Annotated in this window: 53 protein-coding genes, 1 tRNA gene and 1 pseudogene (2 of these 55 cut by a window edge); 32 read left to right on the top strand and 23 right to left on the bottom strand. The window is 34.2% G+C overall.

The genetic code is table 11. From position 1 onward, the window contains the following. The 7 genes and pseudogenes from IWX80_RS13505 to IWX80_RS13475 form a co-directional block, all read right to left on the bottom strand. Positions 1 to 118 carry the 5' portion of a site-specific integrase gene (locus IWX80_RS13505; protein ID WP_196853889.1) on the bottom strand. Its footprint begins 1,193 nt before the window's first position, so only the first 118 of its 1,311 coding nucleotides appear in the window; it begins with the start codon at positions 116 to 118; its stop codon lies beyond the left edge, outside the window. Positions 119 to 407: 289 nt separating this feature from the next. Then, positions 408 to 491 (bottom strand) — tRNA-Tyr (locus IWX80_RS13500). A 174-nt stretch (positions 492 to 665) separates the two neighbouring features. Next, positions 666 to 1,052, bottom strand: a pseudogene (locus tag IWX80_RS13495) (TlpA family protein disulfide reductase); the annotation flags it as partial. 18 nt (positions 1,053 to 1,070) lie between these two features. Beyond that, positions 1,071 to 1,832, bottom strand: a complete 762-nt coding sequence (locus tag IWX80_RS13490; protein ID WP_196853888.1) for a DUF4369 domain-containing protein — start codon at positions 1,830 to 1,832, stop codon at positions 1,071 to 1,073. A gap of 380 nt (positions 1,833 to 2,212) precedes the next feature. Beyond that, positions 2,213 to 2,428: a hypothetical protein gene (locus tag IWX80_RS13485; protein WP_196853887.1), complete on the bottom strand. Its 216-nt coding sequence runs from the start codon at positions 2,426 to 2,428 to the stop codon at positions 2,213 to 2,215. Positions 2,429 to 2,601: 173 nt separating this feature from the next. Further along, entirely contained in the window at positions 2,602 to 3,042 is a 441-nt protein-coding gene (locus IWX80_RS13480; RefSeq protein ID WP_113665865.1) for a KTSC domain-containing protein, read from the bottom strand. Between the two features lie 172 nt (positions 3,043 to 3,214). Next, complete coding sequence (locus tag IWX80_RS13475) at positions 3,215 to 3,460, bottom strand: hypothetical protein (protein ID WP_196853886.1); 246 nt, start codon at positions 3,458 to 3,460, stop codon at positions 3,215 to 3,217. A 90-nt stretch (positions 3,461 to 3,550) separates the two neighbouring features. Here IWX80_RS13475 and IWX80_RS13470 point away from each other — a divergent pair, with 90 nt between their 5' ends. Further along, positions 3,551 to 4,096: a hypothetical protein gene (locus IWX80_RS13470; protein ID WP_196853885.1), complete on the top strand. Its 546-nt coding sequence runs from the start codon at positions 3,551 to 3,553 to the stop codon at positions 4,094 to 4,096. A 47-nt stretch (positions 4,097 to 4,143) separates the two neighbouring features. Here IWX80_RS13470 and IWX80_RS13465 read toward each other — a convergent pair whose 3' ends face one another. After that, entirely contained in the window at positions 4,144 to 4,539 is a 396-nt protein-coding gene (locus IWX80_RS13465) for a response regulator (RefSeq protein WP_196853884.1), read from the bottom strand. Further along, a complete protein-coding gene (locus IWX80_RS13460; RefSeq protein WP_196853883.1) occupies positions 4,536 to 7,379 on the bottom strand; it encodes a PAS domain S-box protein in 2,844 nt (947 codons plus the stop codon). The genes IWX80_RS13465 and IWX80_RS13460 overlap by 4 nt, the downstream gene beginning before the upstream one ends. A gap of 355 nt (positions 7,380 to 7,734) precedes the next feature. Here IWX80_RS13460 and IWX80_RS13455 point away from each other — a divergent pair, with 355 nt between their 5' ends. The 7 genes from IWX80_RS13455 to IWX80_RS13425 all read left to right on the top strand — a co-directional run bounded on the left by IWX80_RS13455 (position 7,735) and on the right by IWX80_RS13425 (position 12,759). Then, on the top strand, positions 7,735 to 7,884 hold the full coding sequence (locus IWX80_RS13455; RefSeq protein ID WP_165151136.1) for a hypothetical protein: 150 nt from the start codon (positions 7,735 to 7,737) through the stop codon (positions 7,882 to 7,884). A gap of 16 nt (positions 7,885 to 7,900) precedes the next feature. After that, the gene (locus tag IWX80_RS13450) at positions 7,901 to 8,143 is read left to right on the top strand and encodes a hypothetical protein (protein ID WP_196853882.1); all 243 of its coding nucleotides are present in this window, start codon (positions 7,901 to 7,903) and stop codon (positions 8,141 to 8,143) included. A gap of 20 nt (positions 8,144 to 8,163) precedes the next feature. Then, complete coding sequence (locus tag IWX80_RS13445) at positions 8,164 to 8,544, top strand: YchJ family protein (protein WP_196853881.1); 381 nt, start codon at positions 8,164 to 8,166, stop codon at positions 8,542 to 8,544. A gap of 92 nt (positions 8,545 to 8,636) precedes the next feature. Next, entirely contained in the window at positions 8,637 to 9,755 is a 1,119-nt protein-coding gene (locus tag IWX80_RS13440; RefSeq protein WP_196853880.1) for a vWA domain-containing protein, read from the top strand. Between the two features lie 60 nt (positions 9,756 to 9,815). Continuing rightward, positions 9,816 to 11,279 carry an AAA family ATPase gene (locus IWX80_RS13435; protein WP_196853879.1) on the top strand — a complete coding sequence of 488 codons (1,464 nt, stop codon included), beginning with the start codon at positions 9,816 to 9,818 and terminating at the stop codon, positions 11,277 to 11,279. Between the two features lie 221 nt (positions 11,280 to 11,500). Beyond that, positions 11,501 to 12,094 carry a 2OG-Fe(II) oxygenase gene (locus tag IWX80_RS13430; RefSeq protein WP_196853878.1) on the top strand — a complete coding sequence of 198 codons (594 nt, stop codon included), beginning with the start codon at positions 11,501 to 11,503 and terminating at the stop codon, positions 12,092 to 12,094. 86 nt (positions 12,095 to 12,180) lie between these two features. Beyond that, the gene (locus tag IWX80_RS13425; protein ID WP_196853877.1) at positions 12,181 to 12,759 is read left to right on the top strand and encodes a DUF6642 family protein; all 579 of its coding nucleotides are present in this window, start codon (positions 12,181 to 12,183) and stop codon (positions 12,757 to 12,759) included. Positions 12,760 to 12,778: 19 nt separating this feature from the next. On the opposite strand, the gene IWX80_RS13420 is transcribed toward IWX80_RS13425, so the two are convergent. Continuing rightward, entirely contained in the window at positions 12,779 to 13,774 is a 996-nt protein-coding gene (locus IWX80_RS13420; RefSeq protein ID WP_196853876.1) for a metal-dependent hydrolase, read from the bottom strand. A 179-nt stretch (positions 13,775 to 13,953) separates the two neighbouring features. On the opposite strand from IWX80_RS13420, the gene IWX80_RS13415 reads away from it, so the two are divergent. After that, positions 13,954 to 14,808, top strand: a complete 855-nt coding sequence (locus tag IWX80_RS13415; RefSeq protein WP_196853875.1) for an EamA family transporter — start codon at positions 13,954 to 13,956, stop codon at positions 14,806 to 14,808. Between the two features lie 34 nt (positions 14,809 to 14,842). Here IWX80_RS13415 and IWX80_RS13410 read toward each other — a convergent pair whose 3' ends face one another. Beyond that, a complete protein-coding gene (locus tag IWX80_RS13410) occupies positions 14,843 to 15,403 on the bottom strand; it encodes a 2'-5' RNA ligase family protein (RefSeq protein WP_196853874.1) in 561 nt (186 codons plus the stop codon). A 94-nt stretch (positions 15,404 to 15,497) separates the two neighbouring features. Next, positions 15,498 to 16,649 carry a saccharopine dehydrogenase family protein gene (locus IWX80_RS13405; protein WP_196853873.1) on the bottom strand — a complete coding sequence of 384 codons (1,152 nt, stop codon included), beginning with the start codon at positions 16,647 to 16,649 and terminating at the stop codon, positions 15,498 to 15,500. Between the two features lie 520 nt (positions 16,650 to 17,169). Here IWX80_RS13405 and IWX80_RS13400 point away from each other — a divergent pair. Beyond that, positions 17,170 to 18,657: an aminotransferase class V-fold PLP-dependent enzyme gene (locus tag IWX80_RS13400; protein ID WP_196853872.1), complete on the top strand. Its 1,488-nt coding sequence runs from the start codon at positions 17,170 to 17,172 to the stop codon at positions 18,655 to 18,657. Between the two features lie 96 nt (positions 18,658 to 18,753). Here IWX80_RS13400 and IWX80_RS13395 read toward each other — a convergent pair whose 3' ends face one another. Further along, the gene (locus tag IWX80_RS13395) at positions 18,754 to 19,623 is read right to left on the bottom strand and encodes a lysophospholipid acyltransferase family protein (protein WP_196853871.1); all 870 of its coding nucleotides are present in this window, start codon (positions 19,621 to 19,623) and stop codon (positions 18,754 to 18,756) included. Positions 19,624 to 19,737: 114 nt separating this feature from the next. On the opposite strand from IWX80_RS13395, the gene IWX80_RS13390 reads away from it, so the two are divergent. The 10 genes from IWX80_RS13390 (at position 19,738) to IWX80_RS13345 (ending at position 28,161) form a co-directional block, all read left to right on the top strand. Next, positions 19,738 to 20,376, top strand: a complete 639-nt coding sequence (locus IWX80_RS13390; protein ID WP_196853870.1) for a rhomboid family intramembrane serine protease — start codon at positions 19,738 to 19,740, stop codon at positions 20,374 to 20,376. A 50-nt stretch (positions 20,377 to 20,426) separates the two neighbouring features. After that, positions 20,427 to 21,116 carry an SIMPL domain-containing protein gene (locus IWX80_RS13385; protein ID WP_196853869.1) on the top strand — a complete coding sequence of 230 codons (690 nt, stop codon included), beginning with the start codon at positions 20,427 to 20,429 and terminating at the stop codon, positions 21,114 to 21,116. Between the two features lie 509 nt (positions 21,117 to 21,625). Next, positions 21,626 to 22,744: an XdhC family protein gene (locus tag IWX80_RS13380; RefSeq protein WP_196853868.1), complete on the top strand. Its 1,119-nt coding sequence runs from the start codon at positions 21,626 to 21,628 to the stop codon at positions 22,742 to 22,744. A 10-nt stretch (positions 22,745 to 22,754) separates the two neighbouring features. After that, a complete protein-coding gene (gene moaA, locus IWX80_RS13375) occupies positions 22,755 to 23,735 on the top strand; it encodes a GTP 3',8-cyclase MoaA (RefSeq protein WP_196853867.1) in 981 nt (326 codons plus the stop codon). After that, on the top strand, positions 23,732 to 24,322 hold the full coding sequence (locus tag IWX80_RS13370; RefSeq protein WP_196853866.1) for a nucleotidyltransferase family protein: 591 nt from the start codon (positions 23,732 to 23,734) through the stop codon (positions 24,320 to 24,322). The genes moaA and IWX80_RS13370 overlap by 4 nt, the downstream gene beginning before the upstream one ends. Continuing rightward, positions 24,319 to 25,497, top strand: coding sequence for a molybdopterin molybdotransferase MoeA (locus tag IWX80_RS13365; protein ID WP_196853865.1), 1,179 nt, complete (start codon positions 24,319 to 24,321; stop codon positions 25,495 to 25,497). The genes IWX80_RS13370 and IWX80_RS13365 overlap by 4 nt, the downstream gene beginning before the upstream one ends. Positions 25,498 to 25,545: 48 nt before the next feature. Then, positions 25,546 to 26,280 (top strand): sulfite exporter TauE/SafE family protein, encoded by a 735-nt coding sequence (locus IWX80_RS13360; RefSeq protein WP_196853864.1) that lies wholly within the window; start codon positions 25,546 to 25,548, stop codon positions 26,278 to 26,280. A 106-nt stretch (positions 26,281 to 26,386) separates the two neighbouring features. Next, positions 26,387 to 26,614, top strand: coding sequence for a MoaD/ThiS family protein (locus IWX80_RS13355; RefSeq protein WP_196853863.1), 228 nt, complete (start codon positions 26,387 to 26,389; stop codon positions 26,612 to 26,614). Position 26,615: 1 nt separating this feature from the next. Continuing rightward, entirely contained in the window at positions 26,616 to 27,737 is a 1,122-nt protein-coding gene (locus IWX80_RS13350; protein ID WP_196853862.1) for a ThiF family adenylyltransferase, read from the top strand. Beyond that, positions 27,721 to 28,161 carry a molybdenum cofactor biosynthesis protein MoaE gene (locus IWX80_RS13345; RefSeq protein ID WP_196853861.1) on the top strand — a complete coding sequence of 147 codons (441 nt, stop codon included), beginning with the start codon at positions 27,721 to 27,723 and terminating at the stop codon, positions 28,159 to 28,161. Before IWX80_RS13350 ends, IWX80_RS13345 begins: the two co-directional genes overlap by 17 nt. A 144-nt stretch (positions 28,162 to 28,305) precedes the next feature. Here the strand turns inward: IWX80_RS13345 and IWX80_RS13340 are convergent, their stop codons facing one another. From IWX80_RS13340 to IWX80_RS13325, 4 genes are all read right to left on the bottom strand, one after another. After that, on the bottom strand, positions 28,306 to 29,442 hold the full coding sequence (locus tag IWX80_RS13340; protein WP_196853860.1) for a cysteine desulfurase family protein: 1,137 nt from the start codon (positions 29,440 to 29,442) through the stop codon (positions 28,306 to 28,308). Positions 29,443 to 29,627: 185 nt separating this feature from the next. Then, complete coding sequence (locus tag IWX80_RS13335) at positions 29,628 to 31,793, bottom strand: molybdopterin cofactor-binding domain-containing protein (RefSeq protein ID WP_196853859.1); 2,166 nt, start codon at positions 31,791 to 31,793, stop codon at positions 29,628 to 29,630. Positions 31,794 to 31,835: 42 nt separating this feature from the next. Further along, entirely contained in the window at positions 31,836 to 32,459 is a 624-nt protein-coding gene (locus IWX80_RS13330) for a hypothetical protein (RefSeq protein ID WP_196853858.1), read from the bottom strand. A 66-nt stretch (positions 32,460 to 32,525) separates the two neighbouring features. Next, the gene (locus tag IWX80_RS13325) at positions 32,526 to 32,993 is read right to left on the bottom strand and encodes a (2Fe-2S)-binding protein (protein WP_196853857.1); all 468 of its coding nucleotides are present in this window, start codon (positions 32,991 to 32,993) and stop codon (positions 32,526 to 32,528) included. 355 nt (positions 32,994 to 33,348) lie between these two features. Here IWX80_RS13325 and moaCB point away from each other — a divergent pair, with 355 nt between their 5' ends. From moaCB to IWX80_RS13300, 5 genes are all read left to right on the top strand, one after another. Next, on the top strand, positions 33,349 to 34,263 hold the full coding sequence (gene moaCB, locus IWX80_RS13320) for a bifunctional molybdenum cofactor biosynthesis protein MoaC/MoaB (protein WP_196853856.1): 915 nt from the start codon (positions 33,349 to 33,351) through the stop codon (positions 34,261 to 34,263). 396 nt (positions 34,264 to 34,659) lie between these two features. Beyond that, complete coding sequence (locus IWX80_RS13315) at positions 34,660 to 35,865, top strand: hypothetical protein (protein ID WP_196853855.1); 1,206 nt, start codon at positions 34,660 to 34,662, stop codon at positions 35,863 to 35,865. A 162-nt stretch (positions 35,866 to 36,027) separates the two neighbouring features. Further along, positions 36,028 to 37,170 (top strand): DUF3800 domain-containing protein, encoded by a 1,143-nt coding sequence (locus IWX80_RS13310; protein WP_196853854.1) that lies wholly within the window; start codon positions 36,028 to 36,030, stop codon positions 37,168 to 37,170. Between the two features lie 39 nt (positions 37,171 to 37,209). Then, the gene (locus IWX80_RS13305; RefSeq protein ID WP_196853853.1) at positions 37,210 to 37,845 is read left to right on the top strand and encodes a hypothetical protein; all 636 of its coding nucleotides are present in this window, start codon (positions 37,210 to 37,212) and stop codon (positions 37,843 to 37,845) included. Between the two features lie 480 nt (positions 37,846 to 38,325). Next, a complete protein-coding gene (locus IWX80_RS13300) occupies positions 38,326 to 39,636 on the top strand; it encodes a M28 family metallopeptidase (RefSeq protein WP_196853852.1) in 1,311 nt (436 codons plus the stop codon). Positions 39,637 to 40,205: 569 nt separating this feature from the next. On the opposite strand, the gene IWX80_RS13295 is transcribed toward IWX80_RS13300, so the two are convergent. From IWX80_RS13295 to IWX80_RS13270, 6 genes are all read right to left on the bottom strand, one after another. Continuing rightward, the gene (locus tag IWX80_RS13295) at positions 40,206 to 41,354 is read right to left on the bottom strand and encodes a cytochrome-c peroxidase (protein ID WP_196853851.1); all 1,149 of its coding nucleotides are present in this window, start codon (positions 41,352 to 41,354) and stop codon (positions 40,206 to 40,208) included. Between the two features lie 21 nt (positions 41,355 to 41,375). Further along, on the bottom strand, positions 41,376 to 42,845 hold the full coding sequence (locus IWX80_RS13290) for a hypothetical protein (protein ID WP_196853850.1): 1,470 nt from the start codon (positions 42,843 to 42,845) through the stop codon (positions 41,376 to 41,378). Next, a complete protein-coding gene (locus tag IWX80_RS13285) occupies positions 42,832 to 44,310 on the bottom strand; it encodes a RagB/SusD family nutrient uptake outer membrane protein (protein WP_196853849.1) in 1,479 nt (492 codons plus the stop codon). The genes IWX80_RS13290 and IWX80_RS13285 overlap by 14 nt, the downstream gene beginning before the upstream one ends. 4 nt (positions 44,311 to 44,314) lie before the next feature. Further along, positions 44,315 to 47,665: a SusC/RagA family TonB-linked outer membrane protein gene (locus tag IWX80_RS13280; protein ID WP_196853848.1), complete on the bottom strand. Its 3,351-nt coding sequence runs from the start codon at positions 47,663 to 47,665 to the stop codon at positions 44,315 to 44,317. 38 nt (positions 47,666 to 47,703) lie between these two features. Next, the gene (locus tag IWX80_RS13275) at positions 47,704 to 48,816 is read right to left on the bottom strand and encodes a FecR family protein (RefSeq protein WP_196853847.1); all 1,113 of its coding nucleotides are present in this window, start codon (positions 48,814 to 48,816) and stop codon (positions 47,704 to 47,706) included. 161 nt (positions 48,817 to 48,977) lie between these two features. After that, a complete protein-coding gene (locus tag IWX80_RS13270) occupies positions 48,978 to 49,580 on the bottom strand; it encodes an RNA polymerase sigma-70 factor (protein ID WP_196853846.1) in 603 nt (200 codons plus the stop codon). Positions 49,581 to 50,669: 1,089 nt separating this feature from the next. On the opposite strand from IWX80_RS13270, the gene IWX80_RS13265 reads away from it, so the two are divergent. The 7 genes from IWX80_RS13265 to IWX80_RS13235 all read left to right on the top strand — a co-directional run. Further along, on the top strand, positions 50,670 to 52,013 hold the full coding sequence (locus IWX80_RS13265) for a sigma-54-dependent transcriptional regulator (RefSeq protein ID WP_196853944.1): 1,344 nt from the start codon (positions 50,670 to 50,672) through the stop codon (positions 52,011 to 52,013). 244 nt (positions 52,014 to 52,257) lie between these two features. Beyond that, positions 52,258 to 52,539, top strand: a complete 282-nt coding sequence (locus IWX80_RS13260) for a DUF7674 family protein (RefSeq protein ID WP_091168820.1) — start codon at positions 52,258 to 52,260, stop codon at positions 52,537 to 52,539. A 106-nt stretch (positions 52,540 to 52,645) separates the two neighbouring features. Next, complete coding sequence (gene kdpF / locus IWX80_RS17100) at positions 52,646 to 52,723, top strand: K(+)-transporting ATPase subunit F (protein WP_091169075.1); 78 nt, start codon at positions 52,646 to 52,648, stop codon at positions 52,721 to 52,723. 19 nt (positions 52,724 to 52,742) lie between these two features. After that, a complete protein-coding gene (gene kdpA, locus IWX80_RS13250; RefSeq protein ID WP_196853845.1) occupies positions 52,743 to 54,464 on the top strand; it encodes a potassium-transporting ATPase subunit KdpA in 1,722 nt (573 codons plus the stop codon). Between the two features lie 8 nt (positions 54,465 to 54,472). Next, a complete protein-coding gene (gene kdpB / locus IWX80_RS13245; protein WP_196853844.1) occupies positions 54,473 to 56,506 on the top strand; it encodes a potassium-transporting ATPase subunit KdpB in 2,034 nt (677 codons plus the stop codon). 50 nt (positions 56,507 to 56,556) lie between these two features. Beyond that, positions 56,557 to 57,111, top strand: a complete 555-nt coding sequence (locus tag IWX80_RS13240; protein ID WP_196853843.1) for a K(+)-transporting ATPase subunit C — start codon at positions 56,557 to 56,559, stop codon at positions 57,109 to 57,111. 158 nt (positions 57,112 to 57,269) lie between these two features. After that, positions 57,270 to 57,671, top strand: partial view of a porin gene (locus tag IWX80_RS13235; RefSeq protein WP_196853842.1) — the 5' portion only. Its footprint extends 681 nt past the window's final position; 402 of the gene's 1,083 nt are visible here — the first part of the coding sequence; the start codon lies at positions 57,270 to 57,272; its stop codon lies off the right edge, out of view.

Raw genomic sequence — 57,671 nt, 5'->3', positions numbered from 1 at the left:
TGGTGGATGTTTCCTTAGGGATTCCATCGACAGTTATTCTAAGATAAACTGTTCTAATTTTACTTTCATTGCGGGGGATTTTCAAAAAGAAAACCAACCCAAAGCTGCTCTCTAACATAATTCAACTTTTTAGATTAATAAATGTAGAATTATAGCATCAAAAAAACGAGTCGTTAACCTCGTTAACCTCTGTATTTACTAGTGTTTAAGTGGTATTCTGTGGCACATTTTACGAACACGGTAATGTGCCACGATTTTGCCATAGAAACTTTGAGCATTTTTATAAATATTGAAAAGTGCTTTAAAATAAAAAAACCTGCGAATCCTTGGATTTGCAGGTTTTACCACGTTTTTTGCGGGCTTTTGAAAAGATTGAAAAAGTTGCCTTTTTGCTTCTTTTACCCTTTTGGTGGGGAGAGCAGGATTCGAACCTGCGAAGTTTGCACAGCAGATTTACAGTCTGCCCTCGTTGGCCGCTTGAGTATCTCCCCAAGACTTAACAAGCATTGCTTGTTGTGCTAACCGGGTGCAAATATAAAAACTGTTTTGATGTTTCCAAACTAAATTTGCACTTAATTTCACTATTATTTTTAATGCCTTGGTATTGAATAAAATAAAAAAATCTCCACTAGGGAGATTTTTTTATTTTGTATCGAAGTAGGTCTTTATTTTGCTAAAAGCTCTAGAATTTTAGCTCTAAGCGCTTCACCTCGTAAATCTTTTGCGACTACATTTCCTGAAGCATCAAGAATAAAAGTTGCCGGAATAGATTCTACTTTATACTGTGCTGCGATTGGCTCATCCCAAAATTTTAAATTTGAAACTTGATTCCAGGTCAGTTTATCTTTTGCAATGGCGTCTTTCCAAGCTTTAGCATCTTTATCTAAAGATACTCCAATAATATTAAGACCTTTTCCGTGTAACTCTTTGTAAAGAGCAACAACATTCGGGTTTTCTTGACGACATGGTCCACACCACGAAGCCCAAAAATCAACTATTGTTACTTTACCTAAACTTTCTTTCAGAGAAATTATTTTCCCTTGAGGATTAGGACCTGAAAAATCTGCTCTTCATTTAGCTTCTCCAGCAGGAGCAGGAGCAGCGCCTACAGCAGCAGGTGCCTTCATTTCAGCAAGTTTAGTTTTAATTGCTATACCTGGCTTAGTTTTTTTCAATGACTCATCTAAACCGTTGTACAATTTTTCAGATTTTGCTAAATCAGCCGTTGGATCGTTTAACATACCTTGAATAATCAAAGCAGTAATAAATGATTTTGGGTGTGTTTCAGCATAAGCAACGTATTTTGCTTTCGAAGCTACACCAACTTCTTCTTGAATTTTAGAAAATTCTTGCATCAATCCATTGATTACAACAGTATCTTTAGCCTGTTGAGCAGCATTCATTGCTTGCATGTTTTTAGTTTGGAAATCCATAAGTTTCTTTTGAACTTTAGTAATTTCTGCATTGAAAGTTGCATACTCATCATTATTATAAGTACCTGAAACTTTTGATTTTTGAATGCTATCTTTATCAATGGCAATAGTTACCTCACCATTTTCTAATATGAAAGGTATTTTAGCTTGTGCTCCTTCTAATTGAATGGTGTAGAAAGCAGGCTCTGTAATATTTCCTTTCATTTCAAATTTACCGTTTTCAACTTTTACAGTATCTTTTGGTAACATCATTCCGGTTGCATCTTGTGTTTCTAAGATAATCGTTTTACCATTGTCAATTCCTGTTGCAGTACCTGAAATAAGGTATTCATCTTTGCCAACTTTGTTACAAGAAATTAAAACAACAGCAGCCGAAAGTAATAAAATTATTTTTTTCATTATTAATTAGTTAATTGAGTTAAGTCTGCAAAAGTATTTAAAAAATATAAAATACAAATAATTTTAGAACCTAAATTTTTGTTATAATTTGGTAATAATTATGTATTGTTTTGAGTTGATTATGAAACAAATTCCCTTCATTATTAGAAGCTTTGGCTGATAGCGAAATTTAATACTATTTAAAAAGTCAAGAGGTTTATGGATTACACCAAACAAGACTCGGAAAAAGGATTTTTGAATCGTATTCGAAATAGGATTTTTATTTAAAAAAATCGAAACTTATTATGTACAGTAGCGGAATTGTTTGTTGCTTATAAAAGTGAATTTACAGCTTAAGGATTTTAATGCCAAGAAATGATTTACAGCTAAATTACGCTGTTTTAGTTGTGTCTAATGATAACGGATTCAGCATGTTCCATTTCATTTTCTGTAATTCTAATGTCTAAGTTTATATCCCTAAGTTCTTTGTGTAGAATTGCGCAAGATGCATTTGATTGTAAATTAAAATCAATTTGGTTTCTTTTCTTTTGAAGGATATCAAGTGTTTCTTTTGCCTTTTTATATTGAGATTTGTACCGAACGCAAAAGTCTTCCATGATTTATATTAGTTTGTGAATTTTAGGTTTGCTAAAGTACACAAAACAAGTTTAGTACACAACATGACTTATCCAATTAATCACTATGGTTCTTTTAAATACAGACTTAACAAATGGAATTAAACAAAAAAAGCATCCTTATTAGGATGCTTAAGTATTTTATCTGTTGAAAATTAATCTTGATTGATAGTTTTTCTCCAAGTAAATGAATTCAAAATGTGTCTTTTTGCAAATCTTCCAGGAGAATCAGCGTTGACCATTTTTACATACGTTGCTTTAGGAACACTGATGTATTCGTAAACACTACCGTTAGAAAAATTAATTATTAATCTTCCTTCAACAAATTTATAATCTGTAATTGTTGATGTAGAAATTGTTTCAGTATATTCTGGTAAGTTTGCTTTTATAGTCTCAGGATTGATGCTCACTAAAAAGTGGTAAGCTTCAATAATTTTCTTACTATTTTCTTCTGCAGCTTTCAATCCATCCTCGTCACCTGAAAATTTATCAGGATGTGATTCTTTCATCGCATTGCGATAAATTGTTTTCAAATCTTTTAGCTCTGCAGTTTTGTCTACATTTAGCAGTTTGCGGTATTCAACTATTTTTTTCATAAATAAGGTAACTACTTGTCTTTTACTATAAAATCAATATAATTTGATTTCAAAATCGACAATTTTTTGCAAAGGTACACTTTTTTTTATTTTTTTGGTTTCAGACCAATAAATTTTCATAAAAAAGTACTTTCTAATGTTCTTATTTGAATATTTTAGAAGTCAAAAACAGCTATTGTTGCGGCTTATTATTTGCTTTGTCGAAGTTTTTTGATTTTTTTGGATATTTGTTATAGCTGATATCGCTTGGGTTTTCTATGATTGATTTAATAGTGATCCAATCTCCAACTGCGTGTTTTTGAGCCATTTTATAGTCTAAAAGATATGCACCACAAAAAAAGTTGTTATTTTCATCTTTTTCCATAATTCCGGTGAAAACACCTTTTTGTAACATTCTTTCTTCAGAAGCTTTAGTCATAATCCGTTTATTTTAATAATTCCATTTGGCAAAGTTAATCAAATATTGTTTGTCTTGCTACGAATTGGGCTTTCTGATTACCTTTGTAACATGGAAAAAATTTTTCGACCAAACCCTAATTCGTTCAAGAATACGTTCTGTGTTTTTAATGAAGTGGCTATTGAGTCTATAAATGGATTGAAAATCCAGTACGACAGTAAATCTGGAAGTAAATATTACTACACTAAAACAGGTATGTATCGCTTGTCAAATCATTGGGGTCGCTTGGCAAATAGTAAATGGCGTTTAGAACCTTTGGAACCTGAAACTATTTCTAAAATTAAACTGGGTTTTGCCTCGTGGGAAAATTTTTATCCAGATAATGCTGTTGAAGAACTTTATTATTTAGAAGCAAATTTCCAAAACAAAACGGTCAATTACCAACACAAGAATAATCCTAATTACGATAAAAAGGCAATTTTAAGAACCAGTTTTGAAACCACTAAACGTATTAAACAAATTCGGAATCTATTCAGTCTTACTTCTTGGGCCAAGTATTTTGAATATGATGACATAGATGATTTGAGGAAAAAAATCATCCATGAACTAATTTTCACCAATAAAACTTTGGAGGAAATAAAAAAAGAATTCATCTGAGATTTCTAATTTCTGTCTCTTTGCGATTCAAAATTCAGCTTAAACTTTTAATCATTAGAAGCAATTAATACCAAATCGTTTACTGTAACTGGTTTAGATAAATAACCTAAAATATTTTCGTACGATTTTGATTTGTTTTTATCTTCTATCGCAATGGAAGAGCTTACAATATATACGACTATTTCTTTAGGAAATTTAGGTTTGATCATTCCCATTTCTTCCATGAATTCCCAACCGTCCATTATTGGCATATTGATATCCAATAAAATTATATCCGGAAGGTGTTCGTTATTTTCTAAAGCATTATGCAAGTCATCAATAGCGTCTTTTCCATTTTTGAAAGAGGAAATCGCTGAAAACATTTCGGATCTTTGAATTATTTTATTAACGATGATTTGGTAAATTGCATCATCGTCTACTATCCAGATTGCTTTTTTTGTCATTGAATATAGATTTTAAATGTAGTGCCAATATTGGGTTCACTTTCTACAGTAATATTTCCTCCCATTGCATCAATTTGATTTTTGGTAATAAATAATCCAATTCCTTTTGAATCGGAATTGTTTGTAAATGTTTTATACATACCAAAAATTTTATCCGCATTTCTGACAAGGTCAATTCCTATGCCGTTATCCGAAATTTGTAGAACTTTCATATCGTTTTCTACAAGTAGTTTAATTTTTATAATTGGTTTGCGTGACGGATGTCTGTATCTTATAGAATTTGAAATGATATTATAAAGAATGCTTTCCAGGTAAGCAGGATTGTAATTAACCATTGCTTCATTGGGTATTTCTGTTAAAATGGTTACTTCATTGGTTGTGATTTGTTCCGAAAGTACATTTCTTACCGTAGTAATATAATCCTCTAAATTTAAAGGTTCGGATACTAAACCAATGTTTGTTCTAATGTTGATGACCTCGTTTAAATGAAGCATGGTTTCGTTTAGTGAACAAGAAACTGTTTTCAATAATTCCATCATTTGTTCTCTTTCTTCTTCGGTTTCCGATGATTCAATCAAAGCTACAATAGAGGCAATGTTACTGGTGTGTGATCTTAAATTATGAGAAACAATATAGGAGAAGTTTAACAATCTTTTGTTTTGTTCAGTAACCAGGTTGAAAGATTTGTGTAGTTCCTTTTCAGCTTCTTTTGTTTTACTGATATCAATCATTATACCTCGTAAACTTTTTGCTTTACCATTTTCAATTACAATATTTACAATATCTCTAAGCCAAACAATCGAACCATTTTTTGCAACCATTCGGTATTCAAAATCATGATCTAAAACATCATTTGTCTTTATTTTGCAATAATCCTGAACCCATTTGCTATCTTCTGAATAGATGTGATCACGCCAAAATGTTGGATTTCCAAGCCATTCTTCTGGAGTGTATCCCAAAATATTCTCTACTTTTTGACTGATAAAATTAAAATTAAAAGTAGCTGCGTCGCATTCCCAAACAATCCCGTCAATAGTATTTATAAGCGATTCGACTCTTTGTTGCGAATTGAAAATTATTTTTTCTGAGTATTTACGTTCAGTAATATCTTCCGTGGAAATGATGATTCGTTCTAATGATTTTTCGTAACCACGAATCACATTCCATCGTAAATTCACATCTCGATATTCTCCTTCACTATTTTTTATTCTGGTGTCAACAATCAATTTTTTTTCACCTTGGGTCACGGCAATCAGTTGTTTTGTGAAATCGGGAATAGAATCTTTATCAATTATTTGCGCAAGACCTAAAATTAATTCATTTTTTGTTTTGACTTTATGAAGGTCCAAGCACATCGTATTGACATCAATGATTTTTACCAAGGAAATGCATTTTTCAACAACATCAGGATGCATTTTGAAATAAAGAGCAACATTTTCAATACTTTCACCGATAAGTTTTAAGTCTTGTAAATAATTTTTTACTTCTGAGAAATCTTCTTCCCATAAAGGAATAGGAGAGTCCTCAAATAAACTTTTGAATCTAATTTCACTTTTTTTGATTAATTTTTCACTTTCTTTTTTTGCTGAAATATCTTCAACAATGGAAATGTGAGTGGTTACTTTTTTATCGTTTTTAAAAAGCGGTGATACGGTAAGATTTACCCAAACAATACCGCCTGATTTTGTGTAATACCGTTTCTCCATAGAATACTCATTGATTTTTCCATCCCTAAGTTTTTCTAAGTTCATTAAATCCTCCTCTAAATCTTCTGGGTGCGTCACGGATTGAAAATTCCTCTCTTTCATTTCTTGTTGAGAGTATCCTAGTAATTGACAATATTGATTATTGATTTCAATAAAATTACCTGTAAACGAGTCTATGTGTGCAATTCCAACTGCTGCCTGATCAAATATGGCTTGGAATTTTATTTCAGAATTCAATAATTTAGTGGCTTGAGTATTTACTAAAGATTGTAACTCTTCAGGTATTTTTAAAAGTGTAAATATTAAAACTCCAAAGAGTGCCGCAAGAATAATTCCTATAATTCCAGGAATTACAATTTGATAATACAAATAATTTTTGTTTTTTGATATTAAATATAACTTCCAATTACCATCTGGTATAGGAGTACTAATGCTATATTTTTTTGAAAAATCAGTTTTATTAGGTAGATAGAAAATCTCTTTTTGTTTCTCAATATCATATTTTGAAAACTGGAAATAGTACTTTGAATCATCTACATTATTGATGCCTGAAGCTTTTAAAAAAGTTTCTAATTTTATAATTACAGCAGAAAATCCCCAGAATTTATTGTTTTGAAAAACAGGAAATCTTCCTACAATTCCCACTCCGCCTTGCTTTAATTCTAGGGGTCCTGCGAAATACATCTTTTTGTCAGCGATTGACTTTAAAGCTTCTTTTCTTAAGTTCGGAGCAGTTAAAATATTTAAATTTAAAGCCGGTTCGTTACCATTTAATGGATAAATATATTTAATTACCCCACTTGGAACTAGTTGGACAGCGCTGATATTGGAATTTGATTCCATTAGTTTTTCACTTACATAGTCAAAATTTTCAGGAATGCCTTTGTCGTTGATTGTTAGTGCCAGTGTTAAAGTGGTGGTGTAACAGTTTTTTAGGGCTTGTTCTATATTCTGATGAACAACATTCAATATGTTATTCATTTCCCGTTGTTCATCTTCTTTTATTAGTTTGTACTGCTGTGAGACTATAAAGGCTGCTACATAACTCAAGAAGAGAAACGTTATAAAGCCAGTTGTTTTTGGCCTTTCTAAGAACCATCTGATGAATGTAGTTTGTTTTTTGTCAGACTTCATGTATTGTTTTAGTAGGTTTGGGAAAGGCATGGTTAATAAAATAAATATATAAAAAAATATAATAGGAGCATAATATTTTATTAATTTTAGTATTATTCTTAAATTATTTTGGTCTAAAATATATTTTTCTAATTTACAGATTGTTGTACTGATGAAAAATCATAAAGTAGCTTCAAATTGAGTCTGAATTTTTTTATTTTAATCTACAATTCTTTAGAGATCTGCAACTAGTGTCTGTAATTAGTGTCATTACAAGTAAACAATCAAACTAAAAACAATTTTAGTTTAATAATAAAACCGAACTTTGCAATAGTTTTGATTCAACGGACAGATTTGATTATTTAAAAGTAAACACATGAGCAGAAATAACGAAAGAAATATCAAAAAGCATAATGATAAGTTGCACAAAGCACAAGATAAAGCCAAACAAGCCGTGCTTTTGCGCAAGGAAAAACTAAAACAAATCACTAAAAAATTCAATGAAGATAAGGCTTCAGAAGAATAAAATATAAACTCATATTATGGAAAAAAATAGATTTGACGAAGTAAAAAGTGGTGTTCAGGAAATAATTGATTTTATTGCACAGAAAAATGCCAAAGAAGCCAATAATAAATTAGCGGAAGTTAGCGAGGAATTGGATGAATTACTCGATTTTGCAGAGGAAGATGAAGATCTAATGGAAATAAGCCGTTATCAAGTATTATTGAATCAGCTGCATCAACGAATAGTAGGACTTAATGGTCAGGCAACAGAATCTCTTTAAACGATTATTATCAAAAAATAATGACAAATAAGTGTTATTGTGGTTACCATAAAATTTTTCAGGATTGTTGTGAACCAATTATAAAAGGCATTCAGAAAGCGCCGACGGCTGAATCCTTAATGCGTTCCCGATATTCGGCTTATGCAACTCATCAAGCCGATTATTTGTTGGAAACCACACATATTTCAGAACGTAAATACTATTCGAAATCCGACATTCTAAATTGGGCAACTTCAAATCAATGGCTTCAATTAGAGATTATAAATGCTACAGAAAATACAGTGGAATTCAAAGCTTATTTTTTGGACAGCAAACTTCAAAAACAAATTCATCATGAACTTTCGACTTTCAAACTCGAAAATGGAAGTTGGTTCTATGTAGATGGACAATTTTTTAATTAGCTTCAGTATTTTTTTTTACAGTATTGGTTTTAACTAAAAATTAATAAACGTTTGTACAGAGTACATTTTTTATTAATGTAATTTTATTGTCTATGAAAAATGACAATAAAAAAGGATTTTATTTCAAGCAATATGAAGCGCCATTTCAATCTCCGTTTGATAAACTCTTTGGTATTTTCAAAGAGTTAATTACGCATACTTCTGGAGATTTTGATGAAGCAATCGATTGGTTGCGAGAATTAGATAAAGAATATAAGCTCACCGATGAACAGTACACAATCGATGATTTTATAGAAGATTTAAAGAAAAAAGGATATATCCGCGACGAACTCAAAGAGGATGGAACTTCGGGAATTGGAATTACTGCCAAGACGGAGCGCGCTATTCGACAGCAAGCTTTAGATAACATTTTTGGTAATCTAAAACGTTCCGGAAGCGGGAATCACAAAACTAAACATTCCGGAAACGGTGACGAACATACCGGTGAATTTCGGGAGTTTCATTTTGGTGACGGTCTCGAACGAATTTCATTGACCGAAAGTTTACGCAACGCCCAAATCAATAATGGAGTAGCGGATTTTATGTTGACCGAAAATGATTTGGTTGTCGAAGAAACACAGTATAAATCTCAGATGAGTACCGTTTTGATGATTGATATCAGTCACAGTATGATTTTGTACGGAGAAGATAGAATAACTCCTGCTAAAAAAGTGGCAATGGCTCTTGCTGAATTGATTACGACACGTTATCCAAAAGACACGTTAGATATTTTAGTTTTTGGGAATGATGCTTGGACGATTGCAATTCGGGATTTACCGTATTTAAAAGTGGGTCCTTATCATACGAATACGGTTGCTGGTTTACAATTGGCCATGGATATTTTGCGTCGAAAACGAAATACCAACAAACAAATTTTCATGATTACCGATGGAAAACCAAGTTGTGTCCGCGAAAAAGACGGTTCCTATTATATGAATAGTAACGGACTCGACGAATACATTGTGGATAAATGCTACAATCAGGCACAACAAGCTCGAAAATTGCACATTCCAATCACTACTTTTATGATTGCAAATGATCCGTATCTGCAAAAATTTGTAAATAAATTCACGGAATCAAACCAAGGAAAAGCATTTTATACCGGATTAAAAGGACTGGGCGAAATGATTTTTGAAGATTATGAAACTAATCGAAAAAAGAGAATTAAATAAGTGATCAGTATTCAGATTTTAGTGTTCAGTTGATCCCATAAATAACAATAAAGTAAAAAAATGAAAATAGAAAATATAAAAACACTCGGAGAATTAAAAAAATCAGGTTACGAAAGCAAAAGCATTAAAGATGAATTACGTTCTAATCTTAGAGAAAAAATAAAATCTGGAAAACCAACATTTGATGGCGTTCACGGTTTTGAAAATACGGTAATTCCTGAATTGGAACGCGCTATTTTATCACGCCACAACATCAATTTGTTGGGGCTTCGTGGTCAAGCCAAAACCAGATTGGCACGCAAAATGATTGAATTGTTAGACGAGTACATTCCATTTGTGACGGGTTCCGAAATTAATGATGATCCGTTGCAACCGATTTCACGTTTTGCAAAAGATATTATTGAAACTAAAGGCGATGAAACTCCAATTTCTTGGTTGCACAGAAGCGACCGTTTTTTCGAAAAATTAGCTACACCGGATGTTACCGTTGCAGATTTAATTGGAGATGTCGATCCAATAAAAGCAGCCAATTTAAAACTGTCCTATGCAGATGATCGTGTGATACATTTTGGGATGATTCCAAGAGCGAATCGTTGTATTTTTGTAATCAATGAATTACCTGATTTACAAGCGAGAATCCAAGTAGCATTGTTTAATATTTTGCAGGAAGGCGATATTCAAATTCGTGGTTTTAAGTTGAGAATGCCACTTGATATGCAATTTGTTTTCACGGCAAATCCTGAAGACTATACGAATCGTGGTAGTATTGTAACACCATTAAAAGACAGAATAGGTTCTCAAATATTAACGCATTATCCGGAAACCATTAAAATTGCAAGAACCATTACGGAGCAGGAAGCAAAACTGGATGTAACGCAAAATGATATGGTTTATGTGCCTTCATTGGCAAGGGATTTATTGGAACAAATCAGTTTTGAAGCTAGAGAAAGTGAATATATTGATAACAAAAGTGGAGTGAGTGCGAGATTGAGCATTACTGCTTTCGAAAACTTATTAAGTACTGCAGAAAGAAGGGCTTTAAAGTCCGGAGCCGACAAAACAACTCTACGTTTATCTGATTTTATGGGAATTATTCCTGCCATAACCGGAAAAGTGGAATTGGTTTACGAAGGAGAGCAGGAGGGAGCTGCCGCTGTAGCGCAACATTTATTGGGCGATGCGATTCATACTTTCTTTCCTGCTTATTTTCCAAAAATTGAAAAATTAGAAAAAGAAGGCGTCAAAAATGCCTATACGGATATCATCGAATGGTTTTTTGCTGAAAGCGGTTTCGAATTATTAGATGATTGTTCTGATGAAGAATACGAAAGGATTTTGGGTAGTATTGTTCCGCTTGAAATTTTAATCAAGAAATACCAACCGCAACTGGAAAAAGAAGATAAATATTTCATGAAGGAATTTATTCTTTGGGGATTGGTTGAATACAAGAAACTAAGCAAAGACCGCTTTTCTGAAGGATATCAGTTCAAGGATATTTACGGAAGTTTTATTAGTAAACTATAAATAAGGAACTGTTTTTTACCAAAGAAAGTCATTTAAGAAATCAACACTTTGTAGTTTCTTAAATGACTTTTCTGTTTAAAATTGAAACTCTATTTTTATATTTTTCTCGCTAAAGCTATTTGTTTGGCATTTAATTTTTTATTTATTTCAGAATCAGTCTTTAACGATTTTTATTAGTCTACCTTGTCACGTTGGCGGTATTTTCAGTCAATGCAAAAGTCATGGAAAATAGCTTTGAGGATTTAATTGCCTCTTACATTGAAAATAAAGTAGGGATATCTGAACATTTTTTGAGTACCGATTTGGCGAACAATTTAAAACAAAATTTGATTGTTTTAAACCAAAAAAGTTTGCTAATGGAAGCTGGAATTGGCAACTCAGAGAAGGTTTCTTATGATGGCGCGATACGAAGTGATTCTATTTATTGGTTGGATAAAAAACACAACAATGCATTCGAAAATGAATTTTTTGCCCAAATAGAAGCCTTTATTATTTATTTAAATCAAAGTTGTTATACCGGAATAACGGGTTATGAGTTTCATTATTCGTTGTACGAGTCGGGTGATTTTTATTTAAAGCATTTGGATCAATTCAAAAATAATCCTAGCCGGAAATATTCAATGATTAGTTACCTGAATAGCAATTGGCAAGAAAGTGATGGTGGTGAATTACTGATTCATCAATTGGATAACAATCAAAAAATTTCGCCCACTCAAGGTAAAACTGTTTTCTTTAAAAGTGACGAATTAGTTCATGAAGTTTTGGTTACCCAAAATACTAGAATGAGTATCACAGGATGGTTGAAGAGTGATTGATTATTATGTTTCAAAACCAAAAAAAGGAAGTATATTTAGTGCTTTAAATACTTGATAATTAGATTTTAAATTTAAACATTTTCAAGATGTCATTAGCTAATATGTATGATAAAAATATCTTTTGTTTAGAGGGTGATTGGGAAACTGATTTGCGGAAAAAAAGCTCGGTGCAAAGCGCTTTACTGTTGTTAGAAGCTAATTTAGAAATTGACACAATTTATAAAACTTGTTCTACTTACGAAGAATTCTGTAAACGCATCTTCACGTTAACTAGCGACAAAAGAATTTATGGGAAATATTCCATTATTTATTTGGCTTTTCATGGAAGGAAAAACAAAATCCAAATAGGAGATGACCATTATACACTAGATCAGATAGGAAGTCAATTTGAAAATATGTTGCATGATAAAATTCTGCATTTTGGTAGTTGTAAAACTTTGTTCATCGAAGAAATAAAGGCCAAAGAATTTTTACAAAAAACAGGTGCTTTGGCTATTTCTGGCTATGCTAAGAACATTGATTTTATTTCAAGTACCGTATTTGACGTATTGTATTTTGAGATGTGTCAGAATTATGTTGAATTGGAAGCTATTGAAATAAATATGCTCAAGAACTATGAAGAACTCTGTCAGGCATTAGATTTTAAGATGTATTACAGGGATTGATAGTTAAATTTATAATGTTTCAGTTTCCCTTCATCCGCGTAACTATTTTTTGAAGTAAGCGCTTTCCATCTCTTTTACTTTTTGGAACTTCTATTGCTTTTAGTTTAGCTTTGTTTCTAATAAATTGATAGCTGAAAACAAATTCCGGGTTTTTTGGGTCGTCATTTAGCAGTCCAAAGCGCAAATCATTGAAGTATAAAGATTGATTTTTTTGAGAAATGATATACCAGCCTTCACTGGCTTTCTTCAGTTTTTCAAAATCCGAATTACAATTTAATTGCGATTCTAAATTTTTATTTTTGCTGTAAGCAGTAAAGGAAATGGGTTGTGTATCAAAAAGAGAATAGTCGCCTAATAAGTAATTCTCAGAAGTATCGACGTTAGCATTCCATAAAATGAGATTGAAAGCGGTGGGTTTTACGATAATTTCAGAATATTCTATTCCTTGTTTTAATAACGCTTTTTCAAATTGTTTCAAGGCGTATATTTTTATAAAACAGGACAAAAGCAAATAGGAACTACTGATGAATAATCCTCTGATGATGTATTTTTTACGAAGTATGGTGTCTTTTGTTTTCCAGACCATAATCAACGAAATTACTATCGGAATGGTGTATAGCGGATCAATTACAAAAATGGTTTTTAACGCAAACCGATAGTCCAATGGCCATAAAATTTGTGTGCCCCAAGAAGTAAACATATCCAATAAAACATGGGTAAATAAACACCAAAATGCCATGACAGTTGCCCGAACAAAGTTGATTTTGTCTCTTTCTGTTTTTGAAATAATCCAACCTAATAAAGGCGATATAAACAAAAATAGAAAAAGAGAATGACTGATACCACGATGAATCAGGACTGCATCTACTGGATTTAAAAATAATCCCACTACAACATCTAAATCGGGAATTGTGCCCAAAACTGCACCATATAAAACCGTTTTGTTTTTAAGTTTTTTGCCAGCGCATACTTCGGCAATTGCAATTCCTAAAGCGATTTGAGTAAAAGAATCCATAAGGCAAAAGTAGTGGAAATCATGGAATATAGTAATGACACTAATCCAAATATTTGTTATTAACTCAACTGTTTAGTGAAGTCATCAATTGCTATGAGGAACAGAATTCATATTTAAATTTTATAAAAGCAGCATTTGAAAGGACAATATATGGTAATTTTGCACTCTAAAAATTTACTATGTTATTTCTTATTTTAAGTATTATTTGCAGTGTCACTGTTGGAGTGTTGTTTAAAGTGGCTCGCAGATATGAAGTCAGTCCTATTCAAATTGTTGCTTGGAATTATGTATTTGCGCTTATTCTTTGTTATTTTTTCTTCAGTCCTGATATAACAAACTTAGTAACTTTGGCACCTTGGGGGATTTATGTTCCTCTTGGGATTTTGTTGCCTACTATCTTTCTTTTTTTGGCGGCTTCAATCAAACAAGTAGGGATTGTAAAAACAGATGCTGCCCAAAGGCTTTCCTTATTTATTCCTATTTTGGCTGCTTGGCTGCTATTCAAAGAGGATTTTAATATACTAAAAATAGCAGCGCTGTTGGTAGCATTTCCGGCGCTTTTGTTAATTCTTGCTAAACCTTCCGAAAAAACAGAAGATAAATGGATTTATCCTGCGGTAGTTTTACTTGGATTTGGAATTATAGACATCCTTTTCAAGCAAATTGCTCTTCACACTACTTTACCATATACAACGTCATTATTTGTTGTTTTTGGAATTGCGTTGTTGATTATGATTGGCGCCGTTATTTACGACTTGATAAGAACTAGAATTCCATTAAACTTCAAAAATATTATTTTTGGAGGTTTGGTGGGGATTTTCAATTTTGGAAACATACTTTTCTATCTAAAAGCGCATAAAGTTTTCGCTGAAAATCCTTCAACGGTTTTTGCAGGTATGAATATGGGAGTTATAGTGATTGGAAGCCTTGTTGGAATTTTTGTTTTTAAGGAAAAACTAACAAAAATGAATTATGCAGGTCTCTTTTTAGCTTTGATTGCGATTGTTTTAATAGTACTGTCGCAGACCGTTTAAAATAAAGTAAATCATATGAGCTAAAAAATTTCAGTTAAAAAAGCTTTCCTTGTATAAATTCAGGTTGCGAATTATTATTGAATTTAAAGGTATTCGTAATGAAAAACTGCGTTATAATAGGATTATACTCGCGAAGAACAATAGTATCGCATAAAAACGAAGTATTTACTGTTGTAAATAAGTGTTTTGCAATTTCAAAATTATCAGGTTTAAGTTTACGGGCGATTGATATATGAGGAGCACTACTTTTTTTTGTTTTTATGGAACGAAGCGATTTAGTAACTTTTTTCATTATCACTTTTAGCTTGATTTTGGAATCTTCATTGGGAGTAATAACAAAAGCGCCATTGGAATACGAATCAAAACCATTCAGATAAACTTCAAAAGGTTCAAAAGTATCACATAACAGCTTTAGTTTATTTTTGATAATTTCAATAGCAGTGTCGGTAGCTATGAATTCACAAATCGTAATATGAGCGACAGAATTTTTACTGTTAAACCATCTTACTTTCTCAAATAATTTTTCCTTCATAGCTTTCACCAATACTATTATGGTTTCCGAAGTATAGAAGGCTATTGAATATTTTTTTTCCATTTTGAAAAAATATAAGATGACGCTAAAAGGAAATTTGCTGAAAAGTCGATGAATTTAATTAAGATTTCAAACTACGTTACGATGTCTTAATGTTTTATTTAGTTAATACTTTACCATAAACGGGTACAATATAATTACCATTCAAAAATGCTATTGGATCAATTTGGCTTTGGAGAATCACTCCGCTGAGAGACGATTCAAGTAAAAGTTGTGCTACTTGTGCTAATGGCGCTGCAGTTGTGGTTTGTATTGCCCGTAATTGATGTTTTCCTACGATTTGCGGAAGAATCCGCTTGGCAATTTCTCGTCTTCGTAAAACCCCTGATGCATCTTTCCCTTCTACGGCAGCATACAAAACAATTTGGTCATCCTCAACATGTGGAATTATGGCTTCCATTTTTTCTTGTAGGCTTTTAATGGTATCTGCTGTGTTATCTAAATCATCTAGTTGCGCTTGTATCCACGCATAATGTCCTGGATGACGTAAGGTTTTATAATCGAGTGAACGTACTTTTCCAAACAATGCATCTGGCAGATCCGCAGCACCACCTGATGTAAGATCTTCTTCGTAAGTGATTCCGTCAATAATGATTTTTGCCCTTTCAGATAGAGATGGCCGATTTGTTTTTTTGAAATCCCGAAGTACGATAGTGTCTTTTATATATTCCGTAGCCACACCAACGGGACTCCACGTAAAGCCATAATAATGTGGAGCAACGGCATGATTGGTTAGCGCTCCTACCTTAAATTCCAGTTTGTCTACAACATCTACTTCAAAATCTTTGCAAAATTGCTGGAAAAGCCCATTAGCGAGTAAATCGATATATCCTGGAGCTAAGCCGGTTTGGAGTATAAAACCAGTTTTGGCGTCTTTTGCCAGAGCTATTATTTGTTCGGTTTCAGCAACATATTCAGTTAGGTTGGCGTAATGAAGGTTGTAATCTTTTGCAAATTGCGCTATTCTTGGTGCTTGGCTACCTGGTAAGCAGTCAAGAATAATGTCTCCTTGACTCAGGATTGCTTTCATTTCCTCAGTTAAACCATTTTCTGCAAGATGAAAATCCTGAATTGATCCATTTTTTGTTGTTCCTTCTTGAATCCATTGAGCTACTTTTTGAGCTTTTGAAGGGCTTCGATCACCAATGAAAATTGTTGGCGCTACGGTGCTCCATTCCATTAATATCAGACCAACAGCTTCGGCAATTCCGCCGGCTCCAGCAATAATAATAGTGTGATGTTTTTTCATATTTTAAAGATACCATTTTTTATTGGTTTAGAATAGTGATTTGGCAACTAAGGAATATCGATTTCCTGTCAAGGATAGCAACAAAAAGCCCGCAAAGGAAAAAGTCCTTTTATAAAATAAACACGAAAACAGCGACCGAAGGAAGCTCGTTTGAGGTTTTATTTTATGGACTTATTCCTGCGGACTTGTAGTGAATAGCCTGCCCGGACGGCCAAGCTAAAAATCGCATAATTAATTAGATTAAAGGTGTTGATTAGATTAAATAAATTTGTCTGCTAATTCATTAATTAGCTGTGAAATATTATAAGTTATGTCACTTTTGAAGAAAGATAGCTTTATGAAATAGCATTGTTTATTTTTTGATGAGCGAAATAGTTTCATTAAAAGAATTTATTTTGTTGCTTGATGCAAATGAAGTTCATCATATACTGATTGAGATTAGAAAAAGTGTTGATGCGATAGAAAGATTAGAGAATGATTTATATAAAATCAATATCTTTGAACTCAAATTAGAGATACAATGATTACCAAAGAAGCGCCAACACAATTAGAGCAATACTTTCAGCAGTTTCGCGATAACATAATCGGAATAAATCAAGAGTTTGAATCTCCTTATGGACACAAACAAATTATTTATACGGATTGGACAGCCAGCGGTCGTTTATATCGTCCTATTGAAGAAAAATTAATGAATCAATTTGGTCCTTTTGTGGCCAATACGCACACAGAAACCACTGTTTCAGGAACTGCAATGACTAAAGCGTATCATCAGGCGCGTCACATTATCAAACATCATGTGAATGCAAGTGCTGATGATGTTTTGATTACTGATGGAACAGGAATGACAGGTGTTGTCAATAAATTTCAACGAATCTTGGGCTTAAAAGTACCCGAAAACTTAAAAAATTTCATCACTATTCCAGCCGAAAAGAAACCAATTGTTTTTATTTCGCACATGGAACACCATTCGAATCAAACATCTTGGTTAGAGACTATTGCTGATGTTGAAGTTATTCCTTCAACGGAAGATGGATTGTTCAGCATAGAAAATCTTGAATTTTTATTAGAAAAATATAAAGAACGACCTTTTAAAATAGCTTCTATTACCTCATGTTCGAATGTTACGGGAATCAGAACGCCGTATCATGAAGTGGCAAAAATAATGCATCAACATAACGGACTCTGTTTCGTTGATTTTGCTTGTTCAGGACCTTACGTGAAAATCGATATGCATCCTGAAGATGTTGAAAGTTATTTGGATGCCATTTTCTTTTCACCACATAAATTCCTTGGTGGACCCGGAACATGCGGTGTTTTAGTATTTAATAAAAAATTATATCAAAATTTAGTTCCTGATAATCCAGGTGGCGGAACGGTAAGTTGGACAAATCCTTGGGGAGAACATAAATACATCGATAATATTGAAGATAGGGAAGATGGTGGTACTCCGGGTTTTCTTCAGGTGATAAAAACCGCATTGGCTGTTCAGTTGAAAGAGCAAATGGGGATTGAAAATATCTTAAAAAGAGAGCACGAAATAGTAGATTATATTTTCTCGGAATTAGGGAATGTTTCCAACATAAAAATCCTTGCAGGACAGCATCACGATAGATTAGGAGTGATTTCTTTCTTTGTAGAAGACTTGCATTTTAATTTGGGTGTGAAATTATTGAATGATAAATTCGGAATTCAAACTCGTGGCGGTTGCAGTTGTGCGGGAACATACGGACACTTTTTATTGCATGTTGACCAAGAAACTTCCCATAAATTAATTGACGAGATTACGCTTGGAGATTTAATCAGAAAACCGGGCTGGATCAGGATGTCTATTCATCCAACAACTACAAATGCTGAAATTGAATTTGTTTGTAACGGAATAAAAGCATTAGCTGAAAACCATAAAACTTGGGCTTTAGATTATGCATATAATCCTTCTACAAATGAGTTTGTAAATAAGAACGCGAAACCTTTAGAGGATGAATTGGTAAAAAACTGGTTTTCATTATAACAGAATTGAACTTTTAAAATTAAAAAAAATCACTAATTTCAAAAGCGTATGTTTTTGAATTAGTGATTTTTTTTAACTGAAAACAGCGATTTAATACTATCGCCTGTGTTTCCATCTTTTATGTGTCCAGAAATAATATTCTGGAGCTTCCAGAATTTGCTTTTCTACTTCATTAATGTACGCATCTGTAATTCCAAAATTGGGTACGGAGTTAGGATTGTCACTAATTGGGATTATTGTAAGTTCATAATATCCTCTTTTGATCTTTCTGACTTTTGCAAAAACAACGGTCATGTCATATTTTTTGGCCAGCATTTCAGGTCCTGTGTGTACTGGAACTTCAATACCCATAAAACTCTTCCAGTGAAATATTCTATCCGCTTTTGGGGATTGATCACTCGCTAATCCATATACACAATGAATATTATTTTTTTGATTGTGAGCAATCAATGGAATTGTCTTGCTAGTAGGAACTAATTCAGTATTATATTTAGAGCGAATGTCTCTAACGAGCTTATCAAAATATTTATTGGCTAATTTTTTATAAACTGCTACTCCTCTAAAAGATATTTTTTGATTCAATGTAATCAGCCACTCCCAACTTGCATAATGCGAAGCGATAAGCATGATACTTTTGCCTTTTTCTTCATATTCTTTGATAACTTCCAGATTTGTGATTGTAAATCTTTTGTTCATTTCTTCCGATGAAATTGTCATGGTTTTTATCATTTCCATAAACATATCGCATAAATGATGGTATGATTTTTTTTCTATAACAAGACGTTCTTCATCATTAAGGTGTGGCAAAGCCAAGACTAGGTTTGTACGAACAACTTTTTTACGGTATCCTATCACGTGGTATACTAAAAAATAAACACCATCTGACAATCCATAGAAAACACGAAATGGCAATATAGAAACTATCCAAAGAAAGGGGTAAGCAATAATAAAAATAAGGAATTGCATGCAGATTTTTTTTTGCAAATATACTTTAAAAATGATTGTCGAGATAAATTTTGATCGGGTACTGTATACGTATTTGGGAATCACTATCTTTACAATTCACAATAAACACACTTTATGAATATCATTTTAATAGCAATAATTGTTGTAAATGTTTTAATTAGTTACAAAGGATTTAATGACCTTTCTTTTTTTAGAAAATATGAATTTCATGTTGGAAGTATTCGTTCAGGAGAACAAATCAGAATGTTGTCTTCTGGCTTTCTGCATGCTGATATGACTCATTTAATTTTTAATATGCTGACGCTTTGGTTTTTTGCTCCTGTCGTTATTAGTTATTTAGGTGATTTCTCGTTTTTGCTGGTCTATTTTGGAAGTTTAATTTTCGGAAGTCTTTTAACAATGGTTTTTCATAAAAATGATTATGGTTACAGGGCTGTAGGAGCATCTGGAGCAGTAACAGGTGTTTTATATTCGGCAATATTGCTGCAACCGGATATGATGCTGGGAATCTTCTTTATTATTCCAATGCCTGCTTACATTTTTGGAATCCTTTATTTGCTGTATTCTATTTACGGAATGAAAGCTAAGAATGATAATATTGGTCATACGGCACATTTTGGGGGTGCTGTAGGAGGTTATTTGATTACTTTACTGAAAGAACCTGCTTTGTTAGTAGATCATACTTTGATGGTGATATTATTGGCTATTCCTATAGTCATTCTTTTTGTGATGGAAAAAATGGGAAAACTATAATGGCATAACTTTTGAAAAGGAATTAGTACAAACAATTAAATTATATAAAAATGAAAAAAGCACTATTGATTCTGTCTATTCTATTTGTTTCTATTTCTTATGGACAAGAAGTGAAGCAAATTCCTCAAATAAATGTAAACGGAGAAGGTAAAGTAAAGGTTGTTCCGGATCAAGCTACTATAGCAGTAACTGTTGAGACAAAAGGGAATAATGCTAAAGATGTAAAAAAACAAAATGATGAAAAGATAGAGGCTGTTATTAAGTTTATTAAAAAAATGAACTTGGCACCTGCTGATTATAAAACGCAGCGAGTTTCATTGAATCCACAATACGATTACGAAAAAAAGAAACACAGTTATAATGCTACTCAAACCATAGAAATTCTATTGAGAGATTTATCAAAATATGATGAATTGATGGAAGGCTTGGTAGACCAAGGAATTAATAGAATTGATAACGTTACTTTTCAATCTTCAAAATTAGCGCAATATCAATCGGAAGCTAGGAAATTAGCAATGAAAGAGGCAAAAATGAAAGCGGAAGATTATGTTTCTGTTTTAGGACAAAAAGTGGGTCGCGCGATGACTATATCTGATAATTCACAAACGTTTTATCCGCAACCGATGTATTCAGCAATGAAAACAATTGAAAGAAGTGATGCTGATGCACCTAGAGAAACGCTTGCGGTAGGGGAAATCAATATTACAGCTAATGTTACAGTAAGTTTTATTTTAGAATAAAAAAATATAATTGCTGTAATGTAGTTTAAAAATTTATAATTTTAGATTATTCAAAATCGGAATAGGTACGCCTGTTCCGATTTTTTTTATGGTGTTTTTTTTAAAGTATTTATATTTGACCGAAATGTTTCGCTATAATCTAATTCGTTTTGTAAAAGAAACTAGACAAAAAGGAGCCATTCCAATTTTGTTCTCTTCGATTTCTCGATGAAATTTTAACGAATAAGGTTTGTTAATTGGAACACTTTGCAATTATCTATCCCGAAGTGCGTTCTCGCTAAATATATTTGATTTGCGTAATAAAATGTTTAAATTTCGTAATTATTTAGACAACCAAAGCGATACATTTACTTTCAATAGTTTTTACAGTAGTATGGACTTTAGAAAACAGGTTTAAATTTTATGGAAACAGATAAAGTAAGTAGGCTATTATTTTCTGATTTTATATTTATATTTAATTTTTAGGATAAAATAGGATAAGAAATTAACCGGAGAAAAAAAATAGAGTAATGAAAGAGGTTAGTGATATTTTAAAATCATATGCTTTAGCAAAATCTGCAGGAAAAAAATCTGCTTTGGCAACAGTTGTCAAGGTTGAAGGCTCTTCCTATCGACAACCTGGAGCACGAATGCTCGTTACAGATGATGGATTATTGACCGGTGCAATAAGTGGTGGATGCCTTGAAGGTGATGCGTTGCGAAAAGCACTTCTTGCCATCAATCAAAAGCAAAACAAGTTGATTACTTACGATACCAGCAACGAAGATGACGTCAAATTTGGAGTGCAATTGGGCTGTAACGGCATCGTCCATATTCTGTTTGAATACATAAATGAAGAGGATGCGAATAATCCGATTGAATTGCTCAAAAAATTAGAAACAGTCCGGAAAGAAGCGGTGATTCTAATCCTTTTTTCTTTAAATAGAAATGCACCACAAATCGGGACCCAATTTTTATACAGAGATGAAACGGATATCTTGCCAAACGATTTTACAATTTTACATTCCTATTTAAAGAAGGTAGTACATACTAAAACATCAATCATCAATACAACAATAATCGACAACAAGACTCACGAAGTATTGATGGAATATGTTGCTCCGCCAGTAACGTTGCTAATTGCAGGTGCTGGAAATGATGTACAACCTCTTGCTAAAATGGCTGATTTTCTGGGTTGGGAAGTAACTTTAGGAGATGGAAGGGCAACTCATTCTACTGAAAAACGTTTTCCCGATGCAAAAAAAGTTATTGTAGCCAAGCCGCAACAACTCCTTGAAAGCGTTGTGATTGATGCACGAACTTTTGCTGTTTTAATGACTCATAATTATAAATATGACCTCGAGATGTTGGAATTGCTTCTTAAAACCAACTGTAGTTACATTGGTGTTTTAGGTCCAAAAATAAAACTCGAGCGAATGTTTAATGATTTAGCCCAACAAGGAATTACACTAACTGATGAGCAGCTTGGACGAATTTACGGACCTGTCGGGCTTGATATTGGCGCGGAAACTTCTGAGGAAATTGCGCTATCAATTGTGGTAGAAATAAAAGCGGTGATGGAAGGAAAAAATGGAACTTCTTTGAAATTTAAAAAAGAAAAAATACATCAGGCTGCGAATGCGGTTTAAAAGATAGAAAATGATAAAAGATACCTTCGGACGCGTACATGATTACCTCAGGATTTCACTCACTGACAACTGTAACCTGCGCTGTTTTTATTGTATGCCAGAAGAAAAATATGCTTTTGCACCAGCGTCAAAACTGATGCAGGTTGATGAAATAGAAACCATAGCGAAATTATTTGTAGCAAATGGCGTCAAAAAAATACGCTTGACCGGAGGTGAACCTCTTGTGCGCAAAGATGCCCCAAAAATTATCGAATCTTTAGGGAAATTAGGAGTCGAACTCGCCATAACCACAAACGGAATCCGAGTTCATGAAATGCTTGATGAGCTTTTGGGAGCCAATATTAGAGCGATAAACATCAGCCTTGATACTTTGCAGGCTGATAAATTTTTGAAAATTACAAGAAGAGATTTATACCATCAAGTGCGAAGCAATATCGAATTGTTATTGCAACATGACATTCGGGTGAAAATAAATGTTGTGGTTATGAAAGGCTTGAATGACAATGAAATTTTGGATTTTATTGCATTGACTAAACATAATAATATTGAAGTGCGCTTCATTGAATTCATGCCTTTTAGTGGTAACCACTGGACTAGCAACCAAGTTTTTACATTACATGAAATCTTGTCTGAAGTGGCATCTGCCTATGATGCAATTCCTTTGGAATCGGAGCCAAATGATACTTCAAAGCGATATATGATTCCCGGTCATAGCGGCTCATTTGCTGTAATTAGTACGATGAGCGCTCCTTTTTGCGATACTTGCAATCGCATGCGACTGACAGCTGATGGAAAATTAAAAAATTGTCTGTTTTCTAAAAGTGAAACGGATTTGCTTGGAGCATTGCGCAAGGGAGAAGCTATTTTGCCTTTGATTGAAGAAACTATTTTAGCAAAAGCCAAAGCTTTGGGAGGGCAATTTAGCGGTGTTTTTGAAAATATCGATGCCAGTAAATTAGAAAACCGAAGTATGATAACAATTGGCGGATGATGACGGAAAAAACAGGGATACTAATATTGGCAGCTGGAAATTCTTCCCGATTGGGACAGCCAAAACAACTTTTGGAATTTAATGGCAATACGTTGTTAAATCATACTTTGGGACAAGCTCTTAAAGTGAGCAGCAGTACCATTGTGGTCACAGGTTCAAAAAAAATTGAAATCGAAAGAGAACTCCATCCGAGTATAACTTGCAACAATCCAAATTGGGAAAAAGGAATGGGCTCATCACTAAATTTTGGCATTCAGCAGCTGTTATTCACATTTCCAGATATAAATAATTGTATAGTTTCAGTTTGTGACCAGCCATTTATTAATGCTTCCATATTTCGTCAATTAATAGAAATACAAAAGCGTACGGATAAAGGAATCGTTGCTTCGGCGTATTCTGATACTTTGGGAATACCGGTATTGTTTACAAAAAAGTATTTCGGTAAGTTGCTGAAACTTTCAGGAAATGAAGGTGCAAAGAAGCTATTGCTGGAATTTAAAGAAGATGTTGCTGAAATAAATTTTGAAGAAGGCGCTACTGATATTGACACGATAGCCGATTATGAACAACTGATAAAACTAAGATGATTTCCGTAAAACAAGCGAAACAAATTATTATTGAGGCAGCTTTGCCAAAAAAAAGTGTGCTTTTACCGCTTTCCGAAGCTTTTGGGTTGGTAACTTCAAAGCCGATAATAGCAACTACTGACATCCCTAACTTCGCGCAATCTTCTATGGACGGATATGCTTTAAAATACGAAGATAAGGGTATTTTACTTAAAGTGATAGGTGAAATGGCAGCAGGAACTTCGGAGCAAATAAAAATAAATAAAGGCGAAGCTACAAGAATTTTTACTGGGGCACCTTTGCCTTTAGATGCTGACACTGTAGTAATGCAGGAAAAGATTCGCTTTGAAAATAATCTGTTAATTGTTCAGGATGACAACTTAAAACAGGGTTCAAATGTTCGTTCTAAGGGAGCTGAGGTAAAGGAAGGTGAGATTGCAATGGTTTCAGGAACGTATCTTTCTGCTGCGGCAATTGGTTTTTTAGCAGGAATCGGTTGTATTGAAGTTTCAGTTTATGCTCCGCCAAAGGTGGCCATTATTCTTACCGGGAATGAGTTGCAAAAGCCGGGTAATCCTTTAGAATTTGGTCAGGTTTATGAAGCCAATTCGTTTCAATTAAAAGCTGCTTTGAATAAAATTGGAATAAAAAACTGTATGGTGCTAACGGCTGAAGACGATCCTGAAGAACTCCGGAAAGTATTACAAAATGCACTTGAAGTTAATGATGTTGTTTTACTAAACGGAGGCGTTAGCGTGGGTGATTATGATTTTGTTACGCAAGCTGCCCAATCGTGCGGAGTTGAAGAAAAATTTCATAAAATAAAGCAAAAGCCAGGCAAGCCACTGTTTTTTGGAACAAAAGAAGACAAGTTGGTTTTTGGACTTCCCGGAAATCCGTCATCATCGTTGACTTGCTTTTATGAATATGTTCTTCCTGCATTGGAAAATAGTATGGGATTGCACTCCAGTCTGACAGAAATCACAGCTTCTGTTACACACGATTATCCGAAGCCTGCTGGATTGACTCATTTTTTAAAAGCATTTTACAGCAATGGAAAAGTAACTCCTTTGCATGCACAAGAATCTTTTCGTTTACATTCTTTTGCGCAAGCTAACTGTTTTATTATTCTTCCGGAAGAGTCCATTGGTTGTATAGCTGGCGCTATTGTCACGGTTCATTTGTTGTCTCTGTAGGCATTATTATAATAAATATATTTAAATTCCGCCTGAAGCAATAATCCTATGTCTGTAGAACTATTTTATGTAATCCTCTTCTTTGTTGCCTTTTTATATGCAGCCGTCGGGCATGGTGGAGCAAGCGGCTATTTAGCCTTGATGGCTATTTATGGTATTGCACCAGAGGAAATGAAACCAACAGCATTAATACTTAATCTTTTTGTTTCGATAACTTCTTTTACGCATTATTATAGAGGAAGTTACTTTAAATATAAAATTTTTATTCCTATGGCTGCCGCGTCAATTCCATTGGCATTTATTGGCGGAATGATAACTGTTGAAGAAAATATTTACAAGCGAATTCTCGGAGTTTTATTGCTTTTTCCAGTCCTCCGTTTTTTCTTTTTCAAAAATGTGGAAGACAATGAATTGAAGTCGCACAAGGTTTTCATTGCGATTTTCATAGGTGGTATTGTTGGTTTACTCTCCGGAATGATTGGTATTGGTGGAGGAATTATTCTTTCGCCTATTTTGCTGTTATTGCATTGGACTAATCAAAAACAGACTGCAGCTATCAGCGCTGCATTTATATTCGTAAATTCAGTTGCCGGCCTTGGTGGGATGCTCACACAGGGAATTTCATTTACAAAAGATATGGTATTGTATGTTATTGTCGCTTTTATTGGCGGATTTTTGGGTGCTTATTTAGGCGCTAAAAGATTTAACCATAATGTTTTAAAATACGTATTGGCGACAGTTTTACTTTTGGCTTCTTATAAATTAATATTCACAAGAGCATAGCACATGCAGAAATTTAAAATCAGTATCTTTATTTCAAGCAAATAGTGAATTTTAAAACATACAAGTAATTGTTAATCAGTAAAATAATAGTATTCAGGTAAAAAAAATGGAAATAAAAATTATAGCCTTCGGCTCAATAGCGGAACTTACAGGAAAACAAATTACTGTGCAAGCGAGTGATGTTGATTCTCTGAAAGTGACATTGCAAGAACTTTTTCCCGAGCTGGCCGACAGGAAATATGCGGTTGCAGTAAATATGAAAGTAATTCAAGGAAATTTAGAATTAAAACAAAATGACACGGTAGCGCTTATGCCACCTTATTCAGGAGGATAGTATGGAAAATTATAATGCTCGATATGATCGCCATTATTCTCTAAAAGATTTTGGGCAAGAAGGGCAACAAAAATTGGCTGTCGCCAAAGTGTTATTAATTGGTGCCGGTGGTTTGGGATGTCCGGTTTTGCAGTATCTTATAGCGTCGGGGATTGGTGAAGTTGGAATTGTAGATAACGACATCGTTTCGGTAAGTAACCTGCAACGTCAAGTTTTGTATACAACGGATGATATTGGTAAATTTAAAGTCGAAGTGGCCGCAGAAAAGCTCAAAAGGCTCAATCCTGAAACAAAGATCACAATTTATAATACAGCAATAAGCTCAAAAAACGCGCTTGAGATAATTGTAAATTTCGACATTGTAGTTGATTGTACCGATAATTTTGCCTCACGATACCTGATAAATGATGCTTGTGTTTTGTTAGATAAACCATTGGTTTTTGGAGCTGTTTATCAATATGAAGGTCAAGTCGCGGTTTTTAACGTTAAGGATAAAAATGGAGTGAAAGCAAACTACCGACATTTGTTTCCAAATCCTCCACATCCTGACGAAATACAAAATTGTAATGAAGCGGGAGTCTTGGGAGTTTTACCCGGAATAATCGGAGTCATGCAGGCCGCCGAAGTTATTAAATTACTTACAAAAATAGGAGAGGTCTTGCTTAATAAATTACTGACATACAATTTGTTAAATCATGAAATTTTTATTTTGGAAATCACAGTTGGAAGTGCTGCTTATAATCTGATACCTAAAACCGAAATTGCTTTTAAAGCGATGGATTATGATTGGCTCTGCGGTGTTTCAATTACAGAAATTGAAGCACTTTCTCCAGCTGATTTTGTAAGTAAAAGTACTATTTCGGATACTATTGTAATTGACGTAAGAGAAAAGGACGAACTTCCTAAAGCGGATTTTCGTTGCATAAACATTCCTTTATCTGAATTGAGCATCAAAATGGATGCTATTAATGAAAAAAATATTCTGCTATTTTGTCAAAGTGGAAAAAGGAGCTTGAAAGCAGCAGCAATTTTAACAGAGAAATTCGGAACAACTAAAACAATTCGCCACTTAAAAGACGGCATAATGGAATTACAAGATAAATATAATGCGCAAGACAATTAAAAACATTTTTATTGAAGGAGCGATACATCCGACATTTATTTCAGATAGCATCGCCAAGCATTCATCCAAAAAAGATATTGGAGCACACAGTATTTTTTTAGGGCAAATTCGGCAAGATGTAATCGATGGTGCCACAGTGCAAGCCATTGAATATACCGCTTATGAAAAAATGGCTTTAGACAAAATGCATGAAATCAGGGAAGCGGTGTTTTCTAAGTACGACTTGACGTGTATGCATGTTTATCACAGTCTAGGTGTTGTAAATGCTGGTGAAATTTGCCTATTCGTTTTTACCTCTTCAAAACACAGAGCTGTTGCAATAGAAGGCTGCAATGAAATCGTGGAACGTGTTAAAGCTGAACTCCCGATTTGGGGCAAAGAAATTTTTAATGACGAATCACATCAGTGGAAAGTAAATCGCTAAAACTATGAATATTGCACATATTGGTATCGAAAAAATTACGTAGTAAAAAAAACAATTTTGAATACTACGCAAAAATTAGCGAAGCAATTTGCTGACTGAATTTAATTATCGTCTTAAAATTAAATCCTGTAAAGCAGATTTTTTTTATGATTTCAATTGCTGTACTAACTTTGAAATTGTAGCAATTGTGGTTTCGATTTCTTCAAAAGTCGTAAATCGGCCCAAACTGAATCTTATGGAGCTTAAAGCATTTTCGTCGGAAAGACCTATCGCTTTCAAAACATGCGAAGGCTTTGAGATAACTGCGGAACAAGCAGAACCATTAGAAACCGAAATGTTTCCCAACGCAAGAATTAAATTTTCAGCATTTACGCCCGGAAAACAAATGTTTGAAGTATTGTACAGCCGGTTTTGAGTACATCCGTTTACAAAAGAATCCTTGATTTTAAGTAATTCGGTTTCAAGGAGGTCGCGCAGTATTGCTATCCTCTGGCTGTCGATTTCCATTTCTGATTTCGCAATTTCGCAGGCTTTTCCAATTCCAATAATTCCTGGAACATTCATGGAGCCACTTCTTCTGTTCTTTTGCTGGCCACCGCCTGTAATTTGCGGTTCTAATTTTATTTTTGCTTTATTTGAAATAAATAATGCGCCAATACCTTTTGGACCGTAAAATTTATGTGCGGAGAAAGGCATAAGATCTATTCCTAAATCAGTGACATCAATTGGAATTTTACCTACTGCCTGAGTGGCATCGCATAAAAAAAGTGCCCCTTTTGAATGAGCAATTTCTCCGATTTTTTTAATTTCCTGAAGTGTTCCGGTTTCATTATTTGCCATCATGACCAGTACTAGCAAAGTTTTTTCGGAGATGGCTTGCGCTAAAATACCTAAATCCAGCATGCCGTTTTCTTTTATTGGCAGATAGGTAACTTCGAATCCGATGGCTTCCATAAAAATACAGGTATCCAAAATCGCTTTGTGTTCAGTGGTTACGGTTATAATTTGTTTGCGATTTTCAGTTAAAAGTCCTCTAATTGCTAGATTTATGGCTTCGGTAGCTCCTGATGTAAAAACAATTTCATGAGGTTTCGCTCCAATTAATTCTGCTGTTTGCCAACTTGCCATTTCGACCGCTTCATTCACTGTTAATCCTGCAAGATGGCTACTGCTTGCATTGGCATAAAAATCCGTAAAATACGGAAGCATTGCGTCCAATACACGATTATCAATGCGTGTTGTGGAATTATTGTCTAGATAAATTATTTCTTGAATGGGCATTGTTTACGCTATTGTTGTACATCTACTTTTTGGGGAATGTACGAATCTTGATAATTGTGAAATTTTTAGAAATCGGCTGCTGCAGAAGGATTTGAATTATTGCAATTATCTTTGGCCTTCAAAAAAAAACAATTAGCTAAGATCATCCAGAAATACTGAACAATCTTAGCTAATAAAGGTCTTGATTATACCGTTGCAAGGCTGAAAGGTAATTTTCGTATTCTTTTGCCAGTCAGGTCAAAAATGGCATTTGTCAGTGCAGGTGCAAAAGGAGGAAGGGCAGGTTCACCAACTCCGCCTGCATCTTCTTCATTTTCTATAATATATACTTCTATTGCTGGAATATCCGTAATGCGAGGCATTGGATAATCATAGAAATTGTTTTGTTCTACTTTACCATCTTTGAACGTGATTTCATGTATTGTAGCCGCACCAAGTCCCATGACTATAGAACCTTCGACTTGTGCGCGAATGATATCAGGATTTACATACCATCCACAATCCATAACAGCCCAAACTTTGTCAATCTTGACACCACCAGAGGCATTTTTTGATACTTTTACGATGTGACCTACTGTTGATTTGAAACATTCTGTAATGGCTACACCGTAACCTTCATTTTTATTTCTTTTTTTCCAGCCGGAAACTTCTTCCATTTTATCGATTAGTTTTTGGCATCTTTCGTCTTGTAGATGAGTTCTTCTAAAATCGAGAGGATCTTTGCCAGCTTCTACTGCCATTTCGTCCATAAAACTCTCATAGGCAAATCCATTGGTGGATGCATATACGGAACGCCACCACATTGTTGGCAGCGGTGTTTCAAATGGAACATCTGAAATACTTAAATTTTTGATGCTTGCGTAGTAGGGTTCTAAGAATCCCTCGCTTGTGCTCTCATTAGGTACGTCTTTTTTTCCTCCACTCCAGTGGTCGTTATTTTGGCCCGCCATTCTAAATTTAAGTGCCTCAATTTTCCCTTCTGAAATCACTCCTTCACAGCGGTAAGAGATTCCTGGTCGATAAGGTCCTTGTTTTAAATCATCTTCCCTTGACCAAACTACTTGAACCGGAGCACCAATTTCTTTTGAAATCAGGACAGCTTCATGTGGATAATCCGTAAAGGCTTTTCTTCCGAAACCACCACCAAGAAAAGTCATGTTGACAATTACCTTGTCTTTTGCAATTCCCATTTGGGTACTTATAAAATCCTGAACCCACCCAGGCGCTTGAATCGGACCCCAAATTTCTACCTTATCTCCTTGGAAATGGGCAATACAATTCAGAGGTTCCATACAGCTATGGGATTGATAAGGTGTCTGATAAATTACGTCAACTTTCTTTTTTGATTTTTCTATGATTGCGGTCGGATTACCTTGAGATTTAAGAGGTAATCCTTCTTTTGTTTTTAAAAAATCTTCCTGACGTTTGAAAATTTCAGGACTATTTACATGTTCAAATCCGGTATCATCCCATGTTACTCGCAAAGCCTTTTTTCCTTCTAACGCTGCCCACGTAGAATCAGCCACAACAGCTACACCTTCCCGAATAGTATTGTGTACCATCATTTTTACGACGAAAATGTTTTTTACTCCGGGTATTTTTTTTGCTTCGGAATCGTCAAAGCTTTTTACTTTTCCGCGTAGTCTTGGGTTTCTTTCCACGGCAGCATATAGCATTCCGGGAATCTTTTTATCCAAACCAAAGATGGCACTTCCATTTAGTTTCATGGGCGTATCCAGACGGTGTAATGGCTGACGAATCAGCTTATATTCAGATATTTTTTTAAGTTTTGGATTTTTTGGTGCCTCTAGTTTTGAAGCTTGCAGTACGAGTTCTCCGTAGTGCATTTTTTTAGCAGATGGTCGGTGTATTACATTTCCAGCTTCGGCATAACAATCATCCACGGATACTTTCCATTGCAAAGCTGCTGCTGAAATCAGCATTTCACGTGCCGTGGCACTCAGCTGAAGTAACCTCTTATAAGAAGATCTGATGGTTGAACTGCCTCCGGTTATTTGATTTCCGTATTTTTTTTCGTTTCCTTGCGCAAAAATAACGTCGATATCTTTTAAATTAACTTCCAGTTCCTCAGCGATAATTTGTGGAATTGAATGATATGCTCCCTGACCCATTTCGGCACGGTGGCTTACTAAGGTAACTTTTCCCGATGTATTAATGAGTATCCATGCGCACATTTCAATATCGGCTGCAGTTAAATCCGAGGGTTTTATTAAAGTTACCGCTGCATCACTTGGTAAATAAAAACCCATGCAAAGCGCAGCACCACCCAAACCAGTGAGTTTAAGGAAGCTTCTCCTTGTATTATCTATATTGTTTTTTGAATCCATCATACTTTAGAAATTATTTATTTTGACAACATAATCCATTAGAAACTATTTGGCTGGGGCATAGGCGCCATTGTTCAGCCATTTGAGCCATTCTTTTTTAAACTCGGCGTGACTCATTGGAGGAAGGGTGCGTCCTTCGCCAGGATTCCATCCAGCCAAGACTAATGAGTCGTCAGCATGTTCCTTGAGTTTTTTGATATTCTTATTTCCGTTTTGAGCTGGATCTACTAGTTGTTTTGCAAGTTCATGTGCGGTTCTACCTTCAAAAACCATTTTCATATCAGCAGGAGGCAAGTGCCAGACCGAATTTCCAGGCGGTACATTTTTTCCAGGAGAATTTGTAGGTTGGTGACAATTTGTGCATTTCATTGCATACACGCCTTTCCCGTCCAACCCTCTCTTTGGAGCCATAACATGTAAATGGCTGTCATCACCTTGCAGCGGCACATCGCCTTTTGGATGGCAATTCACGCAACGCGGACTCATTAAAACCTTGTAAACATTCTTGAATGCCATTACTGAGGCGATACTATCTTTTTTGAGCGCTGCTTTATCTAGTTTTATATAATTCGTTTCATCATCCTGTTTTAAAGTCCAACCCAATGCAACCATACTTGCGAGAGAAAGAAAGATAACAGAAACCGTTTTGTTTTTTATGAATGTAGCCATAGCAAATATATTATGTTAGGAGATGATTTTCCTCCAAGAATTTGATTCAGTGTATTGAAATACCTTTTATTTTTTATCTTTTTCTTGCATTTCTGCTGCCAAATGAATGGCTTTTTTTACACGTGGATAAGTTCCGCATCTACAAATGTTTCCGGACATCGCATCATCTATATCCTTATCTGTAGGTTTTGGATTTTCTCTTAATAAAACTGCTGCGGACATAATTTGTCCTGAATGACAATATCCGCATTGAGGGACATCAATTTCCTCCCACGCTAGTTGCGCCGGATGGTCGTTGTTTGCAGATAATCCTTCAATCGTAATGATTTTTTTTCCTTGTGCTCTGCTTACTTTTGTCACGCAAGATCGTACTGCTTCACCGTCAAGATGCAAAACGCATGCGCCACATTGGGCCACACCGCAACCAAATTTTGTTCCAGTGAGTCCTAGTGTATCTCTTACAACCCATAGTAATGGCATGTCTGGACTTACATCGACCTGGTAGGTTTTATTGTTTACGTTTAATGTAATCATAGGAATAAAAATTAGATTGAATATTAAAAGTGGGCCTGATGAAACAGGTTGAAAATTTGCGAAAGATTAAATTTACTAAAAAAAAATAAAAGTAGTCAGATATTAACAATGAATATAACGAAAATCAAATAATTGATTATAATTTTCAAATATTATCCGGCTATTAATCTAATTTCTATCATTAGGATGAAGCAATATTAGACTAAAAAAGCTTTTTTTGATTCCTTCAATAATTTGATTTCAGTACTTTTACGGGAAGAAAAATAATTAATAGTCATAAAGTCGAAGGCCGAAAGTCTTAATGTCGGTTATCGATAAGGATTATCTTGAAACTTTACACCTGAAAAATAGAAAAATGGTTGATATCACACATAAAATAAGTACGCTCCGTTCCGCAACCGCAAAGGCAACAGTGATTGTGAGTCTTCAAGCCACCATTGATGCCGTTGTGAATAATCTGGTTCCAAAAGGAAACGTACTGGAAATGGCAAAAACGGCGGGTTTATTTGCCGTGAAAAACACGCATTTATCGATTCCGGATTGCCATCCTATTCCAATTGAATTTACATCGGTGGAATATGAAATCAACGAATTGAGCATTGATATTATTTTTAATGTGAAAACGGTGTACAAAACTGGAGTAGAGGTCGAGGCAATGCATGGCGCTTCGATTGTGGCGCTTACCATGTACGACATGCTGAAACCAATTGACAAGAATATTGAGATTTCGACTATCAAATTAATCAATAAAGAAGGCGGAAAATCTTCTTTCAAGAATTGTTTGCCAACTGCAATCACAGCAGCGGTTTTCGTTTGTTCCGATTCTATTTTTGCGGGAGATAAGCAAGATCGCTCCGGTAAAATAATTGTTGAAAAACTGGAAATTAGCGGAGTTGAAACTACGCATTACGAAATCATACCTGATGAAATTGATGTAATTCAAGAGCGAACCAAGGCTTTCGCTAAAGAAAATCAATTGGTCATTTTTACAGGCGGAACCGGGCTTTCGCCAAGAGATGTTACGCCGCAAGCACTGGAACCGTTGTTAGAAACCAGAATCCCGGGAATTGAGGAAGCCATACGCAATTATGGGCAAGAACGCATGCCGTATTCCATGCTTTCCAGAACCGTTGCAGGAACCTTAGGAAATTCGTTGATATTGGCTTTGCCGGGCTCCACCAATGGCGCAAAGGAATCCATGGATGCCATATTTCCTCATGTGCTGCATGTTTTTCATATTTTAAAAGGCAATAATCACGACACCAAATAATATTGTTTTAGCAGATAATTTTGAACGTAGACACAACTATTTGACTATTTCCTTAGTTGAGAAATGCAATTTACGTTGTAGCTATTGCATGACTGCTGATAGAATTGTGTTAAATCCAAAAGCGAGCCAGGGCTTTCGCGGAAAAGAATGTCTTTACGGTTTTCCGTAAAATCCCTCAAGCATAAGTACTTACTTTGGAAATGAAAGATAACTTAATTTTTTTTTATCAGTATTTTCGGTATTAAGTTATATATTTGAAAATAAGTAAATACTGATTTATGTCAGACAAAGCTACCCAATTTAGGGTGGATAAGTCTGATGACGTCAGACCTATATACTAGTTAGCAGTAACCTTAGTGGAGAAGTGGATTAACAAATAAAAAACATTTAGAATAAATGAAATCATTTTCAGAAATTTCTTGGCTTGATTTTCCACAAAAACAAATCAACAAAATCAAAGAAGATATATTGACTAAAGGCAAAAATTATATACTTCAAATTGATGAAAATGAATTTATAGAGTATTTAGTTGAAAAATATAGACTTGAACCATTAAATATTCTATTCAATACTGAATCTGTTTCGGAACCAAAAAAAGCTACAGAGAGATTAACAAATCATTGGGGTGAAACTTACAATGCAGAAGTTTTTAATTTCACGGTAACATATCAATTTACTGGCAGTAGCGAATTATTTCACGTTGTACCAAATCCAAGAACCTATAGTTCTTATGAAATTTCAGTAAGAAATCAATATGTTTCATTTTCATTTTCCATCTACAAACAAGATGTAGAAGAATTTAAAAAAAGAAAATCAGAAGTATATGATCAAGCATTTAACAATTTAGACAGAGTGAATAATAATTTACAAGAAATTTCGAATTCTTATGAACAAAATGTAAAATCACTCTTTTTTTATGAAAAGAATAAATACAAGGAAGAAAATAGTTTTTTCATCGCTATAAATGTTAACGTAAATAAAGACACAACATCCGTTTTCACTGCTCCAACAATTATTAAAAAAATTATTCCACAACCTAAAGTTTCAAAAAAATCTGAATTTTCTAGCGAGCCAATTATGTCAACATTAATGTATGACGACATTCTTAAAGTAATTTATGATTTAGGGAAAAGTATGGAGAAAAAGCCTTCAACATATCAAAATAAAGATGAAGAATCTTTAAGAGACCAAATACTATTGTTTTTAGAAACTCGATATGATGGTACAACTGCAACTGGAGAAACATTTAATCGTGGAGGAAAAACAGATATAATACTTAAATATGCAAATGATAATAGTAACTTATTTGTGGCGGAATGTAAAGTTTGGCACGGCAATGTTGAATTTTTAAAAGCAATCTCTCAATTGTTCGATAGATATTTAACTTGGCGTGACTCAAAAGTTTCATTAATATTGTTTGTTACTAACAAAGACTTTAGTAATGTTTTAAATACAATTAAAACCGAAGTAAAAACTCATCCATATTTTATTAAAGAAAATGGAACAAGAGGAGAGTCTTCATTCAGCTATATTTTTAGACTTCCACAAGATGAAAATAAAAATGTGTTTTTAGAAATAATTGCTTTTCACTATGACAAATAGTGGAATAAAGGCTACTGCTAACTGCCATTTTGAGCTAGCTGAAGTTTAGTGGAATTGCCGTTTCGCATCAAGTTTTCGTTAAGCCAAAAACTGAAAGGTTACGAATTTTCAGCCATCTCAAAGTGGCATAACGTTATACCTCTATTTAAAAAATAAAATAAAATGCAACAAAATATTACTGCATTTGCAGACGAATTTGGGAATAATTCTTTTGATTTTGAAAGTCAGGGGACACATTTTATCGTTGCAACAATAATTTGCAAAAATGAGAATTTAGAAAAACTTCGAAATGATATTGATTTGATTAGAAAACAACATGGTTTTCAAACTGGCGAAATGAAATCAAGTGGTGTTGCCCAAAATTATTCAAGGAGAAAAAGAGTTTTAGCTGACATTGCTAAACTAGATATAACAATTTACGCAGTAATAGTAGACAAAACCAAACTGAATGGAAAAGGATTTGCAATAAAAAAATCATTTTATAAATATCTTAATAATTTAGTTTATAAGGAACTTTATAGAACATTTCCAAAACTCGAACTTCATGTTGATGAACATGGTGGAAATGATTTCATGAGAGAATTTAAGAAGTATGTTGAGAAAAATCATGAAATGAATTTATTTTCGGGTTCAGAATTCAATATTCAAAATAGTAAACAAAGTTATTTTATCCAGATTGCTGATTTTGTTGCTGGAACTTTAGGCTATATTTTTGATGAAAACAAAAAATCAGAGCATAGTTCAGATTTTCAAGAATTGCTTCGGCCAAAAATTGCAAGTTTAAATTTCTTCCCAAATGATTATTCATTTAAAGAACTGGAAGAAACAAATTTAGACGAAAATTTCGATCCAAATATTGCTTCAGTTTGTCATCAAAGAATAAAAACTTTCTTAGCTACTGAAAAAGGAACTGACCAACAAAAAGTTGACCAAATAAACTTTTTAAAATTGCTTCTACTTTTTCAAAGAGCTAACATTAAGAATAGATATATCTCAACAAAGGAAATTTTCAGTCACCTTAATCAAAGTAGACACGAAATTTTGAAACAAGAATATTTTAGAAGTAAAGTTGTAGGGAATCTAAGGGACAATGGAATTATTATTGCTTCTGGAAGAGATGGTTACAAAATACCTTCAAGCTCAAAAGATTTAGATAGTTTTATTAATCTTGGAAAAAGAATTGTTTTACCAATGCTTAATAGAATAACGGAAGCAAGAGAAGCTATAAAACTAGCAACTGGAAATGAATTAGATATTTTAGATAAAGAAATTTTTCAGGAGTTAAGAAAATTAATTGATAAATGAAAAAACTTGGTATGATAGCCCCGCTGTATTAGCGCAACATTGCCTGCCATTTTAGAACTCAACATTAAAAAAGAACATATGGAATTCGTAGAAACAGAAGCAAAAAAGTTTAAAACAAAATTATTTCATGGTTCTCAAAACTTAGTGGTTTCAAAAAATACGTTATTTGCCAAACTTGATGGATTTATACTCGACAGATATAAGATAATCTTTTTAAACATATTGAGAAAAGAACTTTTTGACTCAAAAATTGAACATGAAAAAGGATGTCAAACCCAAAATTGTGGGACAGCAAGTTTATACAATAATGCTATTTTTACAGTTGACCAAACTATTGAAAACCTAAACGAATATTATGTTCCAACAGTTACTGCAGAAGATATATTTTCACCCCATGAGCAGTCTGAAATTTTAAGTAAAATAAATGATGTTATATTTAAACTTAGAAAATTAGAGGCTGGACAAGAAATAATTTTTGATGAAATTGATGATTTGAAATCTTCATTTTATTTAGGAAAAAAGAAATGGAATCAGCTACTCACTGGTAAAATTATAGATTTAGGTATTTCTTATGGAGTTGAAAAAACAATCTTGGATTCAATTTATTCAGAGTTAATAGAAAGTGCCAAACATCTCGCACCAAATACAATTACAGATTTGTTCAACATAAAATAAAAAACGGCTGGTAACAGTGATTTTGCTTAAAGACCTCTGCGAAGTCTCCTGACTTCTTAGCCGTTATAATAGGCAACAAACATAATCAGAAAAAATTTTTAATGGACTATAGTTGTGGGTACGAAGTCTCCCGACTTCTCACAGAATTATGCCAGAAAAAATAGGTTTCACACTATCGAATCTAATATATATTAACTTACTTAATTTTTTCTTTTTTTTATTATGAAAAAAGTTAGTGATTCCTAGCCCTGATGGAAGCGGCATCCTCGTAACGCAGTGCAGAGATACAGCGGACAGCAGGAGGTTTCGTTCTTGAAAACTGCAATCGTTCTGCTCCTAATTGTAAACAGGTTCTAAAACCTTTTTATTTTAGAAACAGGCTTTACGCTTAAATGCTACTATTTTTAGTAGTTTTACTGTAACACATTTTCAATACTGCACTCTTACTGTAGAATCTATTTTTATTAAACGCTATACTTTATGAAAAAAATTGTTTTAAGTGCTGTTGTACTTTGCTCGGCTTGCATGATGCAGGCGCAGTCCATCAATAAAATTATCAAAATAAAACACGTTACCAAAATAGAGAAAGTACTTTCGGCAGATGATATGCAAGGCCGAAGAGCGTTTACTCCGGGTATCGATAAGGCTTCCTCTTTTATTGAATCTGAATTTAAGAAAATAGGTTTGCAAACATTTAACGGTGCGAAAGATTTTAAGCAGGAGTTTTTCATGACGGAGTCTAAAAATGTTTCCTTAAAGGTTCTTATTGATGGTAAAGCGATAGATAAAGCAGATGTGGTTTCTTTTTCCTACCAACCGCAAATTGCCATGACTGAGAAAAGTGATGTTCAGGTTGTGAAAATAAATGCCGGAGATAAATTTGGCCCGAAGTTTTACGAATATTACCAAAGCGGAAAAAATCTTTTGGTGCTTGTGGATGCTTCATTTAAAGCCCGAATTCCAAATGTGAAACACATTTCGCAAATGAGCGCTAATCCTGAGGGAAATACGGTAATTTTTGTTTTTGGTGCTACTGACGCGACTCAGTTTTCAATAGAAGGAACGAATACTGTTACAAAAAAGGCACTGAATAATGTGGTAGGGGTATTGAAAGGTAAAAGCAAACCCAATGAATACGTAGTGTTTTCAGGGCATTATGACCATCTGGGTATTGGTTCGCCTGCTGAAGGAGAGCAACATGATGCAACGGATTCTATTTATAATGGTGCCAATGATGATGCAGCCGGAACTACAGCCGTAATCATGCTGGCCAAGTATTTCAAGAAACTGAATAATAATGAGCGTACGATATTGTTTACCACATTTGTAGCCGAAGAAATAGGCGGGTATGGTTCCCAATATTTTTCGAAACAATTAAACCCGGATCATGTTATGGCGATGTTTAACCTAGAAATGATTGGAACCGAATCAAAATGGGGTAAAAATTCGGCTTATATTACTGGTTTTGAAAAATCTAGTATGGGAGCAATTCTTCAGAAAAATTTAGAAGGATCAGCATTTAAATTTTACCCAGATCCTTATCCGGAACAACAATTATTCTATCGTTCCGATAATGCAACTCTTGCAAAACTGGGTGTTCCTGCGCATACGATTTCTACGTCTAAAATGGATAGCGAACCGAATTACCACAAAGTAAGTGATGAAATAGAAACTCTAGATATGGTGAATATGACCGAAATTATCAAAGCGATTGCCATCAGTTCTTCTAGTATCATTAACGGAAAAGATACACCTTCAAGAGTGGATAGCAGTGCTTTGAGTAGAAATTAGATTGTTTCTTCGGACATTTATTGATAATTGGAGTGTTTGTTTGTTTGTAGTAAGAAAAAGAGAATTGCGAGATACTAAAAATTGAAATCTAAGTTGAGAAATTTCTTTTATATCGCTGATATGAAAATACACATGTGCTTTTAAAATTAAAATGTATTAGAGCATTAGAACCGGTAGCCTAGGCAAGTACTAAAGGATATTAATCAATAAAAACTATTGACAATTTGTCGAATCAAAAACAGCCTGCAAAATTAATATTTTGCAGGCTGTTTCTTTTTTTTGTGACCCTGTCGTGACAATTGTCTAACCTTTTTTTAAAAGTTTTTAAGCTTATGAATATGCTGTCATCCATTTTATAAAATCAATGACAACATTAATTTATTCGTAAGCTGATATGGGTTAAATTTAGTATTTCTAACTTAATAAAGATATTAGAAATGAGAAGACCCATCAAAATATTGATGGGTTTCTTCGTAACCCGGAATCTTGAGCAGTTTAACATATTTATTGAAGATTATTATTAAATTGTTAGCGCTAAGATGATTTTTGAAATATGCTTTTATAAACTCTTACTCGGGCATTTTTGGTGTTGCAATGCGCCCGTTTGGTGTGCTTAGTGTTTCAATAAAAGCTAAAAGTGCATTGATTTCGGCTCTGTTTAAATCTAATTTTTTAAGAATTGGAGAAGTTACAGGAATCAAAGAATCGCGCGCAGTTCCTAGATATTTTTTTTGAATAGCAGCAGGATTTCCTAAATTATAAAATTCAACCACATCCAATAAACTAGGAAAATGTCCGTGATGCATCCAAGGTCTTGTATTGGCGACCTCTCTTAAAGTTGGCGTTCTAAATTTTCCAAGATCTTTTTTGTCTCCTGTAACATTGTATCGACCAAAATCTTCATCCTTGGTCCCAAACAATGATTGTCCGTCATTATGGAATTGATTGTCGCTAAAATACGGCGTATTGTGACAGTTAATGCATTGCGCTTTAGTTCTGAATAAATGTAATCCCGTTACTTGCTGATCCGTAAACGCCTCCGATTTTCCGCTGACAAAATTGTCAAATTTACTTTTGGGGCTTTTTATAGTGCGTTCAAAAGTAGCAATCGCATATTGAATTCTTTGTAAAGTAACTTTTTCGTCACCAAAAGCTTCTGTAAATAATTTGCCATAACCTTTTACAGCAACAATTTTATCTACAGCAATGGTCAACTTTTCATTCATTTCCAAAGGATCTGCAATAGGAAATTGCGCTTGATCTTCTAAGCTGGAAGCACGCCCATCCCAAAATAATGTTTTGGCATAACCTGAATTCAAAATGGTCATGGAGTTTCGTTTTCCGTTTTGTCTATTGTGACCAAAAGAGCGCGTCAGATTATCGGTCCAACCCAATTCCGGGTTGTGGCAGGAAGCACATGCTATTTGTCCGCTTACCGATAATCTGGGATCAAAAAATAATGTTTTCCCTAAAAACGCTTTTTCTTTTGAGTATTTATTGTACTCTGGATAAGTCATTTCAGGAAGTGGTCCAATATCTTGAAAAGTGGTTTTGTCAACGTTCTTGTCCAAAGTGGGTTTTGGCCATGACGCCGGATTTCCACTGGAATACAGTTTCCTTAAATGCTGTATGTCAATATATTCGTTTTCATCGTCTGTTTTGTAAGCCGATAAAAAAATCAGCAAGGCGATTGGCAGTATGATATGTTTTATTTTCATTTGTGACTAGTATTACGGATTTTATAAACTAATTTCTTTGAGACAGCTCTCGGTTATCGGAGCCGGTTTTGGATACACTCTGTTATTAAAAATTCTGTATTGTGAGGAAACAGTTCCGCCAAAAAGAGCCGAATTTGTTGCTTTTAATTCGAATGAAATTTCAAATAAACCAGCACTAATTTCTCTATATGTTCCGCTACCGGAAATACCTATGCTGTAACTTTTAGCGTTTGTTCCTGCAATGGTAATGTATTGCGGAATTACTAGAACAGCACCTTTTGTTTTACTATTTCCGTTTTCAGGGAAAAATTCAAGCGCCGAAGTAATATTAAATCCAGGAGAATTTGCAGCCGAAATACTTTCATTAGAGAACCATCGTTTCAAACCGAAAGAATTTGTTGTATTAGTCCCCGTAGTAACATTAAACCCAATTTTGAAAGCATGGTGATAAACATCATCTGTTGTGCTTGGAGTTCCTTTATCACTGTATAAAATGGCGTTTTCTGAACCCGCAGGAACAACCACAGGAAATGTAAATGCATTAAAAGTCTGCCACGCACACACGCCACTTCTATCAAACCAATTCTCTCCATAAGTCAGGTAAAAAGGATTGGATAAATCATAGAAATTTGCTGCTGTATTTGTCGCCGTATCTCGAATTGATTTAATCGGTTTCACGATTTGAAGTACCGTATTTCCAGTTGTCGTGTATGTATCTGAATTGACTAATGCAATATTAGTTTGATAAAAAACATCATCATTTTTTATATTTTCCAAAAGTTTCAAACGATAGGTTACGCTGTTTCTATTGGTACCAAAATCATCGTGCGTTAATGTATAATTAAATCCATTTAAAAACTCAAACATTGTATTATCATTAATTTCCGAAGGTATAAAACCATTTGGAAAATCAACTTTAAAAACAATTTCTTCACCTACTTCTCCTTTTATTTCAAACCTGTTTATCGGAAAAGTGTAGTTTGTTTTTACCTCATCAAGATTTACTTCGAAACTATTATTAGGAGCTACAGTATTCAGATTTCCAATAGTAATAGCGGGATCTGAGCTTTCTTCAAGTTTTAAAGTAATCTTTTGCTTCGTGCTCCATCTTTTGTCAAAAGACAAATATATAGTATCCGTAAGTTGATTACCCATAAATGAGATTTGGTCCAATGGTTTAACACTAAAACTATCACTATCTCCTGTTCCTGTTATGCTATAGGTCACAAAAACAGGTTTTTTCAATGTAGGCGACGTTAATGTTACTGGAATTTTCAATGTTTTCACGGATGTGTTCTTGTAACTGCTCACAGGAACTAATGCGCTGTTCACCGCAGGATATTGTAGTGGTACGTTGTTGCTGCTCACCAATACATTGAACCGTACAAATGGATCTACAGCATTTGAACTTAATTGATAATCATCCTTTGAGCAAGCGGTAAACAGGCTTAGGATCAAAACGGCTATCGATATAATTTTAATAGGATTCATTTTGCTGTAAGTTTGAATTAAGATTAATATTCTTTCTTGGAATTGGCAATACAAATTTTGGAGACGGATAATCCAAACTACAGTTTAGCGACAAACATCCGTCGTTTCTTGATACGGACTTATTTCTTCTGGCCAAATCAAAAAATAAATGTCCTTCAAAGCAAAGTTCTTTTCTTCGTTCCAATAACAGGGCTTGTTCTAAATTATCAGTTGTGGTTAACAGAGTTGCTTTTGCTCTAGCTCTAATAGTATTGATATCGTTTTTGGCAGTTTCTAAATTTCCAAGTTCAAAGGCTGCTTCAGCACGAATTAAATAGAGCTCGCTTAATCTAAAGGCGGAATATCCGGGATTGTCTTGCAACTTTTTGGTAAAAGAATAATTGACATTTACAAATACTCCATTGATCAACGTAGGAAGTGCTTTTTCTAAAAACAATTGCTTTCTAATATCAGTAGATTCATAAAGTCCTAATAAATCTTGGGAAGCCACGTATTTATTGTAATTTGTATTGGAAAAATACCCAAAATAACTGGATAAAGAACCTCCAACTTCGCCACCGCTATCTCTGGGAATAGAAAACTCCAACAAATTTTCAGCAATTGGAACATTAGTTTGTTCCCATTGTGAGATATAATTTTCAGTTGGCGTTAATGAAAATCCCGAATTCAAAATAACATCGTTTGCAGTTGCAAAAGCATTCTGCCAATCGTTTTTAGATAGATATACTCGTGCCAATAATGCTTTCGCATTTGTACTGTTGAAAAAGGAATATGATGGTCCTGCTAACAGCGATTTATCCGAAAAATTATCCAAAGCCGCGTTGATATCCTCAATAATTAGAGAATAAGTGGTTGTCAAAGTTTCTCTTTTGGGATATGTAATGCCACCCGATAAACTTGTTTTATTGTAGACAATTCCCAATTGTGTATCTGGAGAAGTGTTTCCTACAGCCTGACTGTAAATTAAACTTAACAAATAATGAGAATAGGCTCTTATTACTAAAGCTTCGGCCTTGATTTGTTTTTTTTCAACATCAGTTGCGTCTGGTAAAGCATCAACATATTCTAAGATTAAATTGGTTTGATTTATTACATCATAACTTTCGTCATAAAAAGTAGTGAAATCACTATCAAGCGCCTGGTCTTGGAACGAATACACATTTTCAAGATTTATTGGTATAGTAATCAGGCCTCTGCTGTTACCAGTTATTGTAGGTGTAAACTTGAGATTTCCACCTTGTAAATCAGCATAAACCGCAAATCGTTCGCCTCTTACATTTGCTTCAAGCGATCCATAAGTACCATTCAAAGCGTTTAACATCCCTTTTTTTGTGGATAACTGTTCGGTAATCGAGGTTTGAGAACCGGGTTCTTGTTCTAAAAAATCACTGCAACTCTGCAATGCAAAAAGAACAAATAAAACCATTACTAATTGATACTTATATGTTGTTTTATAGTAGTTCATCGTGTTAAAATTTAGTATTAAACCCTAAAGAAATTGTTCGTGCTTGTGGATAGGTAAAGTTAAATTCACGTATTCCGTTCCTTCCAGACGGACTTTTATCTTTGTACCAATACACCACATTCGAAACATCAACAAAAACAGATAATGCGTCTAAAAAAGTCTTTTTGATAGGAACATTATAGCTTAAATTAATATTGCTGATTTTTAAATAAGTAGCGTCATATAAAAATTTGCTCAAATTTGGAATCAGCGTTGTATTGCTGATTACCAAAGGCTGTGAAACTATATCTCCTTGATTTCTCCAATAATCATACGCATTTACCGAAAGGTTTCTATTAGAGGTAATGTTATATTTTGAGATCAGACTGTTATCCACTAAATAATCTCCCCCCAATTGAAAAGCTCCTCTTATGGATAAAACAATCGCATTATTGATGGTGAAATTATTATTAAAACCACCGTAAGCTTTAGGTTGGTTATTTCCAATAGGCACCCAATCAGCCGCAGTAAATAAGCTTGTATAAGTAGCCGCATCATATATTTGCCCGTCTTTCTCTACCAAATCTCTACCGGTTGCAGGATCAACACCGGCCCATTTTATTCCCCAAATTGTTGAGGTGCTGTATCCTACTTTTTGAGCAAGAGCAACTTCTGAAGTAGAAAATTCACTTCCTAAACCTACAAGTTGCGTTACTTTATTTTCAACGGTAGAAATATTAAAGGATGTTGTCCATTTAAAACTATCGCTCTGCAACCATTTAATACGAGTTGAAAATTCCACTCCTTTATTGTACATACTGGCTGCATTTAATTGAATGGAACTATAACCAGTCTCGGTTGGGATGTCTCTGCTGGTTATCAAATCTTTCAAATCATCATAAAAATATTCCAAGGACAATTCTACTCTTCCTAAGAAATTAAAATCGACACCTGCGTTAAACTTTGTATTTTTCTCCCAACTCAGTTGCCCGTTTGGCGCTTCACTTGGAAAGGAACCTTCAGCACCATTATACCCATTTTGGCTCAAAATGTAAAGCCCTTTTGAACGATACGATCCTATTCTTGAATTCCCGGTTGTTCCATAACTGATTTTAAATTTTAATAAATCAATACCTGTGCTCGATTTCATAAAATCTTCATTACTGACAATCCAGCTCAATCCCGCTCCACCATTTAAAGCAACATTGGTATCATCACCAAAAACGGAACTTTCATCTCTCCTGAAATTCCCTAAAAAGTAATATCTCTTTTTGTAATTATAGTTAAACTGTGAAAAGAAAGAGACTCTTGAACTATAACTGATATCATCGCCAAACGTCTGATTAGCTAATGTTTCATCAACGGTTGTCAACGGATCATCATCTCGAATTGCATATTGAACATTATTTATCCCATTTGGATTGACAAAACCTCTACCGGAGGAATAACTGAAATTAGCTTTGTCATTGGACAATTCGAAACCCAAAATCCCATCAATGTTATGGTTTAAATTTAATGTTTTATTGAATAAAGCTTGTCCTTGCCAGTTCCATTTAGTAGAGTTTCTTTCGTTCAAAAGGCGTCTTCCCCAGTTTGGGTATTGCATTCCTCCTAAGGTAAATGAACCGTTGTATTGTCCGCTTTCATTGGCACCGGAAAAGTACCTGTCTTGCGTTTTGTCTTTGTAATCTATTCCGAAAAGCGTAGAGAAACTTAAAAAGTCGCTGAATTCATAAGAGGCATTCAAACTTCCTAAAAGACCGTAACTATCGGTAATATTTTTATTTTGTTCGATGGCTGCCAATGGATTTCCTAAACCTAAAACCCCCACAGTTGCAAACGTTCCATCCGCATTATAGGGCGAGATAGTAGGAACAAAAGCATAACTGTAATAAATATTTGGTGCATCCTTCTGAATAAAACTAGGGTTCAATGACAGGCCAAAATCAAATTTATCCAAGCGGTAACCCAGATTTATTCCAGCGTTAAGTTGTTTTGTTTTATTGCCTTTTTGAGGCTCGTCTATTGCAAGATAACTCAAACTGCTGCGATACGAAAACTTAGAGTTAGCTCCTGAAACATTAAAATTATATTTGTTATAAATTCCTGCAACATTCAGCAAATCAAACCAATCCGTATTTATGCCGTTATAGGGAACCGGTGTGTAATTTGTTTGACTGTTTTTTAAGTATTCATTCCTCAAATCATTGTATTGGGAACCACTTAAATATTTAATAGGATTAATAGCTGAGGAAATTCCCATTTGATTAGAAAATCCGAATTTTGTTTTTCCTTTTTTTCCTTTTTTGGTTGTGATAAGAATGACACCATTTGCACCATCAGCACCATAAATACTTACTGCAGCAGCATCTTTCAGTACCGTAAAACTTTCAATATTCTCTGGTGAAATTTGGGCAAGAGGATTCGACAAGTTTTCAGAAAAAGTACCGTTAGCATCAAAAAACTGACTATCAATCCCTACTTCTTCACTCATTATTACTCCATCAACAATGATTAAAGGTTGAGTAGAAGTTCCTAAATTAGAATTAGTCAACGAACTTAGACTTCCTTGTCCACGGATATTAATTTTAACAGGACCTCCAATCCCGGAAGTATTTTCAATCAATACCCCTGCAATTTGACCGCCCACAATTTTATCGATGCTTTCAGAGGCTTGCTCCACGGCAATATCTTTAGCATTTAAAGTAGAAATGCTTCCTACGATTTCCTCTTTTAATTTTTTAGTTCCGTAAGAGGAAGTAATCACAACTTGCTCTAACTCATCTGTGACTTGCTCCATATTAAAAACAAAATCAAATGAGTTTCCTACACGAACGGACTGCGCTTTCATTCCTAAAAACGACACTTCTAAAAACGTATTTTGAATATCATTTCCTTTCAATAAATAAACAAATTTACCGTTGCTGTCACTAATAGCTCCATTTGAAGTTCCTTTTATCAAAATAGTGGCTCCAGGAATAGGAAGTTTGTCTTTGCTGTCTATGACTACGCCTTTTATGAATCGTTCTTTTTCCTGTGAAACCGTTTTGTCTGAAATCTCCAGTAATAATATTTGTTCTTTTTGTATAAAAAACGATATTTTCCTGTCTTTTAAGAGTTTCGTCAACGCATTTTCCAGTGTACTGTTTTTAAGAGATACAGTAACTTTTTGATTTACGTCAATTTTATTAGCATTGTAAATAATTCGGAAATTGGTTTGTTGTTCTATAGATTTTAATACTTGACTTAGTGGTTGTTCTCTAAAACTTAAAGTAATCGTTTTATCTTTTGACTGGGAAAAAGTATTGATACTCAAAAAGAATATCCCAAAAGTCAGTAAGAGTTTTTGCCAATAGGGGTGTTCTGTAAACGTCATTTAATTTTGGTTTTTGGTTGGTTAGTGTTAGTTGTTTATTAATTTGTAATTTTTATAATGCCATCTTTTTTGGAATATTTAAAAGGTGTATCCAGCTTTAATAAGTCCAGGATATCTTCCACCTTAGACTCTTTAATTTTAATTGTTCCTGAGAATTTTTGTGCGACTAAATTGCTATTTGAGTTTACAATCGTGACATCGAAGGCGCGTTCCATTCTTTTGCAAATGGATCCAAAAGAAGCATCCTTGAAAATAAGTTCGCCTTGAACCCAGGCAGTAAATAAATCGACATCTACTGTTTCAGTTGCAAATTTTTTGGAGGAATTAGTCCAAGTTGCTGCATGGTTTGGTGATAAGATGGTATTGTTTTTAGGATTAGCATTTTCGGACAATCTCACGCTACCTTCTACTAAAACAGTTTGAATTTGTTTTTCATCCGGATATGCCGAAAGGTTAAACTTTGTGCCAAGAACTTCGACACTTACCTGATTAGACTCCACTATAAATGGATGCAATTTATCTTTGGTAACATCAAAAAAAGCTTCTCCGGTCAAATACACTTTTCTAGAGGTATTTAATCCAAATTGTTGCGGATATTTCAGTGTACTTCCCGCATTCAAATGAATCAAAGTACCATCTGAAAGAGTTACTTTGAATGTTTTGCCATAAGGTACCTTAAGTGTATTGTAAACCAATTCATTATTGGTTGCATGACCGTAATAAACGATGGAATCCTGACTTTGTTTCGCTATTGCATTGCCTTTCTCATCGATAACGTTTTTCGTTTGATCCTTCGAAATATATTCTATAGTGCCATTGCTTAACTCCAGAACGATTTCTTTGGAAGGATTTGAATTTGGCACAAACAACTGTGTAGCTGTTTTTCCCAAACCGATAAATACAAGAATAATAGCTGCATAACGTAACAATTTATACCATTTACCCCTACTTTTCTTTTGTTTTTTCTTGTAAAATTCCTGAAGCGCCATTGCCGGAGAGTCGCTTGAATTTTCAGTGAAAGCCCATGCTTTTTTTAAAGCTATAAATTGTTTTTTATTCTCTTCAGAACTTTCAATCCATTTAAAGACAACAAGAACCTCTTCTTCAGAGGCTTCATTATCTAAATATTTATAAATCAATTCAGAAATCATATTTTTTTTATTTAATCAAATACTACTATAATTAACTTTTAGAAACTTCGAAAACTATTATTGTGGAGAAAAGAATTAAAAAAAATTGCAAGCAATACTCCAATCGTCTAAGTAAGTACACTTAATAATTGAAATACCCTATGTTAAAATTTAATTATTTTTTAACTATTTAGTAAAGTGATAATAAGTATGGAAGGTAAATAGTCTGACAATTGTTCTTTGAGAATCTTCAAAGCCTTTGTCATGTGGGCTTCAACTGCTTTTTGCGTTACACCCATTTCAATGGCAATTTCTTCATTTTTTTTATTCTCAAAACGTTTTTTCAGGTACACTTGTTTTGTCTTTTCAGGAAGATCAGCGATTACTTTATTAATTAACACTTCTAATTCGGTTAATTCTAAAGAATCAAAATGCATTGAATTCAAAATTTGAGTGTCTAATTGTCTCTCTTTTTGATTTAATAAGTCATTTTTAAATTTGTCTTTTACTTTATTATGCCTTACAAGGTTTAAGCATATTGATTTTGCATACGTGAACAAAAAAGGTTGAATACCAGTTTCAGTCTGGATTTTATCTTTATTAATCCATAATTTCAAAAAAGCTTCTTGGGTTACATTTTTAGCTTCGTCCTTATCGTATAAAAATTGGATACTAAAACCTAAAACACGATTATAGTACTTGTTGAAATAAAAATTGAAAGCAACATCATTCCCTTCCTTAAAGGCATTGAAGTGGCTTAATTCATTATGATTTATTTCTTTCATTAAATAAAATGACTCGCTGTTTTGGAAAAAGCTAAATTAAAAAAATAAATGAACTAATTGTAACTGTTCATCGTGTAATACAGTAATTGATTTATAAGTTTCGAACCATTAAATCTTGCATAGATGAAAACAGTAACCATTTGAGGTTTATATCTGATGTTTAAAAAGTAAAGATAAAGTTCCTCACCTAAAATTAGAACGGACTAATTAATAGCAATATAATTTAAAGTCAAAAAAGCTAAAATAACAGCTATGGTGGTGGAGAGCAGACGTGGAATACAAAAATATGAACCCAAAATTTAGTATTTCGAGAAGATCATTCAATTTGGGAAGAAAATAGGGCGTATATAACTGAAAAATTAAACGATATTTTTGACTCAATTGTAGTGATGACTGGACTTAGGAAAGGTATTAAAAGATGGAAAAAAGCATAAAAACCTTGATGGGTTTTTATCAGTGGCAAGATTGTACGATAAAAAAATGTAATGAATTTCGAGAGGATTATTATAAAATTGTGCATGCTAATGATGATCTTTAAATAATTGAATTTTGAATTATTATAAGTCGAAAATCTTACTTTTTATTATCTAAATTGAAATATTGACCCTATTTGAACCATTTTTAAAAGATCTGAAAGATCTGAGTTTGCTCCAATTTGTTTGATAAAGCCATTGAAAAAAATAAGTTTATTCTTAACCTCAGCATATTTATAATGGTTTCATATATAAAGCATAGAATGAGTTAAGAAGCATATATTACTAGTAAAAATACTTTTTTAAATCTTGAACGTTATTCGCAGTTAGTATTTTATATTCAAATTTATAAAATTCAATAAGGTTAACTTTTAGATTTCTAGCGAAGAGGAAATCATTAAATTTTCTAGTCAAAGGCTTCAGAATTTGTTATCTATGCATTTACAGAAAGTCATTATGTGGGGAGTTAGTAAATGACTATTGCTTAATTTTTAGCGTTAGTCATCTTAAAATATTGCTAGTTTTATAAACGGTTTTTTATTTGATATTTATAAAGGAAATAGGTACTTTAACTAAGCAAAAATGTATTTTTGTATTCTAAAATTTCATTTCTACCATTTTGAAAAACATCCTTATCATCGACGACGAAGAAAAACTTCGCGGACTTTTAGCCAGAATTATAAAATCAGAAGGATTTGAAGTTTTTGAAGCATCGGATTTAAAATCGGGTTTCAAAAAAATGGAAATTAAGGATATTGATGTGGTCCTGTGTGATGTCAAACTTCCAGATGGCAACGGCGTTGATTTTGTACAAAAAATTAAACTAGGATTTCCTTTGGTTGAGATCATATTATTAACCGCTTATGGCAAAATTTCCGATGGTGTTCAAGCCATGAAAAATGGGGCTTTTGACTACATCGTGAAAGGAGACGATAACGATAAAATTATTCCGCTGCTTTACAAAGCTTTGGAAAAAGTCCAACTTCAAAAGAAAGTCCAACAATTAGAAAAACGAATTTCCGATAAATATTCATTTGATTCTATTATTGGAAAGTCGAAAGGACTGGAACAGGTAATTGATTTGGCCAAAAGAGTATCCAAAACAGATTCCACTATACTTTTAACGGGTGAAACCGGAACAGGAAAGGAAGTTTTTGCGCAAGCCATTCATGAAAATAGCAATCGGGTAGGGAAGTCCTTTGTAGCATTGAATTGTAGCACTTTTAGTAAGGAAATCCTCGAAAGTGAATTATTCGGACACAAGCAAGGGGCTTTTACCGGTGCTTTAAAAGATAAAAAAGGATTTATTGAAGAAGCTAATGGCGGAACCTTATTTTTGGATGAAATCGGTGAAATGCCAATAGAATTACAGGCCAAATTACTAAGGGTTTTGGAAACTAGCGAGTATATTCAGATTGGTGATACTACCCCAAGAAAGTCCAATTTCAGACTGATTGCCGCAACCAATCGCGATTTAAAAACCGAAAGCGAAGAACACCGTTTCCGTTCGGATTTGTATTTTAGGTTGAATATTTTCGAAATTAAAATTCCTCCCTTGAGAGAAAGGATAAAAGATATTGCGCCATTGACTCGTTATTTTGTCAAACAATTTTCAGTTAAAACGAACAAGCAATCTTTATCTGTTGATCTGGAATTTCTTCATAAATTAGAAACGTATCATTGGCCAGGAAATATCAGAGAACTTAAAAATGTGATTGAACGCTCCGTTATTTTGGTAGATGGAGAAACTTTGACACAAGACGTATTACCATACGAAATACAGCATCAAACTGATAAAACCGATAAAAAATTATCTGCTTTTTCGATGCAAAGTGTCGAGAAATTACACATTCAAAAGGTATTGAATTATACCAAAGGAAATAAAGCAGAAACGGCACGCTTATTAGAAATAGGAATTGCAACACTTTATCGGAAATTAGACGAATACAACATTCATTAAAATCATATTATTTTGAGAAAAGCCTATCATTTTGATAGGCTTTTTTTATGGCTTTTTTTTACAGATAAATCACAAAGTTTTAATTGATAAGCCTTTGATGGTCATGATGACTTTTTGGAATGTATTTTGGCATAAGCGATGAAGAACAAAAAAATTATTCTTATGAAATCGCCCTGATTCAAATTAAAAATAAAACCGAAGAATGGCGATACCATGTTCCTTTAAAAACAAATATTAAATACATATGAAAAATCAAGTCACTACAATTTACAAACAAGCAGAACGCTTTGCTGAAATCACCAAGACTGCAATTATTACGGGAAATATTTCCAGAGCAAAAAAATGCTTGGCACTTGCTGAACAATTATTGATAACGGGAAGCAACGAAACAAAAATTGCTATTTCGAATGTTTATCTTTTTTCAGTTTCCTCTTTTATGGAATTACGTCACTGTAACATTTCCAATCTGTTTCCAAAATCGTTGAAGGCAGAATACATTAAGCAAATTAATGCAAGCGGAGTTTAACCCTAATTTTAAATCCATGATAGTAACTATTCTTTTAATCGCACTAGCCGTTTTGTTATTTGCGATTTGTTTTAAAGCAGTCGAATTTTTTGAAAAAATCTAAACCATGACAGTACTATTTATTATTGCACTTGCCGTTTTTGGCTATTTGATTTATGTATTAATCAAGCCCGAAAAATTTTAACTCAATAAACTAATTTTTTATGAATACAGAATTATTTGGTGTCATTAGTATTTTTATCGTTTCGATAGTTTTGGCTATTCCTGTTGGAAAATATATAGCTAAAGTTTTTACGGGAGATAAAACACTACTAGACCCGATTTTCAATCCAATTGAGAAATTTATTTTCAAAATAAGTGGTATCAATTCCACGGAAGAAATGAACTGGAAACAACATTTAAAAGCATTGTTAAGCGTGAATATGGTTTGGTTCTTTCTTTGCTTTTTTGTTTTGTTGTTTCAAGGTTCAATGCCTTTGAATCCGGATAACAATCCAAATATGTCACCTGATTTGGCATTTAATACCGCTATTTCGTTTGTGGTGAATTGCAATTTGCAGCATTACTCTGGTGAAACAGGCGTTTCTTATTTATCACAGATGGTATTGATGTTCCTGCAATTTGTTTCGGCAGGTGTCGGAATGGCAGCCGCAGCCATGGTTTTTACTGCAATGAAAGAAAGAACAACTGATAAATTGGGAAACTTCTACAACTATTTTATCAAAAGCTGTACCCGTATTTTACTGCCGCTTTCTGCAATTGTAGCTATCGCTTTGTTATTTAGCGGAACACCAATGACTTTTGAAGGAAAAGACAGCATCACCACTTTACAGGGTGACACTGTTGCAGTTTCCCGTGGACCAGCAGCAGCATTTATCGGTATTAAACATATCGGAACCAATGGCGGTGGATTTTTTGGAGCCAATTCGGCACATCCATTAGAGAATCCTACTTATTTTACCAATGCGGTTGAATTATGGGCACAATTAATTATTCCTTTTGCGATGATTTTCGCTTTAGGTTTTTATCTAAAGAAAAAAAGATTGTCTTATGTCGTTTTTGGAGTTACGACTGTTGGGTTTTTACTTTTAGTAATACCAACCGTTATCAGTGAACTCAACGGAAACCCAGCTATCGAAAAAATGGGAATTGCCCAAACAACCGGAGCCATGGAAGGTAAAGAGGTTCGTTTTGGACCTGCTATTTCTGGATTTTGGAGTATTGCCACCACCGTAATTTCTACAGGTTCGGTCAATAGTATGCATGACAGTGCGATGCCGGTTTCTGGTTCGATGCAATTGTTGGCTATGATGGTCAACGCCTTTTATGGTGGTTGCGGAGTAGGATTTTTGAACTTCTATATTTTCATCATTCTAGCTGTCTTCATTTCGGGATTAATGGTGGGACGAACCCCAGAATTTTTAGGAAAGAAAATTGAAGCCCGAGAAGTCAAAATTGCTGCTTTCATAGCCATTCTTCACCCTTTATTGATATTGTCAGGAACGGCATTAGCTTCTTATTTTGCTGCAAATAATACTGTAATGGGATACTGGTTTAGCGGTAATGCCACTGGCTGGCTGAACAATCCTGGTCACCACGGATTTTCGGAAATGCTGTATGAATATACTTCGAGTGCAGCCAACAATGGTTCTGGATTTGAAGGTTTGGGCGACAATAATCCTTTTTGGAATATCACCACAGGAATTGTTTTGTTATTGAGTCGTTTCCTTCCGATCATTGGACCTTTGGCTATCGCTGGATTATTAGCCAATAAAAAATACATTCCCGAAAGTGCGGGCACTTTAAAAACAGATACGACTATTTTTGGAGTTATGGTTTTTGCCGTAATCGCCATTATTGCAGCTTTATCTTTCTTCCCAGCATTGGCTTTAGGACCATTGGCAGAATATTTTACATTAAAATAATAATAAAAATGAATAACAATAAATCCAATTCATTATTCGAAAGTAAGCAAGTCAAAGACGCTTTAGTGCAGTCTTTTGTGAAGCTTAATCCGAAAATAATGTTCAAGAATCCGGTAATGTTTACCGTTGAAATCGGAACTGCCATTATGCTTGCCGTGTGTATTGCCATTTTATTTGGCGCACAAGACCAAGGTAGTTTTACATATAATTTCATAGTATTTTTAATTTTGTTAGCAACGCTTTTGTTTGCCAATTTTGCCGAGGCTATTGCCGAAGCCAGAGGAAAAGCACAAGCGGACAGTTTAAGGAAAACACGGGAAGAAACACCGGCAAGACAAGTTTTGCCTAACGGAGAAATCAAAAATATCAGTTCTTCTGAATTGAAGAAAGGTGATGTTTTCATCTGTGAAGCAGGGGATTTAATTGCCACTGATGGTGAAATCATCGAAGGATTGGCGACTATAGATGAAAGTGCGATTACCGGTGAGAGTGCTCCTGTTATTCGGGAATCTGGAGGTGATAAATCATCGGTAACTGGAGGAACAAAAGTATTATCAGACAAAATCAAAGTTATCGTAACTAACGAACCAGGAGAAAGTTTCTTGGACAAAATGATTGCTTTGGTAGAAGGAGCTAGCCGCCAAAAAACGCCTAATGAAATTGCGTTAACTATTTTGTTGGCAGCGTTTACTTTAATCTTCGTGATTGTTTGTGTGACCTTGAAACCGTTTGCTGATTATGCGAATGCGCCGATAACAATTGCTGCATTCATTTCACTTTTTGTTTGTTTGATTCCAACAACGATTGGTGGTTTGTTATCTGCGATTGGAATTGCAGGAATGGACAGGGCTTTGCGAGCTAATGTAATTACTAAATCAGGAAAAGCGGTCGAAACTGCGGGAGATATTGATGTATTACTTTTGGATAAAACAGGAACAATCACTATTGGAAACCGAAAAGCGACTCGTTTTTATCCAGCAAAAGGAATCTCGGAAGACGATTTTATCAAGTCAGCAGTTTTAAGTTCACTTGCTGATGACACTGCGGAAGGGAAAAGTATTGTGGAATTAGCAGGTGCAGGAGTTGCACAAAAACTTTCTATTGAAGGAGCTACTTTAATCAAGTTTACTGCTGAAACGAGAACCAGCGGTGTTGTTTTAAAAGACGGAACCGATATTAGAAAAGGTGCTCAGGATGCAGCAAAAAATATTGCACTGCAAGCCGGAACAATTTTCCCGGAGGATATTGCACAAGCAGTGATTGCTATCTCATCAAAAGGTGGAACTCCATTGGTGGTAGTTAAAAATGGCCAAGTTCAAGGTGTTATTGAATTGCAGGACATTATTAAAACGGGAATGAAAGAACGTTTTGACCGTTTGAGAAAAATGGGTGTAAAAACGGTGATGGTAACCGGAGATAATCCGTTGACAGCTAAATTTATTGCCGAAGCAGCTGGAGTAGATGATTTTATTGCCGAAGCCAAACCTGAGGATAAAATGAATTACATCAAAAATGAACAAGAACAAGGCAAGCTCGTAGCGATGATGGGTGATGGTACGAATGACGCTCCTGCTTTGGCGCAAGCTAATGTTGGTGTGGCCATGAACAGCGGAACTCAAGCAGCTAAAGAAGCCGGAAACATGGTCGATCTGGACAATGATCCCACCAAGTTAATTGAAATCATAGAAATAGGAAAACAATTATTGATGACTAGAGGAACGCTTACTACGTTCTCGATTGCGAATGATGTTGCTAAATATTTTGCGATTGTTCCCGCACTTTTCATCACGGCAATTCCAGCTCTTGAAGGTTTAAACATTATGCGATTGCACAGTCCGGAAAGTGCCATTTTATCTGCTGTGATCTTTAATGCGATTATCATTCCGATATTGATTCCGCTTGCGCTAAAAGGAGTTGATTATAAACCAATCGGTGCGAGTGCCATTTTAAAAAGAAACCTATTGATTTATGGACTTGGGGGATTGATTGTTCCATTTATCGGTATCAAATTAATCGATTTAGTTGTAGCATTATTCATGTAAAATAATACCTAACCCGTTTTTAAAATGGGTTAGGTTTAAAAAATAAAGAAATGAAAAATATATTTTCAATATTAAAATTCACACTATTTATGGTGGTGTTGTTAGCGGTTATTTACCCAATGGCAATTTTTGGAATAGCACAATTGGCTCCCAATAAAGGAAAAGGAGAAACAATTACCGTAAACGGAAAAGTGGTGGGCTATCAAAAAATCGGACAAAAATTCGACAAATCCAACTACTTTTGGGGAAGACCTTCCGCTGTAGATTATAACGCTGCAGGAAGTGGAGGAAGCAACAAAGGGCCGAGCAATCCGGATTATCTGGATTTGGTTCAAAAAAGAATTGACACGTTCCTGATTGCCCATCCTTATCTGAAAAAATCAGAGATTCCTTCGGATATGGTGACCGCTTCTGGAAGTGGGTTAGACCCTAATATTTCTCTGCAAGGAGCTTTGATTCAGGTAAAAAGAGTTGCAAAAGAAAGAAACTTATCAGAGGAAAAAGTAAAAGCTTTGGTCCAAGCCAAAATCAATACACCCGCAGTAATAGGAACTGCAACAGTAAATGTTCTAGAGTTGAATGTAGCCTTGGATGAATTGAAATAAAAATAAAGTATAAAACGCACATTTTTTAGCCCAGATAGAAACGATATCCTTTTTTATTTTTTCTTTAAAAATAAAAAGATACAAGTGGATAGCTGGAAATAGCTTCAAATAATAAATAATGAGGATGAGATTGCTTCGTTCCTCGCAATGACAAAAAAATGAAAAAAATAATAGTTGCAGCTTTAATAGCTTTCGGATTTACAACAGTTAATGCACAAGAAACTGAAAAAATACAAAGTCCCTTCACGTTTTCGGGTTACATAGAAACGTATTACAGTTATGATTTTGGAGAACCAGACAATCATGTAAGGCCCGGATTTATTTACAGTCACAATAAGCACAACGAAGTCAATTTGAATTTAGGATTGGCAAAAGTCAATTATGCTAAAGAAAATGTTCGAGGGAATTTTGCCTTAATGGCCGGAACGTATGCCGAATACAATTTGGCAGCAGAACAGGATTTACTGAAAAATGTATATGAAGCTAATGTAGGTGTGAAAATTTCGTCGAAACATAATCTGTGGGTTGATGCGGGAATTATGCCGTCACATATTGGTTTT

This window comes from Flavobacterium sp. CAN_S2 (genome assembly GCF_015752255.1).
Taxonomy (GTDB): Bacteria; Bacteroidota; Bacteroidia; order Flavobacteriales; family Flavobacteriaceae; genus Flavobacterium.
Note: the sequence above shows the minus strand (reverse complement) of the source record. Positions and strands in the feature narration are given on the sequence as shown.

Excerpts from the sequence above, each read along its gene's own strand:
- IWX80_RS13490 (WP_196853888.1), bottom strand. The coding sequence starts at position 1,832 with ATGAAAAAAATAATTTTATTACTTTCGGCTGCTGTTGTTTTAATTTCT.
- IWX80_RS13485 (WP_196853887.1), bottom strand. The coding sequence starts at position 2,428 with ATGGAAGACTTTTGCGTTCGGTACAAATCTCAATATAAAAAGGCAAAA.
- IWX80_RS13480 (WP_113665865.1), bottom strand. The coding sequence starts at position 3,042 with ATGAAAAAAATAGTTGAATACCGCAAACTGCTAAATGTAGACAAAACT.
- IWX80_RS13475 (WP_196853886.1), bottom strand. The coding sequence starts at position 3,460 with ATGACTAAAGCTTCTGAAGAAAGAATGTTACAAAAAGGTGTTTTCACC.
- IWX80_RS13470 (WP_196853885.1), top strand. The coding sequence starts at position 3,551 with ATGGAAAAAATTTTTCGACCAAACCCTAATTCGTTCAAGAATACGTTC.
- IWX80_RS13465 (WP_196853884.1), bottom strand. The coding sequence starts at position 4,539 with ATGACAAAAAAAGCAATCTGGATAGTAGACGATGATGCAATTTACCAA.
- IWX80_RS13460 (WP_196853883.1), bottom strand. The coding sequence starts at position 7,379 with ATGAAGTCTGACAAAAAACAAACTACATTCATCAGATGGTTCTTAGAA.
- IWX80_RS13455 (WP_165151136.1), top strand. The coding sequence starts at position 7,735 with ATGAGCAGAAATAACGAAAGAAATATCAAAAAGCATAATGATAAGTTG.
- IWX80_RS13450 (WP_196853882.1), top strand. The coding sequence starts at position 7,901 with ATGGAAAAAAATAGATTTGACGAAGTAAAAAGTGGTGTTCAGGAAATA.
- IWX80_RS13445 (WP_196853881.1), top strand. The coding sequence starts at position 8,164 with ATGACAAATAAGTGTTATTGTGGTTACCATAAAATTTTTCAGGATTGT.
- IWX80_RS13440 (WP_196853880.1), top strand. The coding sequence starts at position 8,637 with ATGAAAAATGACAATAAAAAAGGATTTTATTTCAAGCAATATGAAGCG.
- IWX80_RS13435 (WP_196853879.1), top strand. The coding sequence starts at position 9,816 with ATGAAAATAGAAAATATAAAAACACTCGGAGAATTAAAAAAATCAGGT.
- IWX80_RS13430 (WP_196853878.1), top strand. The coding sequence starts at position 11,501 with ATGGAAAATAGCTTTGAGGATTTAATTGCCTCTTACATTGAAAATAAA.
- IWX80_RS13425 (WP_196853877.1), top strand. The coding sequence starts at position 12,181 with ATGTCATTAGCTAATATGTATGATAAAAATATCTTTTGTTTAGAGGGT.
- IWX80_RS13420 (WP_196853876.1), bottom strand. The coding sequence starts at position 13,774 with ATGGATTCTTTTACTCAAATCGCTTTAGGAATTGCAATTGCCGAAGTA.
- IWX80_RS13415 (WP_196853875.1), top strand. The coding sequence starts at position 13,954 with ATGTTATTTCTTATTTTAAGTATTATTTGCAGTGTCACTGTTGGAGTG.
- IWX80_RS13410 (WP_196853874.1), bottom strand. The coding sequence starts at position 15,403 with ATGGAAAAAAAATATTCAATAGCCTTCTATACTTCGGAAACCATAATA.
- IWX80_RS13405 (WP_196853873.1), bottom strand. The coding sequence starts at position 16,649 with ATGAAAAAACATCACACTATTATTATTGCTGGAGCCGGCGGAATTGCC.
- IWX80_RS13400 (WP_196853872.1), top strand. The coding sequence starts at position 17,170 with ATGATTACCAAAGAAGCGCCAACACAATTAGAGCAATACTTTCAGCAG.
- IWX80_RS13395 (WP_196853871.1), bottom strand. The coding sequence starts at position 19,623 with ATGCAATTCCTTATTTTTATTATTGCTTACCCCTTTCTTTGGATAGTT.
- IWX80_RS13390 (WP_196853870.1), top strand. The coding sequence starts at position 19,738 with ATGAATATCATTTTAATAGCAATAATTGTTGTAAATGTTTTAATTAGT.
- IWX80_RS13385 (WP_196853869.1), top strand. The coding sequence starts at position 20,427 with ATGAAAAAAGCACTATTGATTCTGTCTATTCTATTTGTTTCTATTTCT.
- IWX80_RS13380 (WP_196853868.1), top strand. The coding sequence starts at position 21,626 with ATGAAAGAGGTTAGTGATATTTTAAAATCATATGCTTTAGCAAAATCT.
- moaA (WP_196853867.1), top strand. The coding sequence starts at position 22,755 with ATGATAAAAGATACCTTCGGACGCGTACATGATTACCTCAGGATTTCA.
- IWX80_RS13370 (WP_196853866.1), top strand. The coding sequence starts at position 23,732 with ATGATGACGGAAAAAACAGGGATACTAATATTGGCAGCTGGAAATTCT.
- IWX80_RS13365 (WP_196853865.1), top strand. The coding sequence starts at position 24,319 with ATGATTTCCGTAAAACAAGCGAAACAAATTATTATTGAGGCAGCTTTG.
- IWX80_RS13360 (WP_196853864.1), top strand. The coding sequence starts at position 25,546 with ATGTCTGTAGAACTATTTTATGTAATCCTCTTCTTTGTTGCCTTTTTA.
- IWX80_RS13355 (WP_196853863.1), top strand. The coding sequence starts at position 26,387 with ATGGAAATAAAAATTATAGCCTTCGGCTCAATAGCGGAACTTACAGGA.
- IWX80_RS13350 (WP_196853862.1), top strand. The coding sequence starts at position 26,616 with ATGGAAAATTATAATGCTCGATATGATCGCCATTATTCTCTAAAAGAT.
- IWX80_RS13345 (WP_196853861.1), top strand. The coding sequence starts at position 27,721 with ATGCGCAAGACAATTAAAAACATTTTTATTGAAGGAGCGATACATCCG.
- IWX80_RS13340 (WP_196853860.1), bottom strand. The coding sequence starts at position 29,442 with ATGCCCATTCAAGAAATAATTTATCTAGACAATAATTCCACAACACGC.
- IWX80_RS13335 (WP_196853859.1), bottom strand. The coding sequence starts at position 31,793 with ATGATGGATTCAAAAAACAATATAGATAATACAAGGAGAAGCTTCCTT.
- IWX80_RS13330 (WP_196853858.1), bottom strand. The coding sequence starts at position 32,459 with ATGGCTACATTCATAAAAAACAAAACGGTTTCTGTTATCTTTCTTTCT.
- IWX80_RS13325 (WP_196853857.1), bottom strand. The coding sequence starts at position 32,993 with ATGATTACATTAAACGTAAACAATAAAACCTACCAGGTCGATGTAAGT.
- moaCB (WP_196853856.1), top strand. The coding sequence starts at position 33,349 with ATGGTTGATATCACACATAAAATAAGTACGCTCCGTTCCGCAACCGCA.
- IWX80_RS13315 (WP_196853855.1), top strand. The coding sequence starts at position 34,660 with ATGAAATCATTTTCAGAAATTTCTTGGCTTGATTTTCCACAAAAACAA.
- IWX80_RS13310 (WP_196853854.1), top strand. The coding sequence starts at position 36,028 with ATGCAACAAAATATTACTGCATTTGCAGACGAATTTGGGAATAATTCT.
- IWX80_RS13300 (WP_196853852.1), top strand. The coding sequence starts at position 38,326 with ATGAAAAAAATTGTTTTAAGTGCTGTTGTACTTTGCTCGGCTTGCATG.
- IWX80_RS13295 (WP_196853851.1), bottom strand. The coding sequence starts at position 41,354 with ATGAAAATAAAACATATCATACTGCCAATCGCCTTGCTGATTTTTTTA.
- IWX80_RS13290 (WP_196853850.1), bottom strand. The coding sequence starts at position 42,845 with ATGAATCCTATTAAAATTATATCGATAGCCGTTTTGATCCTAAGCCTG.
- IWX80_RS13285 (WP_196853849.1), bottom strand. The coding sequence starts at position 44,310 with ATGAACTACTATAAAACAACATATAAGTATCAATTAGTAATGGTTTTA.
- IWX80_RS13280 (WP_196853848.1), bottom strand. The coding sequence starts at position 47,665 with ATGACGTTTACAGAACACCCCTATTGGCAAAAACTCTTACTGACTTTT.
- IWX80_RS13275 (WP_196853847.1), bottom strand. The coding sequence starts at position 48,816 with ATGATTTCTGAATTGATTTATAAATATTTAGATAATGAAGCCTCTGAA.
- IWX80_RS13270 (WP_196853846.1), bottom strand. The coding sequence starts at position 49,580 with ATGAAAGAAATAAATCATAATGAATTAAGCCACTTCAATGCCTTTAAG.
- IWX80_RS13260 (WP_091168820.1), top strand. The coding sequence starts at position 52,258 with ATGAAAAATCAAGTCACTACAATTTACAAACAAGCAGAACGCTTTGCT.
- kdpF (WP_091169075.1), top strand. The coding sequence starts at position 52,646 with ATGACAGTACTATTTATTATTGCACTTGCCGTTTTTGGCTATTTGATT.
- kdpA (WP_196853845.1), top strand. The coding sequence starts at position 52,743 with ATGAATACAGAATTATTTGGTGTCATTAGTATTTTTATCGTTTCGATA.
- kdpB (WP_196853844.1), top strand. The coding sequence starts at position 54,473 with ATGAATAACAATAAATCCAATTCATTATTCGAAAGTAAGCAAGTCAAA.
- IWX80_RS13240 (WP_196853843.1), top strand. The coding sequence starts at position 56,557 with ATGAAAAATATATTTTCAATATTAAAATTCACACTATTTATGGTGGTG.